General features: G+C 65.9%; 45 protein-coding genes (2 of these 45 cut by a window edge). 27 read left to right on the top strand and 18 right to left on the bottom strand.

What is annotated here, in order from left to right; genetic code table 11:
- Together EIP75_RS16350 and EIP75_RS16355 are read left to right on the top strand one after the other, a co-directional pair.
- Positions 1-431 carry the 3' end of an ABC transporter permease gene (locus EIP75_RS16350; RefSeq protein WP_125244350.1) on the top strand. Its footprint begins 739 nt before the window's first position, so 431 of the gene's 1,170 nt are visible here — the last part of the coding sequence; the start codon falls outside the window, past its left edge; it ends in the stop codon at positions 429-431.
- Positions 432-565: 134 nt separating this feature from the next.
- Complete coding sequence (locus EIP75_RS16355; protein ID WP_125244351.1) at positions 566-1,468, top strand: fumarylacetoacetate hydrolase family protein; 903 nt, start codon at positions 566-568, stop codon at positions 1,466-1,468.
- Between the two features lie 14 nt (positions 1,469-1,482).
- On the opposite strand, the gene EIP75_RS16360 is transcribed toward EIP75_RS16355, so the two are convergent.
- Positions 1,483-2,127 (bottom strand): TetR/AcrR family transcriptional regulator, encoded by a 645-nt coding sequence (locus EIP75_RS16360; RefSeq protein ID WP_125244352.1) that lies wholly within the window; start codon positions 2,125-2,127, stop codon positions 1,483-1,485.
- Between the two features lie 127 nt (positions 2,128-2,254).
- On the opposite strand from EIP75_RS16360, the gene EIP75_RS16365 reads away from it, so the two are divergent.
- Positions 2,255-3,247 carry an alpha/beta hydrolase gene (locus tag EIP75_RS16365; protein WP_158622880.1) on the top strand — a complete coding sequence of 331 codons (993 nt, stop codon included), beginning with the start codon at positions 2,255-2,257 and terminating at the stop codon, positions 3,245-3,247.
- Here the strand turns inward: EIP75_RS16365 and EIP75_RS16370 are convergent.
- The gene (locus tag EIP75_RS16370; protein ID WP_125244354.1) at positions 3,225-4,136 is read right to left on the bottom strand and encodes a GGDEF domain-containing protein; all 912 of its coding nucleotides are present in this window, start codon (positions 4,134-4,136) and stop codon (positions 3,225-3,227) included. The genes EIP75_RS16365 and EIP75_RS16370 overlap by 23 nt on opposite strands.
- Entirely contained in the window at positions 4,133-5,266 is a 1,134-nt protein-coding gene (locus tag EIP75_RS16375) for a GGDEF domain-containing protein (protein WP_125244355.1), read from the bottom strand. Before EIP75_RS16375 ends, EIP75_RS16370 begins: the two co-directional genes overlap by 4 nt.
- A gap of 151 nt (positions 5,267-5,417) precedes the next feature.
- On the opposite strand from EIP75_RS16375, the gene uvrA (EIP75_RS16380) reads away from it, so the two are divergent.
- Complete coding sequence (gene uvrA, locus EIP75_RS16380) at positions 5,418-8,336, top strand: excinuclease ABC subunit UvrA (RefSeq protein ID WP_125244356.1); 2,919 nt, start codon at positions 5,418-5,420, stop codon at positions 8,334-8,336.
- A gap of 104 nt (positions 8,337-8,440) precedes the next feature.
- Positions 8,441-10,105: a hybrid sensor histidine kinase/response regulator gene (locus EIP75_RS16385; protein ID WP_125244357.1), complete on the top strand. Its 1,665-nt coding sequence runs from the start codon at positions 8,441-8,443 to the stop codon at positions 10,103-10,105.
- A gap of 15 nt (positions 10,106-10,120) precedes the next feature.
- Here EIP75_RS16385 and EIP75_RS16390 read toward each other — a convergent pair whose 3' ends face one another.
- The 6 genes from EIP75_RS16390 to EIP75_RS16415 form a co-directional block, all read right to left on the bottom strand.
- Positions 10,121-11,728 carry a DUF1501 domain-containing protein gene (locus EIP75_RS16390; protein WP_125244358.1) on the bottom strand — a complete coding sequence of 536 codons (1,608 nt, stop codon included), beginning with the start codon at positions 11,726-11,728 and terminating at the stop codon, positions 10,121-10,123.
- Between the two features lie 10 nt (positions 11,729-11,738).
- The gene (locus EIP75_RS16395; protein ID WP_125244359.1) at positions 11,739-13,568 is read right to left on the bottom strand and encodes a DUF1800 domain-containing protein; all 1,830 of its coding nucleotides are present in this window, start codon (positions 13,566-13,568) and stop codon (positions 11,739-11,741) included.
- A 234-nt stretch (positions 13,569-13,802) separates the two neighbouring features.
- Positions 13,803-16,604: a methionine synthase gene (gene metH / locus EIP75_RS16400; RefSeq protein WP_125244360.1), complete on the bottom strand. Its 2,802-nt coding sequence runs from the start codon at positions 16,602-16,604 to the stop codon at positions 13,803-13,805.
- A 58-nt stretch (positions 16,605-16,662) separates the two neighbouring features.
- Entirely contained in the window at positions 16,663-17,400 is a 738-nt protein-coding gene (locus EIP75_RS16405) for a helix-turn-helix transcriptional regulator (protein WP_125244361.1), read from the bottom strand.
- Positions 17,401-17,464: 64 nt separating this feature from the next.
- The gene (locus EIP75_RS16410) at positions 17,465-18,037 is read right to left on the bottom strand and encodes a hypothetical protein (protein WP_125244362.1); all 573 of its coding nucleotides are present in this window, start codon (positions 18,035-18,037) and stop codon (positions 17,465-17,467) included.
- 94 nt (positions 18,038-18,131) lie between these two features.
- Complete coding sequence (locus EIP75_RS16415) at positions 18,132-19,340, bottom strand: patatin-like phospholipase family protein (protein WP_125244363.1); 1,209 nt, start codon at positions 19,338-19,340, stop codon at positions 18,132-18,134.
- Positions 19,341-19,559: 219 nt separating this feature from the next.
- On the opposite strand from EIP75_RS16415, the gene recA reads away from it, so the two are divergent.
- The 13 genes from recA (at position 19,560) to EIP75_RS16480 (ending at position 34,300) form a co-directional block, all read left to right on the top strand.
- Positions 19,560-20,609, top strand: coding sequence for a recombinase RecA (gene recA, locus EIP75_RS16420; RefSeq protein WP_125244364.1), 1,050 nt, complete (start codon positions 19,560-19,562; stop codon positions 20,607-20,609).
- 42 nt (positions 20,610-20,651) lie between these two features.
- A complete protein-coding gene (recX, locus tag EIP75_RS16425; protein WP_125244365.1) occupies positions 20,652-21,116 on the top strand; it encodes a recombination regulator RecX in 465 nt (154 codons plus the stop codon).
- 189 nt (positions 21,117-21,305) lie between these two features.
- Positions 21,306-22,466, top strand: a complete 1,161-nt coding sequence (gene sucC, locus EIP75_RS16430) for an ADP-forming succinate--CoA ligase subunit beta (protein WP_125244366.1) — start codon at positions 21,306-21,308, stop codon at positions 22,464-22,466.
- 22 nt (positions 22,467-22,488) lie between these two features.
- Positions 22,489-23,382 (top strand): succinate--CoA ligase subunit alpha, encoded by an 894-nt coding sequence (sucD, locus tag EIP75_RS16435; protein WP_125244367.1) that lies wholly within the window; start codon positions 22,489-22,491, stop codon positions 23,380-23,382.
- 80 nt (positions 23,383-23,462) lie between these two features.
- Positions 23,463-24,164 carry a TerC family protein gene (locus EIP75_RS16440; protein WP_125244368.1) on the top strand — a complete coding sequence of 234 codons (702 nt, stop codon included), beginning with the start codon at positions 23,463-23,465 and terminating at the stop codon, positions 24,162-24,164.
- Positions 24,165-24,200: 36 nt separating this feature from the next.
- Positions 24,201-25,715, top strand: a complete 1,515-nt coding sequence (locus tag EIP75_RS24615) for a serine/threonine-protein kinase (RefSeq protein WP_233584913.1) — start codon at positions 24,201-24,203, stop codon at positions 25,713-25,715.
- Positions 25,716-25,740: 25 nt separating this feature from the next.
- Positions 25,741-26,544, top strand: coding sequence for a Stp1/IreP family PP2C-type Ser/Thr phosphatase (locus EIP75_RS16450; RefSeq protein ID WP_125244369.1), 804 nt, complete (start codon positions 25,741-25,743; stop codon positions 26,542-26,544).
- A 56-nt stretch (positions 26,545-26,600) separates the two neighbouring features.
- Positions 26,601-27,431, top strand: coding sequence for an FHA domain-containing protein (locus EIP75_RS16455; RefSeq protein WP_125244370.1), 831 nt, complete (start codon positions 26,601-26,603; stop codon positions 27,429-27,431).
- 44 nt (positions 27,432-27,475) lie between these two features.
- Positions 27,476-28,291 carry an MBL fold metallo-hydrolase gene (locus tag EIP75_RS16460; protein ID WP_125244371.1) on the top strand — a complete coding sequence of 272 codons (816 nt, stop codon included), beginning with the start codon at positions 27,476-27,478 and terminating at the stop codon, positions 28,289-28,291.
- Positions 28,292-28,567: 276 nt separating this feature from the next.
- Positions 28,568-29,026 (top strand): pilin, encoded by a 459-nt coding sequence (locus EIP75_RS16465; protein ID WP_125244414.1) that lies wholly within the window; start codon positions 28,568-28,570, stop codon positions 29,024-29,026.
- A 229-nt stretch (positions 29,027-29,255) separates the two neighbouring features.
- Positions 29,256-31,319: a transketolase gene (gene tkt, locus EIP75_RS16470; protein WP_199758620.1), complete on the top strand. Its 2,064-nt coding sequence runs from the start codon at positions 29,256-29,258 to the stop codon at positions 31,317-31,319.
- Positions 31,320-31,373: 54 nt separating this feature from the next.
- Positions 31,374-32,372: a type I glyceraldehyde-3-phosphate dehydrogenase gene (gene gap / locus EIP75_RS16475; protein ID WP_125244372.1), complete on the top strand. Its 999-nt coding sequence runs from the start codon at positions 31,374-31,376 to the stop codon at positions 32,370-32,372.
- A gap of 263 nt (positions 32,373-32,635) precedes the next feature.
- Positions 32,636-34,300, top strand: a complete 1,665-nt coding sequence (locus tag EIP75_RS16480; RefSeq protein WP_158622881.1) for a S8 family serine peptidase — start codon at positions 32,636-32,638, stop codon at positions 34,298-34,300.
- Positions 34,301-34,306: 6 nt separating this feature from the next.
- Here the strand turns inward: EIP75_RS16480 and EIP75_RS16485 are convergent, their stop codons facing one another.
- From EIP75_RS16485 to EIP75_RS16495, 3 genes are read right to left on the bottom strand one after another with little or no spacing between them, the layout of a single operon-like run.
- Positions 34,307-35,080, bottom strand: coding sequence for an SPOR domain-containing protein (locus EIP75_RS16485; protein ID WP_125244374.1), 774 nt, complete (start codon positions 35,078-35,080; stop codon positions 34,307-34,309).
- A 39-nt stretch (positions 35,081-35,119) separates the two neighbouring features.
- Positions 35,120-35,986 (bottom strand): biotin--[acetyl-CoA-carboxylase] ligase, encoded by an 867-nt coding sequence (locus tag EIP75_RS16490; RefSeq protein WP_125244375.1) that lies wholly within the window; start codon positions 35,984-35,986, stop codon positions 35,120-35,122.
- Between the two features lie 8 nt (positions 35,987-35,994).
- Positions 35,995-36,525, bottom strand: coding sequence for an SET domain-containing protein (locus EIP75_RS16495; protein WP_125244376.1), 531 nt, complete (start codon positions 36,523-36,525; stop codon positions 35,995-35,997).
- A gap of 149 nt (positions 36,526-36,674) precedes the next feature.
- On the opposite strand from EIP75_RS16495, the gene EIP75_RS16500 reads away from it, so the two are divergent.
- From EIP75_RS16500 to EIP75_RS16535, 8 genes are all read left to right on the top strand, one after another.
- The gene (locus EIP75_RS16500; protein ID WP_125244377.1) at positions 36,675-39,311 is read left to right on the top strand and encodes a DNA topoisomerase III; all 2,637 of its coding nucleotides are present in this window, start codon (positions 36,675-36,677) and stop codon (positions 39,309-39,311) included.
- A 142-nt stretch (positions 39,312-39,453) separates the two neighbouring features.
- Positions 39,454-40,494, top strand: coding sequence for a protein-methionine-sulfoxide reductase catalytic subunit MsrP (msrP, locus tag EIP75_RS16505; protein WP_125244378.1), 1,041 nt, complete (start codon positions 39,454-39,456; stop codon positions 40,492-40,494).
- Positions 40,494-41,123 (top strand): protein-methionine-sulfoxide reductase heme-binding subunit MsrQ, encoded by a 630-nt coding sequence (gene msrQ / locus EIP75_RS16510; RefSeq protein WP_125244379.1) that lies wholly within the window; start codon positions 40,494-40,496, stop codon positions 41,121-41,123. Before msrP ends, msrQ begins: the two co-directional genes overlap by 1 nt.
- Positions 41,124-41,203: 80 nt before the next feature.
- On the top strand, positions 41,204-41,983 hold the full coding sequence (locus EIP75_RS16515; RefSeq protein ID WP_125244380.1) for a hypothetical protein: 780 nt from the start codon (positions 41,204-41,206) through the stop codon (positions 41,981-41,983).
- Between the two features lie 113 nt (positions 41,984-42,096).
- Positions 42,097-42,591, top strand: coding sequence for a hypothetical protein (locus EIP75_RS16520; RefSeq protein WP_125244381.1), 495 nt, complete (start codon positions 42,097-42,099; stop codon positions 42,589-42,591).
- Positions 42,592-42,692: 101 nt separating this feature from the next.
- Positions 42,693-44,357, top strand: coding sequence for a PDZ domain-containing protein (locus EIP75_RS16525; RefSeq protein WP_125244382.1), 1,665 nt, complete (start codon positions 42,693-42,695; stop codon positions 44,355-44,357).
- 17 nt (positions 44,358-44,374) lie between these two features.
- Positions 44,375-45,943 (top strand): type 2 periplasmic-binding domain-containing protein, encoded by a 1,569-nt coding sequence (locus EIP75_RS16530; protein WP_125244383.1) that lies wholly within the window; start codon positions 44,375-44,377, stop codon positions 45,941-45,943.
- Positions 45,944-45,976: 33 nt separating this feature from the next.
- A complete protein-coding gene (locus tag EIP75_RS16535) occupies positions 45,977-46,954 on the top strand; it encodes an AEC family transporter (RefSeq protein WP_125244384.1) in 978 nt (325 codons plus the stop codon).
- A gap of 13 nt (positions 46,955-46,967) precedes the next feature.
- Here EIP75_RS16535 and EIP75_RS16540 read toward each other — a convergent pair whose 3' ends face one another.
- From EIP75_RS16540 to uvrA (EIP75_RS16550), 3 genes are all read right to left on the bottom strand, one after another.
- Positions 46,968-48,044: a GGDEF domain-containing protein gene (locus EIP75_RS16540; RefSeq protein ID WP_125244385.1), complete on the bottom strand. Its 1,077-nt coding sequence runs from the start codon at positions 48,042-48,044 to the stop codon at positions 46,968-46,970.
- 77 nt (positions 48,045-48,121) lie between these two features.
- Complete coding sequence (locus tag EIP75_RS16545; RefSeq protein ID WP_199758621.1) at positions 48,122-49,012, bottom strand: dioxygenase family protein; 891 nt, start codon at positions 49,010-49,012, stop codon at positions 48,122-48,124.
- A gap of 95 nt (positions 49,013-49,107) precedes the next feature.
- Complete coding sequence (gene uvrA, locus EIP75_RS16550; protein WP_125244386.1) at positions 49,108-55,080, bottom strand: excinuclease ABC subunit UvrA; 5,973 nt, start codon at positions 55,078-55,080, stop codon at positions 49,108-49,110.
- Between the two features lie 390 nt (positions 55,081-55,470).
- On the opposite strand from uvrA (EIP75_RS16550), the gene EIP75_RS16555 reads away from it, so the two are divergent.
- Positions 55,471-56,028: a PEP-CTERM sorting domain-containing protein gene (locus tag EIP75_RS16555; RefSeq protein WP_125244387.1), complete on the top strand. Its 558-nt coding sequence runs from the start codon at positions 55,471-55,473 to the stop codon at positions 56,026-56,028.
- Between the two features lie 103 nt (positions 56,029-56,131).
- Here the strand turns inward: EIP75_RS16555 and EIP75_RS16560 are convergent, their stop codons facing one another.
- From EIP75_RS16560 to EIP75_RS16570, 3 genes are all read right to left on the bottom strand, one after another.
- Positions 56,132-56,554, bottom strand: a complete 423-nt coding sequence (locus EIP75_RS16560; RefSeq protein ID WP_125244388.1) for a universal stress protein — start codon at positions 56,552-56,554, stop codon at positions 56,132-56,134.
- A gap of 77 nt (positions 56,555-56,631) precedes the next feature.
- Complete coding sequence (locus tag EIP75_RS16565) at positions 56,632-57,411, bottom strand: metallophosphoesterase (protein WP_125244389.1); 780 nt, start codon at positions 57,409-57,411, stop codon at positions 56,632-56,634.
- Position 57,412: 1 nt separating this feature from the next.
- Positions 57,413-57,671: the 3' end of a UPF0149 family protein gene (locus tag EIP75_RS16570; protein WP_125244390.1), read on the bottom strand. The gene runs 461 nt beyond the window's last position; the window shows 259 of its 720 coding nt (coding positions 462-720); the start codon falls outside the window, past its right edge — the gene reads right to left on this strand; its stop codon occupies positions 57,413-57,415.

The raw sequence follows: 57,671 nt of genomic DNA on the forward strand, positions 1-57,671 counted from the left end.
AGTCGGAAGCCCTGGCCACCTTCATCCGCATCCTGGGCCTGTCGCTGTCGATCATCTTCTCGGTCGGGGCCATCGTGGGCGCGATGATCACGATGTTCGCTTCGGTGGCCTCGCGCGTGGGTGAGATCGGCACGCTGCGCGCGCTGGGTTTCAGACGCGGCGCGGTGCTGTCGGCGTTCATGGCCGAATCGCTGCTGCTCTCACTGGTGGGCGGGGTGATGGGGCTGGCGGCGGCCTCGCTGATGCAGACGGTCAACATCTCCACGGTGAACTTCCAGACCTTCTCCGAGCTGGCCTTCCAGTTCCGCCTCACGCCCGGGATCGTTGTGCAGACCCTGGTGTTCGCGCTGGTGATGGGCCTGCTGGGCGGCTTCGTGCCGGCCTGGCGCGCCGCCCGGCTCAAGATCGTGGATTGCCTGCGTGAAGCCTGAACAGAACGCTCAAGCGCATGGCCAGCCTGGTGCATGCCTCGCACAGCCGGCGTACGATGCCCCCGTGCTGCCCATCGCTCGGCACATCGCATCGAGCGCTGCCTCATGATGGCGGCGCTTTCAGGAGAACATGGATGAGATTGGTGAGTTTCCAGGGGACCGCCTCAGGCGCCATCGAGGTGGGTGTGCTGGCGGATGATGAAAGCGTGGTGTCGCTGCACCGGGCCCTGCCCACGGGCCTGCTGGCTGCACACGAAGGCATGCCCGACGTGATCGCGCGTTGGCCACGGTTGCAGCCGCATGTGCAGACCTTGCTGGGCCAGGCCCCGCATGTCCGCCTGTCCGAGGTGCACTTGCTGGCGCCCGTGCCGCGTCCGCCCAAGCTGCTGGCCATCGGCCTGAACTACCTGGACCACGTCAACGAAAAGATCGTGGGTGATCAGGGCCACGAGGGTCGCGCCTTGCCCGAGCACCAGCTGTGGTTCACCAAGCTGGGCCATGCCATCAACGGCCCCTACGACGACATCGTGCTGCCCAAGGTGTCCGAGCGCACCGACTACGAGGCCGAGCTGGTGGCCGTGATCGGCCAGCGCTGCAAGCATGTGCCGCGCGAACGCGCACACGAGGTGGTGTTCGGCTACTGTGTGGGCAACGACGTGTCCGTGCGTGATTGGCAGAAGCGTACCTCTCAGTGGACGCTGGGCAAATCCTTCGACACGCACGCGCCTTTCGGCCCCTGGCTGACCACGGCCGACGAGTTGGGCGGTGATCCGCACGCGCTGGACCTGCGCTGCTGGGTCAATGGCGAGTTGCGCCAGCAGAGCAACACCAGCCTGATGATCCACGACGTGTGGGCACAGATCGCGCTGCTCAGCCAGGCGATGACGCTGGAGCCGGGCGACGTGATCTACACCGGCACCTGCAGCGGCGTGGGCGCGGCCTTCGATCCGCCCAAGTTCCTGCGCGCGGGTGATGTGGTGCGTGTGGAGATCGACAAGCTGGGCGCCATCGAGGCGCGTTGCGTGGACGAGGCCTGAGTCGTCAGCCCGGTTCAGCCCGCATCGCCAGTCAGACGGTGCTCCAGCGGGATCAGTGATTCCAGCACGGCCTGCACGAAGGCGGTGACCGTGGGTGTGAGCTCGGTCAACCGGTCGGCGCGGCCTTCTTCCACCGCCTGCAGGATCAGCTCGGTGATGCCGCCCACCACGGCCATGGCCAGGGTGGGATCCAGCGGGCGCTTGTGAGGCTCGCGCAGGCGGGCGATGTCCACCTGCATGCGCAGAAAGTCGGCGAAGGTGCGCTGCACGCTGCGCCGGGCCTGCAGGCCAGCCGGCCCCAGGGCATACAACTCGATGAACAGCGTGCGCAGCAGGGCAGGCTGGGCCTGCAGGTTGCCCAGGTAGCTGCGCGTGACCTGTTCCAGCTGCTGCACCCAGTCGGCCTCGTGGTCGTAGCCGGCGGCGATCACGGCCAGGGTTTGCTGGCTCATCGTGTCGCACAGCGCCAGCAGGCAGGCTTCCTTGCTTTCGAACTGCTCGTAGAAGGTGCGCTTGGACACGTGCGCGCGCGCCACCACATCGGCCACGGTGGTGTCGGCATAGGCCTTCTCGGCCAGGGTGGCGGCCATGGCCTCGATCAGCCGCAGGCGTTGCGGGGGCGAAGCGGTGGCAGCAGGGGAGGGCGCGTCGGCGGTCATCAGGCCCTGATGGTACTTGACCGTACCTGCGCGGCGCTGGTACCCTTGCGTACCGAATTGGTACTCAAGGGTACCAATGATCGACACCCAAAGTAGAAGATCGAAGCGTTACCGAGGAGTCGCCACCATGATCCAGATCACCCGTCCAGTCCGCCTGGCCTTGTCCGCCACCTTGCTGGCTGGCGCCGCCGGGGGCCTGCATGCCCAGAGCGCGGCGGCCGCCGCCACGGCGCACACCACCGTGCCCATCACCTTCCCCTGCCAGGCCACCACCTGCGACGGCGAACTGTGGCTGCCGGTGGGCGCCGCCAAGCCACCCGTGATCCTGATGGCCCATGGTTTCGGCGCGCTCAGGGACTGGGGCCTCAAGCCCTATGCCGAGCGCTTCGTGCAGGCCGGCTTCGCGGTGCTCCGATTCGATTACCGTGGCTTCGGCAAGAGCGGCGGCCAGCCGCGCCGCGTGGTCGACGGCAAGGCGCACATCAAGGATTGGTCCAGCGCCATCGACGCGGTGCGCCAGCGCAGCGATGTCGACGGCAAGCGCCTGGGCATCTGGGGCTCTTCTTACAGCGGTGGGCAGGTGCTGCAGGTGGCGGCCGACCGGCCCGAGGCCGTCAAGGCCGTGAGCGCGCAGGTGCCCTTCGTCAGCGGGTTCCAGAGCAGCCTGACCTTCCCGCTGAAGTACCAGCCCGTGGCGGGCTGGTACGCGCTGCGCGATCTGATGCGCAGCGACAACGAGACGCCCCTGTACGTGCCCACCATCGCGGCCGGGCAGTTTTCCGCCTTGATCTGCCCCGAGTGCGCCGAGGGCTACAAGAAGCTGGTGCCCCCCGGCACACCGGAATCCGAGAACCAGGTGGCGGCCCGCGTGTTCCTGAGCCTGCCCTTCTTTGCCCCGGGCCGCGCGGCCGACCGCATCCAGGCGCCTACGCTGATCGTGGCATCAGAGAAGGACGGGCTTATCCCGGTCAAGGGTGTGCGCGAAGTGGCGGCCAAGCTCAAGCGCGGCGAGTACCTGGAGCTGGCCGGGGCCGATCACTTCTCGCCCTACACCGGCCCGGTGTTCGAGCAGGTGGTGGCACGCCAGACGGCCTTCTTCAAGAAAGCGTTGCTGGATTGAAATGACCCGTGACGGTGCGGTCCCGGCCTTCGTGCTTGGCCCGCAGCAGGGCGTGGCGGGCACGCGTCAGCGTGGCGTCCATGTCCTCGCCTTCCTGCCACACTACCAGGCCGGCCGAGAAGGTCACCTTCACGCCCAGGCGCGCGACGCTCAGGTCCTGTCCGGCCAGCCGGTCGCGCAGCCGCTCCAGGCCCAGCAGAGCCTGTTCGGGCTCGGTGTCGGTGAACAGCACCAGCAGTTCTTCGCCGCCCCAGCGCCCGATCACATCGGTCTGCCGGAACACCTCGGTGGCGATGCGCGACACGGCCACCAGCGCCTCGTCGCCCACGGCATGGCCGAAACGCTCGTTGACGCGCTGGAACTGGTCCAGGTCGATCAGCCCCAGGCTCATGGGCAGGTCGGCGCGTTCCGACCGCTTGGCGTGCTGGTTCATCAGCTCCGTCATGTGGCGGGTGTTGAACAGGCCGGTGAGCGGATCGCGGGTGGCCAGCTGTTCCATGCGGGCCAGCGTGGTCGCCATGGTGCTCTGCTGCTCGCTGAGCTCTTCGTGCTTCACGCTGAAGTGGTGGATGGCCTGGCCCAGCACCAGCATGAACAGGCAGGCCAGCAGGCCATTGGTGCCATCGCGCACGGAGTCGAAGCCTTGCGTGCCGGTGCTCCACAGGCCGAGCATGGCCAGCGCCAGCAGGCCGCAGGCCGACAGGCTCACGGTGGTGACCTGGCGCGGTGAATGGGTGAACAGGCCCAGCGCCACGGCCAGGCACAGCAGCTGCAGCGCGGCGTTTCGCGCCAGCGGTACTGCGGCATAGATGACCACGATCACCACGATGGCGCCCAGCAGGGCCCCCACGGGCAAACGTCGTTCAGACGGGGGATCGGATGTGATCATGAAGACACCACCTGGTTGCGGCCGTTCGCCTTTGCCGTGCGCAAGGCCTGTTCGGCCCGCTCCAGCATCTGGTGGATGGTTTCTCCCGTGCGGTAGCGTGTGACCCCGGCCGAGCAGTTCACAGGCACCCAACGACCTTCACGGTAGAAACCGAGCTTGGTGTACAGCTTTTCCTTCAGGCGCTCCAGCGAGCGTGCGCCGCCAGCCAGGTCCGTTTCCGGCATCAGCACCATGAACTCTTCGCCGCCCCAGCGACCCATCACGTCGGACGCCCGCAGGTGCGCAGTGGACAGGTGGCCGACCTGGCGCAGCACCTCGTCGGCGCGGGCGCGGCCCAGCTCCTGGTTGATGCGCTCGAAGTGGTCCAGGTCGAGCAGGGCGATGCTGAACTGCCGGCCCTGACGCGAATGGCGCAGGATCTCCACGTCCAGCAGGTGCAGCATGTGGCGGTGGTTGGCCAGGCCGGTCAGGGCATCCTTGGTGGTCAGTGTTTCCAGCCGGGCCAGGGTCTGCCGCAGTTCGGTGCGCTGGCGGGCATGGGTCTGCAGGACGGCATGGGCCCGCGAGGCCACGGCGGCCAGGGCGGGCAAGCCCAGGGCGGCCACGCCCAGGTCCACAGCCTCCTGCGCCAGGTTCAGGCCCTGCAGCGAGAGCAGCGCCATCATCGCGGCGGCCATCGACAGCACCACCAGCAGCGCCCCCGCGCTGACCAGGGTCTGGCGGGGCGTGAGGCGGTGCATGCCGTGCACCAGCACCACAGCGGCCAGTGGGAGCAGGGCACCACGGCCCAGGTCCACACGCACATACGCCAGCGCGATGCCCAGCAGCCCAAGGGCCACCAGCGGCATCGTCAGCGCCGGGTCCTCGAATTTGGCGGACCACCCGCTGCGGATCAAGGCGATGCCAGCGGCCAGCACCACCACGTCGTAGGCCAGCAAGGGGGCCATGTCCTCCAGTGTCACGAGCCCGAACACGACCCCCAGGGCGCGCGCCAGGTCGAGGGCCAGGAACAGCGCGCCCACCCGCAGCAGGCGCGTCAGCCAGAGACGTTGTTCGGGCGCGTCGCCCAGCAGCCAGTCTGCCCAGTGCGGGGCGGAGGGGCTGGCTGGCGCGAAAACGGCTGTGTCCATGGGAAGCGCGGTGCGGGAGCGTGGATTTCCTGTTTTCGGAGTGTGAGGCCCCGGACTTGAGTGCCTCAGGGGCAAACACCTGACCGGGTTTCCCCCAGCGTCCGACGTATGATGGTCGGTTGCCTTGCCAGATTCGACAGTGCGCCCGACGATGCCCCGCCCCGACACCCCTCCTGTTTCCGCGCCCGCCCCAGCGCCTTCCCCCAAGGGCGAGGCGCCGACCATCCAGATCCGTGGGGCGCGCACCCACAATCTGAAAAACATCGACCTTGATCTGCCACGCCACCAGCTGGTCGTGATCACCGGGCTGTCGGGATCGGGCAAGTCCAGCCTGGCTTTCGACACGCTGTACGCCGAAGGCCAGCGCCGCTATGTGGAAAGCCTGAGCGCCTACGCCCGCCAGTTCCTGCAGCTGATGGACAAGCCCGATGTCGACGTGATCGAGGGCCTGTCGCCCGCGATCAGCATCGAGCAGAAGGCCACCAGCCACAACCCGCGATCCACCGTCGGCACCGTCACCGAGATCCACGACTACCTGCGCCTGCTCTACGCCCGCGCGGGCACCCCCTTCTGCCCGGACCACGCCATCCCGCTGCAGGCCCAGAGCGTGAGCCAGATGGTCGACGCCGTGCTGGCCCTGCCCGAGGACACCAAGCTGATGATCCTGGCGCCCGTGCTGCGCGACCGCAAGGGCGAGCACGCCGAGCTGTTCGCGGAGATGCAGTCGCAGGGCTATGTGCGCTTCCGCATCGATGGCCAGATCACCGAGGTGGCCGATCTCAAGCCCCTGGTCAAGAACGAGAAGCACGACATCGACGTCGTGATCGACCGGGTGAAGGTCAAGGCCGACATCACCCAGCGCCTGGCCGAAAGCTTCGAAGCCGCCCTGCGCATGGCCGATGGCCGTGCGCTGGCGCTGGAGATGGACACCGGCAAGGAGCACCTGTTTTCGGCCAAGTTCGCCTGCCCGGTGTGCAGCTACTCGCTGGCCGAACTCGAGCCGCGCCTGTTCTCGTTCAACTCGCCCGTGGGGGCCTGTCCCAGCTGCGACGGCCTGGGACAGGTCATCGCCTTCGACCCGCAGCGCGTGGTGGCCTTCCCCAGCCTCAGCCTGGGCAGCGGCGCCGTCAAAGGCTGGGACCGCCGCAACCCCTACACCTACTCGTTGCTGCAAAGCCTGGGCAAGCACTACGGTGTCGACATCGAAGAGCCCTTCGAAGAGCTGCCGCCCGATTTCCAGCAGGTGATCCTGCACGGCTCGGCCCCGGTCGAGATCGAGTTCACCTACGAGGCCGACGGCCCCGCCGGCAAGAAGCGCAAGGTCAAGCGCACGCACGCCTTCGAAGGCATCATCCCCAACTTCGAACGGCGCTTCAAGGAGACGGACTCATCCGCCGTGCGTGAAGAACTGGGCCGCTACCAGCAGCCCAAGGCCTGCCCGGAGTGCGATGGCACTCGCCTGCGCCGCGAGGCCCGCCACGTCAAGCTGCACGACGCCGACACCGGCGAGACCCGTGCCATCTACGAGATCGGCCACAGCACCCTGGCCGAGGCCTTCCGCTACTTCGAAGGCCTGCACCTGGTGGGCGCCAAGGCCGAGATCGCCGCCAAGGTGGTGCACGAGATCCGCTCGCGCCTGCGCTTCCTGAACGACGTGGGCCTGAACTACCTCAGCCTGGACCGCAGCGCCGACACCCTGTCGGGCGGCGAGGCCCAGCGCATCCGCCTGGCCAGCCAGATCGGCTCGGGCCTCACGGGCGTGATGTATGTGCTCGACGAGCCCAGCATCGGCCTGCACCAGCGCGACAACGACCGCCTGATCGGCACGCTCAGGCACCTGCGCGACCTGGGCAACAGCGTGATCGTGGTCGAGCATGATGAAGACATGATCCGCGCCGCCGACCACGTGGTCGACATGGGCCCCGGAGCCGGCGTGCACGGAGGGCGCGTGCTGGCGCAGGGCACGCCCCAGCAGGTCACCGACAACGAGAACAGCCTGACCGGCCGCTACCTGGCCCAGGCGCTGCGCATCGAGGTGCCGGGCAAGCGCCACCCGCTGACGGACGAGACCCCGCGCCTGCGCATCGTCAACGCACGTGGCCACAACCTCAAGGGCGTCACGGCCGAGATCCCCGTGGGCCTGCTGACCTGCGTCACCGGCGTGTCCGGATCGGGCAAGTCCACCCTGGTCAACGACACGCTGTATGCCGCCGTGGCCCGCAAGCTCTACCAGAGCCACCTCGAGCCCGCACCGCACGACGAGATCGAAGGCCTGGAGCTGTTCGACAAGGTCATCAACGTCGACCAGTCTCCCATCGGCCGCACGCCGCGCAGCAACCCGGCCACCTACACGGGCCTGTTCACGCCCATCCGCGAGCTGTTCGCCGACGTGCCCACGGCCCGCGAGCGCGGCTACGGGGCAGGGCGCTTCTCCTTCAACGTGGCCGGTGGCCGCTGCGAGGCCTGCCAGGGCGACGGCGTCATCAAGGTGGAGATGCACTTCCTGCCCGACGTGTACGTGCCTTGCGACACCTGCCACGGCAAGCGCTACAACCGCGAGACGCTGGAGGTGCTCTACAAGGGCAAGAACATCCACGAGGTGCTCGACCTCACGGTGGAAGACGCCCTGGCCTTCTTCAGCGCCGTGCCTGCCATTGCCCGCAAGCTGCAGACCCTGATGGACGTCGGCCTGGGCTACATCCGCCTGGGCCAGAGCGCCACCACCCTGTCGGGCGGCGAGGCGCAGCGCGTCAAGCTGGGCCTGGAGTTGTCCAAGCGCGACACCGGCCGCACGCTGTACATCCTGGATGAGCCCACCACCGGGCTGCATTTTCACGACATCGCCTTGTTACTCAAGGTGTTACACCAGCTGCGCGACGCCGGCAATACCATCGTGGTCATCGAACACAATCTGGACGTGATCAAGACGGCCGACTGGCTGATCGACATGGGCCCGGAGGGGGGTTCCGGCGGTGGCCAGCTGCTGCTGGCCGGCACGCCCGAGGCCCTGGTCGAGCACCCGGGCAGCCACACCGGCCGTTACCTCAAGCCCTTGCTGGCCGGTCGCTGATCCATCCTCCGTGCTGACAGGTCTTTCCCCTGGCCTGTCCCCGCCGATTTGTGTCACAGTCAAGCGGGGGATGACAACAGCAGTAGCAGTATTGAGGAGAGCCCATGCCTGACAGGCCGACAGCCGGGCCGGGGGACGATCCCCGGGCGCTGAAGGAAGAAGTGGCGGCGCTGCGCGCGCAGATCGCCAACATGCAGACCGAACTGGAGGTGCTGGCCAGCCTCAGCCGAAACGTGCCGGGCGTGCTCTACGTGCTCGAACCGGATCACCGCGGGCTGCCCAGCGTCGTCTACTGCAGCGATGGCGTGCGCGACATCCTGGGCATCGCGCCCGACGAATGGAAGTCGAGCTTCGAGTCCGCTTACGAACACGTCTACCCCGCAGACCGCTCCATGGTCCGCGTGCTGTGTGAATCGGCCATGAAGGCATCCGACCCGGCCGAGTTCGAGTTCCGCGTGGTGCTGGGAGACAAGGGTGTGCGCACCGTGGCCGGCCGGGCCATGTCCGGCTGCCAGATCAACGGGCGCTTCGTGCGCGTGGGCTACATCCATGACGTCACCGAAGAAAAGCTCTACCGCAGCGCCACTGTGCAGGTGCAGGCGGCCGAGCAGGCCAGCGCCGCCAAATCAGAGTTCCTCTCGCGCATGAGCCATGAGCTGCGCACGCCGCTCAACGCCATCCTGGGCTTTGCCCAGTTGCTCAAGATGCCTGAAAGCGAGCCGCTCACCAGCGGCCAACGACAGAAGATCGAGGTGATGGAGCAGGCCGGACAGCATCTGCTGGCCGTGATCAACGACGTGCTGGATCTCTCGCGCATCGAATCAGGACGGTTGCCGCTGTCGCTGGAACCGGTGTCCAGCCGCGCTGCCTTCGAGCATGCGCTGGACCTGGTCGGCAGCCTGGCCGCCGAGAGCGGCGTGCACCTGCAGCCTTGCGATGAATGCGATGACCTGACCGTGCTGGCCGACCGCCTGCGGCTGCAGCAGGTGCTGGTCAACCTGCTGTCCAACGGCGTCAAGTACAACCGCCGGGGCGGCCATGTGCGTGTGCAGGCACGCCGCGAGGGCGAGCGCGTGATGCTGGAGGTCAGCGATACCGGCCGCGGCATGACCGAAGACCAGCAGGCTCACCTGTTCGAGCCCTTCAACCGCCTGGGTGCCGAGCAGACCGGCGTCGAGGGCTCGGGCATCGGTCTGGTCATCGTCAAGCGCCTGCTGCAGGTGATGGATGGCGACCTGGAGGTGCACAGCACGCCCGACGAAGGCACGCGCATGCGCTGCTGGCTGCCCGTGGCCACGGCCCCCGTGCTGGCGCGTCAGCCTCTGGCGGCCGACGAGCCGTCCCTCCTGGATGAGGGCATCGACGACCCCGACGGCCACCCCCGCCTGGAGGTGCTCTATGCCGAGGACAACCAGATCAACATCGACCTGGTCACCGAGATCCTGTCGCTGCTGCCCTGGTGCCGCGTGACGGTGGCGCACAACGGCACCGAAGCCCTGGCCGCCGTTCGCCGCCGCCGTCCCGACCTGCTGCTGCTGGACATGCAGCTGGGCGACATGAGCGGGTTCGACGTGGTGCGCCTGCTAGACCAGGATGTCGAGACCACGGGCATCCCCAGGGTGGCCCTGTCGGCCGACGCCATGCCCGACACCATCCGCCGTGCCCAGGCCTGGGGTTTCAAGGCCTACCTGACCAAGCCGCTGGACGTGACGCAGCTGATCTCGACGGTCGAACTGCTGTCGCAAGAGGTGGCGGCGGCACGAGCGTGAAGCGTCACGGGGACGTCACGTGGCCATGAAACCGAGATCGTGCGTGGATGAGTTGAAGTTGCCCAGGTTGGGCAGGATGCCACTGAGATCGCCGGCCGACAGGCCCATCCACTTACCGAGCGTGTAGGCGTACTGGTCCACCGAGGTCGATGGCAGCATGGCGCCGTTCTGCAGCAGGTCGGGACTGTCGTACTGGTTGTTGGTGTTGCCGGTGGCCAGTTGCGGGTAGGTGCCATACACCTCCCGGCCGTTCACCGCCCCACCCATGATGAGATGGTGGCTGCCCCAGCCATGGTCGGTGCCATCGCCGTTGTTGGCCAGGTTGCGGCCAAACTCTGACGCGGTGAAGGTGGTGACCTGATTGCGCATGTCGCCGCTGGGCATCTGGCCAAGCACGCGGTCGAAGTAGGCCAAGGCATGGTTCAGCTGTGCCATGCGCTCGCTGTGCTCCTGGTTCTGGATGGCGTGTGTGTCAAAGCCACCCAGTGTCACCATGAACACCTGGCGCCGCATGCCCAGGTTGCCTGTCCGGTTGGCATCGATCAGACGGGCCACCATCTGGAACTGCAATGCCAGGGAGTTGAAGCGCGCCGCGCCGGTGTTGGGGCTGAGGTAGCTCAGCATCGGGTCGATCCACGGATTGGCATTGCCAGGTGTGGCCCAGGGCGCGGAGCCGTTCGTGCTGCTCAGAGGCGGCAGGATGGGCCCGATCAGGGATTGAATGGCCATGCTGCGTTGCGCCACCGCTTGGTGGTCGGCCCAGAAGAGGTTGTCTGCCGTGCCGGTGCTCATCACCTCGGCCATGGCGCTGCGCAGCGAGGAACTGCCCAACACCGACCCCCAACCGCCCAGGTCGAGCAGCCCCATCGCGCCCACCTGCAAGGCCTGCACCTGTGCGCCCGACAACCAGATGCCATTGCTGCCAGGAGACAGGCAGGTGAAGGAGCGCTGTGCCAGCCCTGCCGCCGCGCCCAGCCCGGTGGCATTGCCCGACATCAGCAGGTCGCCCATGCGGCCGCCCCAACCATTGTCGGCACCTTCAGGCGAGAACGATTGCCAGGTCGATTGCTGGTCGTTGTGCGAGAACAGCTTGGCCGGCCGCGGTGCCACTTCACCGAGATACTCCGCCTTGGTCAGACGGCGCTTGAGCGGGCCCACGTTGGCCAGCACGGCCACGCGGCCAGCCTGATGAAGGCCTTGAACATCCGTCAGCAGCGGATGCATCGCGAACTGGCGTGATGCATGCGCCGCACGGCCCGAATGGCCGATGGGCAGAACACCGCCCAGACGTGCCGGCGAGCCGGCCTCTGCCTGGGTGTTGGCGGCCGTGCCCGCAGGCAGCAGGGCGATCGATGTGCCTGATCCGGCGGAGCCACGCGCCATCGGGTCGCGTTGGTTCACATAGTGTGTCCATGAGTCGCTGTCGGTGGGTACCACGGTGTTGTAGGCATCGTTGCCTCCCGCCAGGAACACACAGACCAAGGCCTTGTAGTCGCCCTGGGCGGCCTGGGCCGACGCGTGGCCCAGCATGGACAGGCTCATGCCCAGCGGGGCTGCAGCGCCCAGAGAACCCAGTGCGGCGGCGTGCCGCAGAAAGGCGCGGCGGCTGGCTTGTTGGCTCATGTTGATGACCTTATTGCTGGACGATGTAGGAGGGGGACAGTGCGATCAGCGCCACGGCGGCGGCGGCCCGCCGGCGCTTTTGCTGGTCGGTGCCGCGCGGCATCGCGCCCACGGCGGTGACCACGCGCTCGTTCAGGGCCCCGCTCAGCGTGCCTCCGACCAGGCGGCGCGCGGCTTCATCGACCAGCCGTTGCGGGCGGGCGCTGTCGCTGCCATCGTCCAGGGCTTGGAGCACACTGAGGTTGAACTGGATATCGGGCTTGCCGGTTTGTGGGTTGGTCTCGCCCCAACCTTGATCCAGGGCACTGGTGATGAAGTTGGCATAGCCGAGCACCGAGGTTTCATTGGTGATCTGCATTTCCGGGGCGACGAGTTGCAAGGTGCCCAACTGGCTGCGCGGAGGCTTGTAGCCAGGGCGGTAGAAGTTGAAGACCGAAGGCGAACGCATCGGTGTCTGACCCAGGGCGTAGGCGGGGTCGTCCGTGCTTGATGCGTAATAGAAGGGGGCTGCGTTCTGGGCAGATTGCAGCGTGCCGTACATCGTCGAGCTGTGTGGGATGGCGCGCAGCAGCTGGGTCATGCGAAGCACGGGCTCGCGCAGCTTGCCGTAGGTGGCCATGCTGACGGCCGTGGAGGGCGAGCGCGCCTCCGCATCCAGCAAGATGGCCTTGACCACGGAGCGCAGGTTGCCATTGCTGCCGCGGAACGCAGCGCTCACCCGCGCCACGTACGCGGGGCTCGGATTGCTGGTCACCAGGCGCTGGATCAGCTGTTTGCTGATGAAGGGCGCCGTGTTGGGGTGGGTGGCCAGGCGGTCCAGGGCCAGGCGCAGGCTGAGGGCCGGGTTGGCCGTCGTCTGCGCCGGGATGGTGATTCCCAGGAAGCGCTTCTCGCTGGTGGAGTGCGCCTCGGCGTAGCCGCTCATGGGCATCCTGCTCTGCAGGGAGAAGTCGTTGCACCCTGTCGAGGGCCAGAAGCAGCGCCACCATTCGGCGTTGTTGCCTGCCGGACGGTGCCAGCTCCAGCCTGTGAACACCTTGGCCAGACCGCGCACATCGTCAGAGGTGTAGGTTTCGACGGGCTGACCGTTGACCAGCTTGGGGCTGCCATCGTCGTTGAGTTCGTACAGGCCAATGGAGAACAGCTGCATCACTTCTCGCGCGAAGTTCTCGTCCGGGATACGGCCGCTGATCGGGTCTTCCTTGCGGTTCTGCAACGTCGAGAGGTACACGCCCATGGCTGGGTGCAGCGCCACGCCCTCCAGCAGCTCACGGTAGGAGCCGGTGCTGCGTTCGGTCAGCATGTCCATGTAGCTGGCTACCAGGCGGGCGTTGTCTGCCAATGTCGAGTCCATCGTCGACACCACGAAAATCTGCGACAGGGCATAGGCCACACGCTGGCGCAATTGGGCCGGATCCTGCACGGCATGGGTCCACCAGGTGTACGGAATGTCTTGCGCGCGCGCCTTGTCGGCATTCATCCTGGCGACCGATGCATCCACCGTGGCCACGTGCGAGACCGAGATGCCGGCGTCGAGCTGGGCATCGATCCAGCCTGCATAACCCAGGGACTGCACATTGGCCACGGAGGCTTGCGTGGCCCCGAAGCTCGCCTGAACGAGAAAGCGATGTGCGTCCCGTGCGCTGATGGCCGTGGTCTGGCCAGTGACGTTCGAGCCACTGCCACCTGATTCAGAGGCGGCTTGACCTGAGGTACTTCCGCCCGTGCTGGCGCTGCTTCCGCCGCCGCCACCACCGCCACCACCGCAGGCGCTGAGAACGCTCGCGGCCACTGCCGCGATCACCGCCATGCGCGCGGCAGCCCATCCCATCCACTTCATGCACGCCACCAATCCGAACAATCGACCCACTGAAACCCTGGGGCGTTCGTTCAAATTCTTGGGTACTGCCTAGTGAACGCCTCCGACCGGTATCGGCGCGATGCTCCGTGTTTTCAAGCAGTCCAGGGGTAACGTGCCGTGCGCTAAATCACGGCACACATCAAAGGTTTGGGTGACAAGTTGTAAGGCCCCGCGTGCTGTAGGAAGCACGCTGACAAAGCGGGCGAAAACGCCCTACAGATTGGGTGACAGAGCCCGTTCGGCTTCGGTGATGCTCAGGCCCGTGTGCTCGGCCCAGTCTTCCAGCTGATCACCGGAGATCTTGCCCACGTTGAAGTAATCGGCCTCGGGGTGGGCCATGTAGAAGCCACTCACGCTGGCCGCCGGCATCATCGCCAGGCTTTCCGTCAGGTGCATGTGCACATCGTGCGCATCGAGCACCTTGAACATCTCGCGCTTGACGGTGTGATCGGGGCAGGCCGGGTAACCCGGAGCCGGGCGGATGCCGCGGTACTGTTCCTTGATCAGCTCGGTGTTGCCCAGCTGCTCCTGCTCGGCATAGGCCCAGAACTCCTTGCGCACGCGCTCGTGCATGCGCTCGGCAAAGGCTTCGGCCAGGCGGTCGGCCAGGGCCTTGAGCATGATGGCGGAGTAGTCGTCATGGCGGGCCATGAACTCCGCTTCCTTCTTCTCGATGTTCAGGCCGGCCGTCACGGCGAACAGGCCGATGTAGTCGGGCTTGCCACCCGCATCAGTGCGCGGCGCGATGAAATCGGCCAGGCTGCGGTTGGGACGCCGCACGCCATTGACCACGGGGCGCTCGGTCTGCATGCGCAGCGGCGCCCACTTCATCAGCACCTCGCTGCGGGTCTCGTCGCGGTAGACCTCGATCACGTCGTCGTTGACGGTGTTGGCCGGGTACAGGGCGATCACGCCATGCGCCGCCAGCCAGCGGCCTTCCACGATCTTCTTGAGCATGGCCTGGGCGTCGGCGTAGACGCGCGTGGCTTCTTCACCCACCACCTCGTCCTTGAGGATGGCGGGGAAAGGACCGGCCAGGTCCCAGGTCTGGAAGAAGGGGCCCCAGTCGATGTAGGGGGCCAGCTCGCCCAGGTCGTAGTTCTTGAACACGCGCCGGCCCAGGAACTTGGGCGCCTCGGGCGTGTGGGCCGACCAGTCCACCGGCGTCTTGTTGGCGCGCGCCTCGGCCAGCGACACCATGGGCGTGGCCTTCTTGTTGGCGTGCTGCTGGCGCACTTTCTCGTAGTCGGCGTTCAGCTCGGCGATGTAGGCGGTCTGGCGCTCGGGGCTGAGCAGCTCGGAGCACACCCCCACGGCGCGCGACGCATCGGGCACGTACACCACCGGCCCGCTGAAGTTGGGCGCGATCTTCACGGCTGTGTGCACGCGCGAGCACGTGGCGCCGCCGATCAGCAGCGGCAACTGGCGCGTGCGGAAGTACTCGTCGCGCTCCATCTCGCCGGCCACGTACTGCATCTCTTCCAGGCTGGGCGTGATCAGGCCCGACAGGCCGATGATGTCGGCGCCTTCTTCCTTGGCCTTGGCCAGGATGTCGGCGCAGGGCACCATCACGCCCATGTTCACCACCTCGAAGTTGTTGCACTGCAGGACGACGGTGACGATGTTCTTGCCGATGTCGTGCACATCGCCCTTGACGGTGGCGATCACGATCTTGCCCTTGGCCTTGGCATCGCCGCCTGCCGCGATCAACTGCTTCTTCTCTTCTTCGATGTAGGGCAGCAGGTGGGCCACGGCCTGCTTCATCACGCGGGCGCTCTTGACCACCTGCGGCAGGAACATCTTGCCTGCGCCGAACAGATCGCCCACGGTGTTCATGCCGGCCATCAGCGGGCCTTCGATCACGTGCAGCGGGCGGCCACCGCCGGCCTTGATCTTCTGCCAGGCCTCTTCGGTGTCAAGCACGATGAAATCCGTGATGCCGTGCACCAGCGCGTGGCTCAGGCGGTGCTCCACGGTGGCCGGCTCTTCAGCCGTGCCGCGCCAAGCCAACTTGGCGCTGTCGTCCTTGGCCGTGCCCTTGACCTGTTCGGCAATCGCCAGCAGGCGCTCGGTGGGTGTCTGGCTGGTGTCGTCGCCCTCGCGGTAGATGGGCTGGCGATTGAGCACCACGTCTTCCACGCGCTCGCGCAGTTGTGCGTCGAGGTTGTCGTACACGCCGACCATGCCGGCGTTGACGATGCCCATGTCCATGCCTGCCTGGATGGCGTGGTACAGGAACACGGTGTGGATGGCCTCGCGCACCGGCTCGTTGCCGCGGAAGCTGAAGCTCACGTTCGACACGCCGCCGCTGATCTTGGCGCCCGGCAGGTTCTGCTTGATCCAGCGCGTGGCGTTGATGAAGTCGACCGCGTAGTTGTCGTGCTCTTCGATGCCGGTGGCCACGGCGAAGATGTTCGGGTCGAAGACGATGTCCTCGGGCGCGAAGCCCACCTCGTCGACCAGGATGCGGTAGGCGCGCTCGCAGATCTCGGTCTTGCGGGCGTAGGTGTCGGCCTGACCGACCTCGTCGAAGGCCATCACCACGCTGGCCGCGCCATAGCGCTTGATCAGGCGCGCCTGGCGCTTGAACTCGGCCTCGCCTTCCTTCAGCGAGATCGAGTTGACGATGCCCTTGCCCTGCACGCACTTGAGGCCCGCCTCGATCACGTCCCACTTGGACGAGTCGATCATGATGGGCACGCGCGCGATCTCCGGCTCGCCGGCGATCAGGTTCAGAAAGCGCACCATGGCCGCCTTGCTGTCCAGCATGGCCTCGTCCATGTTGATGTCGATGACCTGGGCGCCGTTCTCCACCTGCTGGCGGGCCACCGACAGCGCATCCTCGAAGCGGCCTTCCAGGATCATGCGGGCGAAGGCCTTGGAGCCCGTCACGTTGGTGCGCTCGCCCACGTTCACGAAGAGCGTACCCTGGCCGATGTGGACCGGCTCCAGGCCGGACAGGCGCATGGGGGGCGGGGTGGGAACAGCTTGAGAGGGCGAAGCGGGGACGGTCATCCGCCGATTTTACCGGGGAGGCGCCGGCCTTGCCGATCTTCCTTGGGGCCGCGTCTTGTCACAGGCCGCCATCGCTGAGGACCAGGGCCACCGCCTCGGCGCGTGAGCCCACCTGCAACTTGTCATACAACTTGTCGAGCTGGTTGCGGATGGTGGCCGGGCTGCGGCCCCGCAACTGGGCGATCTCCTGGTTGCTCCGCCCCGCAGCCAGCCAGCCCAGCAGATCCCGCTCGATGGCTGTCAACCGGTAGGGCGCATAATCTTGGGCTTGCGAAGGCGCGTACAGCCTGCACAGGGCCCCATGCAGCAGGGGACACAACAGGCTCAGCATGACGATGATGTGCGGGCGTTCCAGATCGGTGGGCACCTGCGCGAAGCTGAAGTACGAGGCCATGGCGCCGGACAGATCAGGCACGCCGTGCACGGCCAATCGCCCCAGTCCCAGGGACTCGATCTCCTGAATTTCGCGAGGCGACAGGCGCTCACGGTCCGCCGGAAGGTCGATCACCTCGGCCTGCCGGCTGCCCAGCCAGCGCTCGATCACCGGCCGCTCGCGGATGTTGATGTCGTCCGGGATGCGCTGCAGCAGCCAGGGCGGGTAGCGCACGCCGATGCGGTGGCGGATGTGGAGGTGGTCAAAGCGACGCTGGCCGATCACCGCCAGCAGCATGCCATGGGGCAGCAGCGCCGCCACGTGCTGCTCGACCAGTTGCTCGAAGCCGTCGGCACCCTCGACTCGGGCCGCCGCCTGCGCGAACCGCGCGAACCTGATCGCTTGCTCATCGCTCAATTCCATGCGGCGTCCCGTGTGCTTCCTGTCGTGCTTCTTCCGGACGCCACTGTATCGCCAGGCTGGAGCGCTAGGGAATCAGGTCGATCGAGGCCGTCAGGGCCACTTGGCGACGCGCGACCCGGTCTGTGATCACGGCATGCACCTGGTACCGGCCGATGGCATCGGTGTGATCGAATGTCGTCGCGAGGCTGGCGTGACCCAGTTGCACCTGTCCATCGGGCGAGGGCCGATCGCCCAGCGGGCCGGTGCCTCCGGGCGTCACACGGCCTTCGGGCGTGACCATGTTGAAGCGCACGGTGAGGTCGCAGGCGCCCTGCGCATTGGCCTGGCAACCATGGTAGAGAACGCTGGCGGTGAGCTTCTCGCCCCGGCGCACTTTGTCTGTGCTTTTCAACTGTGGGGGCGTCGGGCGCGCCCATGCGCGCCTGAACGCGTCGCCATCGTTGCTCAGGACCAGCATGGCACCCAGGTTGCCGTTCGAGCGCATCTCCGGCCTGTCGGGCAGTGGCTTGCCATCGAGGGTGACCCAGCCGGCATGGCTGATCAGCGGGGCAGCCAGTGCGCAGGTCAGCAGCCGCAGGGCTGTCTGTAGGCCACGGCGTGGTAGGGGTTGTCGATGCAGGGGGCGGGCTGACCGCATGGCGTCTCTCCTGTTTGAATGAGGACACCAGCATGGCCGTGCTGCCGGGCGCAAGGATGGGACATTCGTCCTATCGGAACCCTGGCCGGATCTGTCAGGGGTGAGTGCTCAGGCCAGCGCTGCTCAGGAAGGTGTCTTCGATCTGCAGCGAACTGCGGTGGCCCACGTCTGCGCGGTGTGCCGCCAGCCATCCCTCGGCCGCCTGACGCCCCAGGGCATGCAACTGCTGCAGGAAAGCCCAGTCGGTGTTGAACTTGCTGGAGGCGTTGTAGGGCATCAATCCATCGTCGTCGGCCACCATGTGCAGTCGCAGGTCCTTGTAGCGGCCCGGGTCCAGCTTCTGTTCCTTCAGCAGGCGCGAGACGAAGGCAATGGCCCGCATCTCGCCGATCAGGCTGGTGTTGAAGGTGATTTCGCTGAGCCGGTCGATGATGTCCATGCTGCGCGTGGGCGTGTCGTGCCGCATCAACGCGTTGATCTTGACCAGCAGGATGTCCATCGCCTGCGTGTTGTAGATCAGCGGGAAAAGAGCGGGGTTGCCGGTATAGCCACCATCCCAGTAAGGCTCGCCGTCGATCTCGACGGCCTGGAACACGAAGGGCAGGCAGGCTGAGGCCAGCAGGGCGTCCACGCTCAGCGCTTGGTCGGTGAAGACCCGGGCCTGGCCCGTGCGCACCGAAGTGGCGGTGATGAACAGGTGCACGCCGCAATCCTGGCATCCCTGGTGCAGGGCCTCGACCTTCACGTGGCGCTGCAGCACGTCGCGCAGTGGGTTCAGGTTCAGGGGGTTGAACTCATAGGGGCTGAAGGCCCGCGTGAACATGTTCAGCCATTGGTAGGCCGGGAACTGGTCGAAGTTGAACTCGGGCCGCAGCATGCCGTTCTGGATCGTGAGCGGCGAGAAGATGGGCCCGTGGCGGCTGACGTCCTGCCAGAAATCGCGCAGGCCTTGCTGCGCCCGGCGGCGGGCCTCGGCCTCACCGCCCTCGGCGTGGCCCTGCACATAGGCGCTGAGCATCACTGCGCCGTTCAAGGCACCCGCGCTGGTGCCTGAGATGCCCATGAAGTTCAGCCCGTCGTCGTCCAGCAGGCGGTCGAGCACACCCCATGTGAAGGCGCCGTGGGATCCGCCGCCCTGCAAGGCCAGGTCCACCGTGGGCCGGTCGCCGGGCGCTGGCTTCTTGCGCCGCGGAGTGATGGCCTTGCGGGCGGGCGCCTTGGACTGAGTGCTGGCCGCTGCGTTTTGACGCAAAGGGCTGCTGGTGGACGGGGCAGGCTTGGCGGGTGTACGGCGAGGGCTCATGGGCACAGTCTATACACATTTGCTGCGGTGCAGCAAATGATGGGCTGGTGGCTGATTGATCCATTGCCCCCAACCGGGCCACCCTTCAGAGGGCGTGAAAATAAAGAGACGAGTACTGTACAAAGATCCAGTCTTTGCCATAATGGCGCCAACACGTCGGCCCGGCCGATACCCACCCAACCTCTCGCGGCCCCTGCTGCCGCCCCTCGGAGACCCCGCATGGAAGCCACCGCCAAGTCCGCCCTGAGCACCGAAAAAGCCAAAGCCCTCCAGGTCGCGCTGGCCCAGATCGAAAAGCAGTTTGGCAAGGGTTCCATCATGCGTCTGGGCGAGGGCGAAGTGATCGAAGACATCCAGGTTGTCTCCACCGGCTCTCTGGGCCTGGACATCGCCCTGGGCGTCGGCGGTCTGCCGCGTGGCCGCGTGGTCGAGATCTACGGCCCTGAATCCTCGGGCAAGACCACGCTCACCCTGCAGGTCGCGGCCGAAATGCAGAAGCTGGGCGGTGTCTGCGCCTTCATCGATGCCGAGCATGCGCTCGATGCCCAGTACGCCCAGAAGCTCGGTGTCAACCTGCAGGATCTGTTGATCTCCCAGCCCGACACCGGCGAGCAGGCGCTCGAGATCGTCGACGCCCTGGTGCGTTCGGGCTCGGTCGATCTGATCATCGTCGACTCGGTGGCTGCCCTCACGCCCAAGGCTGAACTCGAAGGCGAAATGGGTGATTCGTTGCCCGGCCTGCAGGCCCGACTGATGAGCCAGGCCCTGCGCAAGCTCACCGCCACCATCAAGAAGACCAACTGCATGGTCATCTTCATCAACCAGATCCGCATGAAGATCGGCGTGATGTTCGGCAGCCCCGAAACCACCACGGGTGGCAATGCGCTCAAGTTCTACGCTTCGGTGCGCCTGGACATCCGCCGCATCGGCTCCATCAAGAAGGGCGAAGAGATCATCGGCAACGAGACCAAGGTCAAGGTTGTCAAGAACAAGGTCTCGCCCCCCTTCAAGACGGCCGAGTTCGACATCCTCTACGGCGAAGGCATCTCCCGGGAGGGCGAGATCATCGACCTGGGCGTCACGGCCAAGATCGTCGACAAGTCCGGCGCCTGGTATGCCTACGGTGGCGAGAAGATCGGCCAGGGCAAGGACAACTCCCGTGAGTTCCTGCGCGAGAACCCCGATCTGGCCCGCGAGATCGAAAACAAGATCCGCGAGTCGCTGGGTGTTGCCGCGATGCAGGCAGGTGTCGCTGCCAGCGCTGAATAAGGCGGTGGTCGGGGCAGGCGCCTTGCTGCGCATGGGGCCTTCATGAGGCCGCAGCTGTCCCTGAAAGGGCGGGCGCTCAAGTACCTGGCTGCCCGCGAGCACTCCCGCCTGGAACTCACCCGCAAGCTGGCGCCCCACGCCGAATCGGCCGACGAAGTGCAGCGTGTGCTCGATGAGCTCGAGCAACGCGGCCTCCTGTCGGCCGAACGTTTTGCCGAATCGGTGGTGCATCGCAAGGCCGCCCGTTACGGCGTGGCACGCGTCAAGGCCGAGCTGTCCCAGCACCGCCTGCCCGATGAGCTCACCCGCAGCGTCACCGAGCAACTCAAAGCCACCGAATTCGACCGGGCCCACACCCTGTGGGCGCGCCGGTTTGGCGAACCGCCCACCACCCCGGAAGACCGTGCCCGTCAGACCCGTTTCCTGGCCGGGCGTGGCTTTTCGGGTGACGTCATCCGGCGCGTTTTGCGTGGCGATGGGTTCCGTGATGCGGAACAAGCTGACTGAATCCACCCTCGCAAAGCCCCGCTGAGCGGTTCGGCGCCCCTGCATTCGAGGGGGCAGCGGTGCTATGCTGAGAGGTGCTCCGCACGAATTACCCATTCGCGTGCGGCGCGCCCCCGGCGTCCGATCGGCCCGGGGGTTTTGTCATGTTCGACAAGAACGAACGCTACACAAAAGACTGCGAGTCTTCACATGAAAATCCACGAGTACCAAGGCAAAGAGATCCTGAGCCGATTTGGCGTGCCGGTCCCAAGAGGCATCCCGGCATTTTCCGTAGACGAAGCCGTCGCTGCGGCTGAGAAACTGGGTGGCCCCGTGTGGGTCGTGAAGGCCCAGATCCACGCAGGCGGCCGTGGCAAGGGTGGCGGCGTCAAGGTCGCCAAGTCGCTCGACGATGTCAAGCGTCTGGCCGGCGACATCCTGGGCATGCAGCTCAAGACGCACCAGACCGGGCCCGAAGGCCAGAAGGTCAACCGCCTCTACATCGAAGACGGCGCCGACATCCAGAAGGAATACTACGTGTCCGTGGTCACCGACCGTGGCACCCAGAAGATCGCTTTCATCGCCTCCAGCGAAGGCGGCATGGACATCGAAGAAGTCGCCCACAGCACGCCCGAGAAGATCATCACCGTCTTCATCGACCCGCTGGCCGGCCTGACCGATGCGCAAGCCCAGCAGATCGCCGACGGCATCGGCATGCCGGCCGATTCGCAGGCCCAGGCCAAGGACATCTTCCAGAAGCTCTACCAGTGCTACATGGAAACCGACGCGTCGCTGGTTGAAATCAACCCGCTGAACCGCGACGGCAAGGGCAATGTGATCGCCCTGGACGCCAAGTTCAATTTCGACAGCAACGCCCTGTTCCGCCACCCGGAGATCGTGGCCTACCGCGACCTGGACGAAGAAGACCCGGCCGAAGTCGAAGCCTCCAAGTTCGACCTGGCCTACATCCAGCTCGACGGCAACATTGGCTGCCTGGTCAACGGCGCCGGCCTGGCCATGGCCACCATGGACACCATCAAGCTGTTCGGTGGCGAGCCCGCCAACTTCCTCGATGTGGGCGGCGGCGCCACGGCCGAGAAGGTCACCGAAGCCTTCAAGATCATGCTCAAGAGCCCCAAGGTCAAGGGCATCCTGGTCAATATCTTCGGCGGCATCATGAAGTGCGACACCATCGCCGATGGCGTCATCACCGCCTGCAAGGCCGTGAACCTGAACGTGCCGCTGGTGGTGCGCATGAAGGGCACCAACGAAGAACTGGGCAAGAAGATGCTGGCGGACTCCGGTCTGCCCATCATCAGCGTGGACACGATGGCCGAAGCGGCCACCAAGATCGTCGCCGCCGTCAAGTAACGCCCAAGGAATCGAGACCATCATGAGCATTCTCATCAACAAGGACACCAAGGTCATCACCCAGGGCATCACGGGTAAGACTGGTCAGTTCCACACCCTCGGTTGCCAGGCCTATGCCAACGGCAAGAACGCATTCGTCGCTGGCGTGAACCCCAAGAAGGCCGGCGAGAAGTTCTCCGACATCCCCATCTTCGCCTCCGTCAAGGAAGCGGCCTCGCAGACCGGCGCCACGGTGTCCGTGATCTACGTGCCGCCCGCTGGCGCCGCTGACGCCATCTGGGAAGCCGTCGAGGCTGATCTGGACCTGGTCATCGCCATCACCGAAGGCATTCCCGTGCGCGACATGCTGATGGTGCGCAACAAGATGAAGGCCAAGGAAGCCGCCGGCGGCAAGAAGACGCTGCTGCTGGGTCCCAACTGCCCCGGCCTGATCACGCCCGACGAGATCAAGATCGGCATCATGCCCGGCCACATCCACCGCAAGGGCCGCATCGGCGTGGTCAGCCGCTCCGGCACGCTGACCTATGAAGCCGTGGCGCAATTGACCGAACTCGGCCTGGGCCAGTCCAGCGCCGTCGGCATCGGTGGCGACCCGATCAACGGCCTCAAGCACATCGACGTGATGAAGGCCTTCAACGACGATCCGGACACGGACGCCGTGATCATGATCGGCGAGATCGGCGGCCCTGACGAAGCAGAAGCCGCCCAATGGTGCAAGACCAACATGAAGAAGCCCATCGTCGGCTTCATTGCGGGCGTCACCGCCCCTCCGGGCAAGCGCATGGGCCATGCCGGTGCGCTGATTTCCGGTGGTGCAGACACGGCCGATGCCAAGCTGGCGATCATGGAAGAGTGCGGCTTCACCGTCACCCGCAACCCGTCGGAAATGGGCAAATTGCTCAAGGGCCTGCTGTAAGCCCCCGCAATTAATCTCATCGTTCCTCACAAGCAGCCCCTACACTTCGGGGCTGCTTTTTTTGTTTGTTGTTTTGAGACATGGACGCTTTACTGACCCCTGATTTCTGGCTTGCCGTAGGCCAGATCATCATGATCGACATCCTGCTGGGTGGCGACAACGCCGTGGTCATCGCGCTGGCCTGCCGCAACCTGCCGGCCGACCTGCGCCGCCGCGGCATCCTGTGGGGCACGCTGGGCGCCATCGGCCTGCGCATCGTCCTGATTTTCTTCGCCATGTCCCTGCTGGCCTTGCCCTACCTGAAGCTGGTGGGTGCGGCGCTGCTGCTGTGGATCGGCGTCAAGCTGCTGGTGCCCGAAGAAGACGGGCACGGCGACATCAAGGGCAGTGATCGCCTCTGGGGCGCCGTCAAGACCATCATCATTGCCGACTTCGTGATGAGCGTGGACAACGTCATTGGCATCGCCGGTGCGGCCCAGGGGGCCGGCGGCCATGAAGGCCATCAAATGGCCCTCGTCATCTTCGGCCTGGTCGTCAGCATTCCCATCATCGTGTGGGGCAGCAGCCTGGTGCTCAAGATGATGGACCGCTTCCCGGTGATCATCACCGCTGGCGCCATGTTGCTGGGGTGGATTGCTGGTACGCTGGCGGTTTCCGACCCGGCCGTCACGCCCTATCTGGCCACCTCCGACTCCATGCGGTATGTCTGGGGTGCCGCTGGCGCGATCCTGGTCTACATGGTGGGCACTCTCCTGGCGCGTCGCCAGTCCACCCAGGCGTGACGACAACATGGTGATCCAAGGGCAAGGGGAGCGCTCATGATCTGGTGGGTGGTGCTGTTGCTGGTCGGTGTCGCGGTGATGCTGGCGTGGTGGATGCTCAGGCAGAACCGTCGGCCAACGGTGCCGAGCCGTTCTTCGGGTTTTGCGGCGTCGACCCGCCCGGCACCCACGCGCCCCATGGTGGGTCGTACCAGCGGGCAGTCCCTGCAGACAGGGGCTTCCAGCCCGCCTCGCGCGGCTGCCCGGCCCCGCACCGAGGACACCGGCCCTGAGACGGTGCTGTCCTACCTGCATTTCTCGAACAGCAACCCGCTGTCTGATTACCCTTCCGAGATCGCCAGTGATTTCGGTCCGTCTTCCCTGCCACCGGATGAGTCTCCAGACCGCCAGCGCATCGAGCGCGCGCTGCGCGACCTGCAGGACGGCCCGGCCGACAAGGCCTGGGACTCCCTCAAGGGATTTCGCCCCGAGCCTGAGCACCAGGCGGCCTGCCTCGAAACGCTGGAGCGCATTGCGCTGGCCTTCGAGCGCGACCAGCGTTTCGATGCCGCCCGTGACGTCTACGAGCACATGGCCGACACCGATCCGCACTGGCGCGATGTCAAGGTGCGCCTGATGCGTGCCCGGGGCCTGGCCCAGAACGCGGCGGTCAACACCTGGGGCACGGTGCCTGCGCAGCCGATGCCGCAGATCACCAGGCCGCAACTCGGCAAGTACCTGGTCGACAAGGAAATCGGCCGTGGTGCCATGGGCGCCGTCTACCTGGGATACGACCCGGCCACCGACCACCGCGTGGCGCTCAAGACCATGGCGCTGGCGCAAGAGTTCAGCGGCAGCGACCTGGTCGATGCCCGGTCGCGCTTCCTGCGCGAGGCCGAGATGGCCGGCCGCCTGGAGTACCCCGACATCGTCAGCATCATCGATGCCGGTGAAGAAAACGGCGTGGCCTTCATCGCGATGGAACTGGTGGAAGGCACCGACCTGAGCGAATACACCGCGCCCGATCGCCTGTTGCCGCTGGAGCACCTGATCCCCATCATGGCCCGTGTCGCGGCGGCCCTGGCCTACGCCCACACCCGTGGCGTGACGCACCGAGACATCAAGCCTGGCAACATCATGGTCGACCTGAACCGCGACGTGGTCAAGGTGATGGATTTCGGCGTGGCCCGCGTGGCCGATGCCGCCCGTACCCGCACCGGGGTGGTCCTGGGCACGCCCACCTTCATGTCGCCTGAGCAACTGGCTGGCCAGAACATCGATGGCCGCTCTGACCTGTACTCGCTCGGCGTCACCTTCTTCCAGTTGCTCACCGGGCAGTTGCCTTACCGCAACGACTCCATGGCCGTGCTGATGCGCGCCATCGCACGTGATCCGGTGCCACACGTCACCGAGATCCGCCCCGATGTGCCCCAGGCACTGGGCGACATCGTGGCCCTGGCACTGCAGAAGCACCCCAACACCCGCTACGCCGATGGGCAGCAGATGGCCGAGGACCTGAGGGCCGTGGCCCAGGCCATGCAGGCCCGCGCTGTCGATCTGGACCTGGGCTGAACGGAAACCGGGGACAATCGCAGCCATGGACTTCGAGTTCTTCAGTCAAACCGACACCGGGCGTGTCCGCACCAACAACGAGGATTCGGTGGCGATCGACGCCGCCGGGGGCGTGGTCGTGCTGGCCGACGGCATGGGCGGCTACAACGCCGGTGAGGTGGCCAGCCAGATGGCCTGCGAGTTCATCAGTGCCGAGCTGGTGCGCTGGCTGGCCCAGGCGTCGCAGTCGGCCACCGATGTCGACGTCAAACGCGCCATGGACATCTGCGTGGACAACGCCAACCGCGCCATCTTCAGCGCCGCGCATTCCAACCCGACGTACGCCGGCATGGGCACGACGCTGGTGCTGTCGGTGTTCCGGCCCGGCCGCGTGCTGGTGGGCCACATTGGCGATTCGCGGGCCTACCGCTGGCGCCAGGGTGAGCTGCAGCAGATCACCCGAGACCATTCGTTACTGCAGGAACAAATAGACGCAGGTATCCTGACTCCCGAACAAGCCGCGGTGTCCGCCAACAAGAACCTGGTCACGCGCGCCGTGGGGGTGGAGGACTACGTCTTGCTTGAAACCCGGGTGCATGAGTTGCAAAGCGGTGACATCATCCTGATGTGCTCTGACGGCTTGTCGGACATGCTCGATGACCGCCAGATCGCCGAAGTGCTGACAACCAGCCACAGCAGCCTGCCAGAAGCCGGTGCCGCCTTGATTGCGGCCGCCAATGCAGCCGGCGGGCGGGATAATATCGCTGTGACGCTGACCCGTGCCCAGGGAGCGACCGAACAGCCGCCCAAGGCATGGTGGCCATTCCGTCGGTTGGGCAGTGGCGCCTAGCGTCTCGTTGCTCCCTTCAAAACCCGAATCAAAACCCAATACCCAAGAGGTTCCGCATGGGAAAGCTGGTCGTCTCGCTCGACGGGGTCGTCATCAAGGAAGTCCAGATCACGAAGGACAAGACCTCCCTCGGCCGCCGTCCCTACAACGACATCGTCATCGACAACCTGGCGGTGAGCGGTGAACATGCCATCATGCAGTTGATCGGCCAGGATGTCTTCATCGAAGACCTGAACTCCACCAACGGCACGTACATCAACGGCAAGGCCGTCAAGAAGCAGCTGCTGGCACACAACGACACGGTCGAGATCGGCAAGTACAAGATCAAGTACTTGGTCGAAACGAGCGATGAGTTCGAGAAGACCATGGTCATGCGGCCGGGCGGTGGTGGGTTCGCCGGTGTGGGTGCCGGTGCTGCAGCCCAGCGCCCTGTGCCGACCGCCATGACCATGCCCGGCGGGTTGGGCGCGCCCATCGGTACGCCGCCCTCCATGCCGGCAGCCCCTGCACCTGCCGTGGCCAGTCCGGTCGCCGGCTACCAGGTGTCGGGTGGCGCTGCCGTGGCCACGCCACCGGTTGCCGCGCCCACCGGATTCGGCACGGGCTTCGGTGGCCTGGGCGCGCAAACACCGGCCTCCATCAAGGTGCTCAACGGCGCCGCGGCTGGCCGTGAAGTGCAGTTGACCAAGGTGGTCACCACCGTGGGCAAGCCAGGGGTGCAGGTCGCCTCCATCACCAAACGCCCGGGTGGCTATGTGTTCGCACACGTCGAGGGGGCCGCGCGCCCATCGGTGAACGGCTCGGCCGTGGCCGGGGATCCGGTACAGCTCAAGAACGGTGACGTGATCGAGCTGGCCGGCACGCAGATGCAGTTCGTGCAGGCCTGAACCCAGACGCGACCGCCGCATCACGGCCGCAGGAGTCGTCGTCCATGATCCGTGTTCTTGGTTGCCATGGGTCGATCGCGGCCCGCTGCCACACCACCTCCTTCCTGCTGGACGACGACATCCTGATCGACGCCGGCAGCGGAGTGGGTGAACTGCGGCTGGACGAACTGGCCCGCATCGACCACATCCTGCTCAGCCACAGCCACCTGGACCACATCCTGAGCGTGCCCTTGCTGGCCGACAGCGTGATCAAGCTGCGCATGGGGCCGGGTGGTCTGCCAGACCTGCGGCCGATCCAGGTGCACGGGCTGCCGCAAACGCTGGAAGCCATCAAGGCGCACATCCTCAACGGAGTGATCTGGCCAGATTTTTCTCGCCTGCCCAGCGCGGCGCACCCGATCCTGACACTGCATCCTTTCAACATCGGCGATGTGCTGACTTTCCCGTCGCACGGTGGAGGGGCCGATCGTGTAGTGCGTGTGCTGCCGGCCCGGCACACGGTGCCTGGCGTGGGATTCGGTGTGGAAACGCCCCAGGGCTTGTGGATCTACACCGGCGACACCGGGCCCAACCCGGATCTCTGGAAGCTCCTGTCAGGCCAGCGCATCGCGCAACTGGTGATCGAGACAGCCTTTGGCAACGAAGAGGCTCACCTGGCAGAGATCAGCGGGCACCTGTCGCCGCAGTCGCTGGCGAAAGAGCTGGCGCAGCTTGATGGGCAGGTGAGCGTGTTCATCACGCACCCCAAGCCTGGCGAAGTGCCGGCCGTGTTGTCGCAGATCCGCGCGCTGGACAGCCAGCATCGGATCGAGCCCTTGCGTGAGGGGCAGCGGTTCGGGGTGCCGGTGTCGGACAGGTGATCGCCCAAAGACAGTTTTTGTCGGCATAAGCCTGACAAAAAATGTCAGTGCGCCGGCACAGAGAGCGCAAGTGGTCACCTTGCAGTGGCAGTTGCGTAAACAGATGTCACAAATGCGGGCTGGGCTTGCGGGTAAACGTGTGAAATGTCTCACCGTTCCCGCAGACGAGGGGTTGGCACGGGCAGTGCAAATAGAGAAGCACGGCGGTCGATCCGGCCCCGGGTCGAAAGCAACCTCACAACCAGGGCTCAGCCCTCAACGGAGTTCAACATGAATATGCAACAAGCTCGTCGCACAGCTCAACAGGGTTTCACGCTGATCGAATTGATGATCGTCGTGGCCATCATCGGCATCCTGGCCGCAGTGGCTCTGCCTGCTTATCAAAGCTACATGGCCAAATCGCAAGTGACCACGGCGTTCGCTGAAATCACGGCGGCCAAGGTGAACATTGAAGAGAAGATTGGTGGTGGTTTGACTGACGCTGAAGCTACTGCCATTAGCGGGACTACTTTGGCGGCGCTGGGGCCTCTGGGCTTTACCGCCAACACGTCGGAGCGCTGCTCTGCTTACGAGTCAACCGTTGGGACGGATGGCGTTGCTAAGATGGAATGCACCATGAAGGGCAGCTCTGATATTGCGGAAAAGAAGATCTCCTGGAACCGCGACGCGAACGGTGTGTGGAAGTGCGAGTCGGACGCTCCGCTGAAGTTGCTGCCTAAGGGCTGCACCAACTAATTAATACGCAAAGCGCGTCCAAGGGCTCTGCCGTTAACGGCAGAGCCCTTTTCATTTGGTGACTCTTACAAGACTTGCCCCGGAACTGCGTGATGCCCCGGATTGCTTCCTCACAGAGAGAGTGATGTCAGTATCGCCGTGGCATCAGGGCGCAGGCGACTCTCGCTCGCGAGCAGCCTCAGCTTTGACCCGCTAAAATGCTACTTTTCGCCTCTTCGCCCTGACCTCCATGCCCGACACCACCAAGAACGCCTCCGCCATGGCCCACGCCATCCGCGCGCTGGCGATGGACGCCGTCCAGCAAGCCAACTCTGGTCACCCCGGCGCCCCAATGGGCATGGCCGACATCGCGGTGGCTCTTTGGGGCCGCCATCTCCGGCACCACCCCGCCCAGCCCCAGTGGGCTGACCGTGATCGCTTCGTGCTGTCCAACGGCCACGGCTCGATGCTGCTGTACGCGCTGCTGCACCTCACGGGTTATGACCTGTCGGTCGAAGAACTCAAGAACTTCCGCCAGCTACACAGCAAGACCCCGGGCCACCCCGAGGTCGGCTACACCCCTGGCGTCGAAACCACCACCGGCCCGCTGGGGCAAGGCGTCACCAACGCCGTCGGTTTTGCACTGGCTGAAAAACTGCTGGCTGCCGAGTTCAACCGCGATGGCCACGCCATCGTGAACCACCACACCTACGTCTTCCTGGGCGACGGTTGCCTGATGGAAGGCATCAGCCACGAGGCCGCGGCCCTGGCCGGCGCCTGGAAGCTGAACAAGCTGATCGCGCTGTACGACGACAACGGCATCTCCATCGACGGCAAGGTCGCGCCCTGGTTCATCGACGACACGCCCAAGCGCTTCGAAGCCTATGGCTGGGACGTGATCGACCTGATCGACGGCCATGACGCCGACGAGGTCGACGCCGCCATCGCCCAGGCCAAGCTGAGCCAGACCAAGCCCACGCTGATCGTCTGCAAGACGGCCATCGGCAAGGGCTCGCCCAACCGCGCCAACACGGCCAAGGCCCACGGCGAGCCGCTGGGTGCCGAAGAAATCGCGCTCACGCGTGAAGCCATCGGCTGGGCGCACGAGCCCTTCGTGTTCCCCGAAGAGGTCTATGCCGATTGGGATGCCAAGGCCGAAGGCCAACTGCTGGTCGACGACTGGAACCAACGCTTCGCCGCCTATGAAGCCGCGCACCCCAGCCTGGCCGCCGAGTTCACGCGCCGCATGGCCGGCGAGCTGCCCGCCAACTTCGCCGAGATCGCCGTGAACGCCGTTGGCGCCGCGCACGACAAGGCCGAGACCGTGGCCAGCCGCAAGGCCAGCCAGATCGCGCTCGAGTTCTTCACCGCCGCACTGCCTGAATTGTTGGGCGGCAGCGCCGACCTGACCGGCTCGAACCTGACCAACACCAAGAGCACGCCGCCCCTGCGCTTCGACGAAACCGGCGCCGTGGTGCTGACTGAAGACGGCAAGCCCGGCCGCCACATCAACTACGGTGTGCGCGAGTTCGGCATGGCCGCCATCATGAACGGCGTGGCCCTGCATGGTGGCTTCATCCCTTACGGCGGCACCTTCCTGACCTTCAGCGACTACAGCCGCAACGCCATCCGCATGGCCGCGCTGATGAAGCAGCGCGTGATCCACGTGTTCACGCATGATTCGATCGGCCTGGGCGAAGACGGCCCGACACACCAGTCGGTGGAGCATGCCGCCAGCCTGCGCCTGATCCCCGGCCTGGACGTCTGGCGTCCGGCCGACACGGCAGAGACCGCCGTGGCCTGGACCATGGCCCTGGCCAACAAGAACCGTCCCAGCGCGCTGCTGCTGTCGCGCCAGAACCTGCCCTACGCGCCCAAGACCGACGCCGATGTGATCACCCAGGGCGGCTACGTGCTGGCCGAGCCCGCCGAGGTGGGCCTGCGCAAGAAGGCCCAGGGCGTGATCATCGCCACCGGTTCTGAAGTGCAGTTGGCTCTGCATGCCCAGGCCGAACTGGCCAAGCAGGGCATCGCCGTGCGCGTGGTGTCCATGCCTTCGACCACCGTGTTCGACCGCCAGCCAGAGGCCTACAAGAAGTCCGTGCTGCCCGCCGGCCTGCCCCGCATCGCCGTTGAGGCCGGAGTCACGGACGGTTGGTGGAAGTACGGCTGCGCCGCCGTGGTCGGTATCGACACCTACGGCGAATCGGCCCCGGCCAACGTGCTGTTCAAGCACTTCGGTTTCACCACCGAGAACGTGGTCGACACGGTCAAGGTGGCCCTGGGCCTGGCGCGCCGCAAGGTGGCTCGCTGATCCCCGCAACGAATTCGTTTTCCTGCAATTTCAATTCTTCAAGAGAGAACTGACATGACCATCAAGATCGGTATCAACGGTTTCGGGCGCATCGGCCGCATGGTGTTCCGCGCCGCCATCCAGAACTTCAACGACATCGAAGTCGTCGGCATCAACGACCTGCTCGAGCCCGACTACCTGGCCTACATGCTGAAGTACGACAGCGTTCACGGCCGCTTCAAGGGCGAGGTTTCTGTTGATGGCAATACCCTGATCGTCAACGGCAAGCCCATCCGCCTGACCGCCGTGAAGAACCCGGCTGAACTGAAGTGGGACGAGGTCGGCGCCGACGTGGTGGTCGAATCGACCGGCCTGTTCCTGACCAAGGAAACGGCCGAGGCCCACCTGAAGGCTGGCGCGAAGAAGGTGATCCTGTCGGCGCCTTCCAAGGACGATACCCCGATGTTCGTCTACGGCGTGAACCATGCCAGCTACAAGGGCGAGGCCATCATCTCCAACGCCTCGTGCACCACCAACTGCCTGGCCCCGATCGCCAAGGTGCTGAACGACAAGTGGGGCATCAAGCGCGGCCTGATGACCACGGTGCATGCCGCCACCGCCACGCAAAAGACGGTGGATGGCCCCTCGAACAAGGACTGGCGCGGCGGCCGCGGCATCCTCGAGAACATCATCCCCTCCAGCACGGGCGCAGCCAAGGCTGTGGGCGTGGTGATCCCCGAGCTGAACAAGAAGCTGACGGGCATGGCCTTCCGCGTGCCCACCTCCGACGTGTCGGTGGTGGACCTGACGGTCGAGCTGAACAAGGACGCCACCTACGAAGAGATCGCCGCCGAGATGAAGGCCCAATCGCAAGGCGCCCTCAAGGGCGTGCTGGGCTACACGGAAGACAAGGTGGTGGCCACCGACTTCCGCGGTGAATCGTGCACCTCGGTGTTCGATGTCGAGGCCGGCATTGCTTTGGACAAAACCTTCGTGAAGGTCGTGTCCTGGTACGACAACGAGTGGGGCTATTCGAACAAGGTGCTGGAAATGGCACGTGTGATCGCTAAGTAAGTAGTTACCACCCTGAATACAAACGGCCCTGCGGGGCCGTTTGTTGTTTTTAACGTTGAACTTTCCCGTCAAACGGCCGAACACCCTGTAACGCCTGCTTCATGGACATCGCTCGACGTCGATAATCTGGCGCGATTGAACGCAAGGAGATCCGAGTGACGCGCAAGGCCCTGGCCCTGATGGTTTTATTGTTGGCGACCTCTTCGTGGAGTGTGGCGGCCGAGCGTATGGCTCTGGGTCTCATTGTCAAAATGAGGGATGCAGTGCCCGAGTCTGTCGTGCGCTTGAAAGCAGCATCGATACCGAAGGAGCAACCGCAACGGCTGCGGGCCCGCCTGGCCTCGGCCGCGCACAAGGCCGGTATTTCGTATGTCGTGGAGCGTCCCACCGCTTTTGCGGCCAACGTGATCCACAACGGCCGGCCGATGCGCCTCAGGGATGCCCAGGCCCAAGCGGCACGCCTTCGTCAGAACCCGGATGTGGAATGGGTGGTGGTCAATGAGCTGGAGCAGCGCCATGCCGTGGTGTCGCCCATTCCGCCCAATGACATCCACTATGGCCAGCAGGGCTGGTTGGCTGCCGCAGCCACTGGTGGTCTGCCCAATGTGCCGGCGGCGTGGAGTTTCCTCAATGCTCAGGCGCTGTCGCCTGTGGTGGTGGCCGTGCTGGACACCGGCGTTCTGCGGCACCCGGATCTGAACGGCCGAGTCTTGTTTGATGATGGCTACGATTTCGTGTCCGAAGCCGACTATTCGAACGATGGCAATGGCCTTGACGACGACGCCACGGATCCGGGTGATTACGTGACCTCGGGCCAGATTGCCCAGAATCCGGTGCTGTATGAAGACTGCGATGGCGCAAGCCCCAGCTCATGGCATGGCACCGAAATCATCGGGCAACTGGCTGCTGCCACAAACAACAACACCGGGATTGCCGGGCTGCTGGCATCGCTGCCCGGGGCACCGGTGCTGCCTGTCCGCGTGGCCGGACAATGCGGCGCCGCTGTGATCGACATCATCGAAGGCATGCTGTGGGCGGCAGGCATCAACTACAACGGCCGTCCCAAGGTCAACGCCCATCCCGCCCGTGTGGTCAGCCTGAGCTTTGGCGGGAATGACGACTGCTCCTGCGACAGCAGCCGCGGCATGACAGGGGCCTGCCTGTATCGGGAGGCGATCGCTGCACTCAAGCAGAAGGGCGCCATCCTGGTGGCTTCTTCGGGCAATGCGGGCGCGTCCAATGTGAATGGCGACATCAAAACATCGCGGCCCGCCAACTGCCCTGGGGCGCTGGCAGTCACAGCGCTCAATGTGGATGGACGCAAGGCACAGTACGCCAATCTGGTGCCTGCAGAGGGCATCGCCACCGTAGGTGGTGATCCCAGCCATGGCGACAACAGCATCTACACGACGTCGAACAACGGAACGCAAGGGCCCACACTCTCAGGTGGCGTTCCGACCAATGACTACAAGTCGGTGCAGGGCACGAGTTTCTCTGCGCCCATCGTGGCTGGCACGGTGGCTTTGATGTGGTCTGTCAACCCCGGCCTGAGTGTGGATGCGCTGCTGGCCGGCCTGCGATCAGCGGGGGTGCGGCCCCATGCCGCCGTGGGATCGCTGCCGGTTTGCTCCGCCTCTCCTTCCTCGCCAAGCAGTGGCTCATGCAACTGCACGACCGCCACGTGCGGTGCCGGCGTTCTGGATGTGAATGCTGCCGTGCAGTGGGCCGCGTCCCAGACGATCACGCCCTATGTGGATGTGCCGGTGACAGCGTCATTCTTCAATCCTTCCCTCATGAGGGCGGGAACGAGCAGCAACCCACCGACAGGTGGCGGCGGGGGCGGTGGCGGTGCGATGGATGCCGGCACCCTGCTGGGGGGGCTTGCGCTGGCGGCCTTGTTCAGCGCAACACGTCGCAGGCGGCCGTGATGCGGCTCAGCCCTTGCAAGCCCCAAAGCCCTTGCCTGCGGGCAAGGTGAGCCCCGCCAATACCCGCTGAACGGCCAGCCCGGCCTGCGGCACGCGCACCACGGTCAGGTCCTGGGCGGCGCGCACGGTGACCACCCGCGCCGTGCGGATTCCCCGTTGGCGCAGCGTTTCCAACGCGGCCTGGGCCTGGCTTTCCTGGTTGTAGCGCCCAAGGGAGAGCCCCATGGCCAGGTTGGCGGGTGAGCGCACTTCTTCGAAATTCAAACCGCGGATGCGGCGCAGCTCGACCTGTTTGCGCTCATAACTCTCCTGGTCACCGAAAGGGCCCATGTAGACCAGCCACAGGCCCTGCACCGCCACGTTCTGGCTGCTCCAGCTGCCTCCGGGCAGTTGAGCAAGCTGCGGGGCCACCTGGCGTTGCTCGGTCTGGGTGAACGGGCCGGCCTCCATGCACACGGGCGACGCGTTGGCGCTCACCAAGCTGGGCGATGCAGGTATGGCGCTGGTGGGCACGGAAGCCCCAGACGCAACGGAAGCGGGCGATGCTGCAGGGGCTGAACCCTCATCACCGCTCTGAGGGGCTGTCTCGGTCTCTGCGCCACTGGCCGCTGTGGCCGGTGGCGGCACGATGAGCAGGCGATCCGGATGCACCTGTGCTTTCATCCGGTAGGGCTCTCGACCGGCCTGCGGGTTGCTCAGGCTGTCACCCAGCCAGCCCTCCCGCCACGCCAAAAAGCCCACATTGGCCAGGATCAACACCAGAACGAGCGCGCGCAGCATACGGAAGACGTCACCTCGGTGGACACACGGGATGCCGGATCATAGGGGATGCGGACGTGGGCGCACGCTTACTTCGCCGATGCTCCAGGGGATGAGGGTGCCGCGCCCGTCGTCCACCAGCAACGCGCCGTGGTCATCGACACCGCGGGCAAGGCCTTCGGCATCGGACGCTGTTGCGCCCCCCAGGGGAGCCTGCATGTGCTTCCACAGCGCCACATGGCGTCCAAGCAGGGCATCGCGGGCTGCATAGGCCTGGCGCAAGGGGGAGAAGCCGGTGTGCTCGAACTGCTGCAGCCCCTGCAGCAAGGCCGGCACCACCGCCACCATGGCCTGACCAGGTGTGAGGGCCAGCCCCAGGCCCGTGGCCGCATCCGTGCGTTCGCGCTGCAAGGCTGCGGGCGTGCCTGCCAGGTTCAGCCCCAGCCCGATGACCACCCAGCGTTGCTCGGGCGCCAGGGCAGGGCCCTGGATGGCCTCGATCAGGATGCCAGCCAGCTTTCGGTCGTCCACCCACAGGTCGTTGGGCCATTTGAGTTGCAGCGCATGGGCGCCGGCACCACTGCGCAGCTTGTCGAGCGCCTGGGCCGTCCACAGGCCCACCGCCAGCGACAATGCGCTGCCACCGCCGGGTACCTCGGCCAGCCGAAGCGGCAGGGCCAGGCTCACGGTGAGTGTCTGGCCGGGCTGGGCATCCCACTGGCGGCCGGCGCGGCCCCGGCCGGCTGTCTGGCGCCAGGCGGTGACCACGACCGGATCCCGGGCGCCATCGCGGCCCATGGCCAGCGCATGCGCGTTGGTCGATCCCACCTCGGGCAGCACCTCGACAGACAAGGTAGGCCAGTCGGGCTGCGCGGCCAGCCACAGTTGCTCGGCGGCGCGGTTCAGGTCGGCGAGGCCCTGGTCCATGGCGGGTCTCAGGCCTTCTTCTTGCGCTTGCGGATGGCGAGCATGGTGCCGCGGCAATCGGGCGATCCGCACCAGCAGGCGTAGTCCTTCTTCAGGCTGGGCGTGATGCGCGAGTCGATCACCAGGCCGTAGTCGAAGAACAGCTCTTCGCCCGGGGCGATGTCGCGCAGGGCCTTGAGGAAGACGCGGTTGCCATCCTGCTCCGCCTCCAGGTTGGGCGAGCACGAGTGGTTGATCCACTTGGCCGAATTCCCCTGGTGCTTGCCGTCGATGACGTGGCCGTCGTCCAGGTGGAAGTAGAACGTGTGGTTGGGCTGGCTGGGATCGTGGGGATGGCGGTCCAACGCCTCTTCCCACGTGATGATCTCGCCGCGGTACTCCAGAACCGTGTCGCCAGCGTGCAGCGGGCGGATGGCGTAGACGCCCTTGCCATGCACGCCGGAGTCACGCACCTGGGTGCGGCGACCGCTTTGCGGTGCGTCGGAACTGGCGGAGGCCGTCCGGGCGGCAGGCGGATTTTTCGGAGTGGCTTGCGGCATGGGCAAGATTGGGTACATTGAATTGGTGGGCGCGCGCGTGCGTGTGCGCATGTACGTATGCATGTGCGTGCGTGCGCGCGAGAGCCCTGATTGTAAGAACGTATTTGCCCGGCCGTGCGGAGGCCGGTACTGACGCTATAAAGACGCCCATGAGCAAAGCCCTGGTCATCGCTGAAAAGCCCTCTGTCGCGCAGGACATCGTCCGTGCGCTCACGCCGGTCGACGGCAAGTTCGAGAAACACGACGAATACTTCGAGAGCGAGCACTACGTGGTCAGCTCGGCCGTGGGCCACCTGGTGGAGATCAAGGCCCCGGAAGAGTTCGATGTCAAGCGAGGCAAGTGGAGCTTCAACAACCTCCCAGTGATCCCGCCGCACTTCGATCTCAACCCCATCGACAAGAGCAAGGGGCGCCTCAATGCCCTGGTCAAGCTGATCAAGCGCAAGGACGTCACCTCCCTGATCAACGCCTGTGACGCGGGGCGCGAGGGTGAGCTGATCTTCCGCCTGATCGCGCAGTACGCGCAGGACAGCACCGCCACCACGCGCGCCAAGGGTTTGGGCAAGGACGTGCGCCGACTGTGGCTGCAGAGCATGACGCCGCAGGCCATCCGCGACGGCTTCGACAAGCTGCGCTCTGATGAGCAGATGCTGCCGCTGGCCGATGCCGCGCGCTGCCGCTCCGAGGCCGACTGGCTGGTGGGCATCAACGGCACGCGGGCCATGACGGCTTTCAACTCGCGCGATGGCGGTTTCTTCCTCACCACCGTGGGCCGCGTGCAGACACCCACCTTGTCCATCGTGGTCGAGCGCGAAGAGAAGATCCGCAAGCACGTCTTCCGTGATTACTGGGAGATCAAGGGCAGCTTCGGCGCCGAGGCCGGCAGCTACGATGGCAAGTGGTTCAATCCGGCCTTCAAGAAGGACAAGAACGCCGCCGAGGGCTCGGCCGAGGCCGAGTTCAAGGCCGACCGCGTCTGGAGCGCGGCCGAGGCCCAGGCCATCGCCGATGCCGTGCGCGGCAAGACCGGTACCGTCACCGAAGAAGCCAAGCCCAGCACGCAGGCCAGCCCGCTGCTGTATGACCTGACCACCTTGCAGCGCGAGGCCAACTCGCGCTTCGGCTTCAGCGCCAAGACCACGCTGGGCCTGGCCCAGGCCCTGTACGAAAAGCACAAGGCCCTGACCTACCCGCGTACCGATTCGCGCGCGCTGCCCGAGGACTACCTGGGCGTGGTGCAGCAGACCGTCGGCATGATCGCAGACGGCAACCTGCCAGGCCCGCTGCGCGAGCTGGCCCCGCACGCGGCCAAGGCCCTCAAAGAGGGCTACATCAAGCCCACCAAGCGCGTGTTCGACAACGCCAAGGTGTCGGATCACTTCGCCATCATTCCCACGCTGCAGGCGCCCACCAGCCTGACCGAGGCCGAGGCCAAGCTCTACGACATGGTCGTCAAGCGCTTCCTGGCGGTGTTCTACCCGTCGGCCGAGTTCATGGTCACCACGCGCATCACCAAGGTGCCGACCAACGGCACCGAGCATCACTTCCAGACCAACGGCAAGGTGCTGGTCAAGCCGGGCTGGATGGCCGTGTACGGCAAGGAAGCGCAGGGCGAAGACGGCGACACCAACCTGGTGGCCGTGAAGCCTGGCGAGCAGGTGGCCAATGAAGAGGTGACGGTCAGTGCGCTCAAGACCAAGCCGCCGGCCCGCTACTCCGAAGCCACGCTGCTGAGCGCCATGGAAGGCGCCGGCAAGCTGATCGACGACGAAGAGCTCAAGGCCGCCATGCAGGAAAAAGGCCTGGGCACGCCAGCCACGCGCGCGGCCATCATCGAAGGCCTGATCCTCGAGAAGTACATGTACCGCGAGGGCCGCGAGCTCATCCCCACGGCCAAGGCCTTCCAGCTGATGACCTTGCTGCGCGGCCTGGGCGTGGAAGACCTGACCAAGCCCGAACTCACCGGCAACTGGGAGCACAAGCTCTCGGAGATGGAAAAGGGCCAGCTCAGCCGCGAGGCTTTCATGGCCGAGATCGCCGCGATGACGCAGCGCGTGGTGCAGAAGGCCAAGGAATACGACCGCGACACCATCCCTGGTGATTACGCGACGCTGAGCACGCCCTGCCCGAACTGCGGCGGCGTGGTCAAGGAGAACTACCGCCGCTTCACGTGCACCGGCAAGCACGGCGGTGGGGCGGACGAGGCCACGGGCTGCGGCTTCTCGATGACCAAGATCCCGGCCGGCCGCAGCTTCGAGCTGCCCGAGGTGGAACAGCTGCTGAGTGTGCACAAGGTGGGCCCGCTCGAAGGCTTCCGCTCCAAGGCGGGCTGGCCCTTCACGGCCGAGCTGCGCCTGGTGCGCGATGAAGAGGCCAACAACTGGAAGATGGAGTTCGACTTTGGCGAAGACGCCAAGAAGGACGAGGAAGGCGGCGAGGCCGTTGATTTCAGCGGGCAGACCTCGCTGGGCAATTGCCTGAAGTGCGGCGGCAAGGTCTTCGAGTACGGCGCCAACTACGTGTGCGAGAACGCCGTGGGGCAGGGCAGCTGCAACTTCAAGAGCGGCAAGATCATCCTGCAGCAGCCCGTGGCTCCGGAGCAGATGGAAAAGCTGCTGGCCACCGGCAAGACCGACCTGCTCGATGGCTTCGTGTCCAACAAGACGCGCCGCAAGTTCAAGGCTTTCCTGAGCTGGGATGCCAAGGCCGCCAAGGTGGGCTTCGAGTTCGAGCCGCGCGCCCCCAAGGCGCCGGCCAAGAAGGCGGCCAAGAAGACAGCGGCCTGACCGGGGCGGGCGCGGGGTGCATCCGCCAGGGTGCGTTGCGCGTATCTCTTCTGTGATCGTCCCTGAACGGGCGGCGCCACGCACTTCGGTGTAATGTGGGCGCTGCCCGTTCGACCAATGGGGACACAGCGGAGTTTTGACCATGGCTTTCATCAGATCTTCTCGCAGCCCCTGGCACCCCGACAGCGGCATGCAGCACCCCACCGCCAGCGAGATCACGCCGCAGGCGGTGTATGCCTCGCGGCGCACCTGGATGGCGCAGGCGGCGCTGGGCACGGCAGGTCTGGCCACCGGGGGCCTGGGTGCATGGCTCGATCCGGCCCATGCTCAGGGCCCCCAGGGCAGTCTTGTCAAGCGGCCTAACAAGCTGGCAGCCCTGCCTGGCGCACGCAGCGCGGTGCCTGGCGCCATCGCCATGGAAAAGTTGACGGCCTACCAGGACATCACCACCTACAATAACTTCTACGAGTTCGGCACCGGCAAGGACGACCCGGCCGAGAACGCGCACACGCTGCGCCCGCGCCCGTGGACGCTCAGCGTCGAGGGTGAGGTGGGCAAGCCCCTCACACTGGGCCTGGACGACCTGCTCAAGCTGGCGGCGATGGAAGAGCGCATCTACCGCCTGCGCTGTGTCGAGGGCTGGTCCATGGTGATCCCCTGGGTGGGCTACTCGCTGTCCAACCTGATCAAGCGGGCCGAGCCCACCAGCCGGGCCAAGTACGTGGAGTTCGTCACCCTGGCCGACCCGAAGCAGATGCCGGGGGTGCGCTCTGGCGTGCTGGACTGGCCCTACGTGGAAGGCCTGCGCATCGACGAGGCCATGCACCCCCTGACCCTGTTGGCCTTCGGCCTGTACGGCGAGGTGCTGCCCAACCAGAACGGCGCGCCGTTGCGCCTGGTGGTGCCCTGGAAGTACGGCTTCAAGAGCGCCAAGTCCATCGTCAAGATCCGGCTGGTCGAGAAAGAGCCGGTGTCTTCATGGACCAAGGCCAACCGCGGCGAATATGGCTTCTACTCCAACGTGAACCCGAAGGTGGACCACCCGCGCTGGAGCCAGGCCAGCGAGCGCCGCATTGGCGAGGGCGGCCTGTTCTCGCCGCGCAAGGCCACCCTGATGTTCAATGGCTACGAGGCTCAGGTGGGCCAGCTGTACGCCGGCATGGACCTCAAGAAGTTCTACTGATGGAGGGGCGTGCATCGGTGAACCGGGCGCTGCTCCAGCCCTGGGCCAAGCCCCTGGTGTGGCTGCTGTGCGCGCTGCCGCTGGCATGGCTGTTCGTGCGGGCGGCCGGCGATCAACTTGGCGCCAACCCGGCCGAGGCACTGATCCATGCCACGGGGATCTGGACGATCCGCTGGCTTTGGCTCACGCTGGCCATCTCACCCATGCGTGATGTGTTCGGCCTGCCTGCCTTGCTGCGTCATCGAAGGGCACTGGGTGTCACCGCCTTCATCTACGGCCTGCTGCATTTCCTGGCCTATGCCTGGCTGGACAAGGGCCTGGTGCTGGACGACATCGTGCGCGATGTGCTCAAGCGCAACTTCATCCTGGTGGGGCTGCTGGCCCTGATCCTGATGACGCCGCTGGCGCTGACCTCGTTCAACCGGGCGATCAAGGCGCTGGGGGGCAAGCGTTGGCAGGCACTGCACCGCCTGGTCTATGTCGTGGCCGTGCTGGGGCTGCTGCACTTCTACTGGAAGAAGTCGGCCAAGAACGACGTGGCCGAGGTGCTGGTCTACGCGGTGATCCTGGCGGTGCTGCTGGGCTGGCGTGTCGCGCGCAGGCGTCAAAAGAAGGTGAATACGGACTGATTCCCGTACTTTCAGCCGGATGACGCGCTGGTTTGGTGTGCGCACAATGGGGGCTGCCGTAACCAAAGGACACCGTTGTCATGACCGCCCAACCCATCGAGTACCCCGTCACCCTGACCAACAAGGACTGGCAGAAGAAGAAGGGCCTGCTGGCCAAGGGAGCCGGCGAGACGGGGGTCGGCGAACACATGGACAAGCTGCAGGCCGAGTTCAAGAAGATCAACTGGGCGGCCTTCAACGCCAAGCTGCTCTGTGACCGCGCCAACGGCGTCTTCACCCCGGGCCAGGCCGCCGCCAAGCTGAAGGAGGCCGGCGCAGCCTTCGTCAAGGACGTGGCCCCGGCACGCGCTGCCGCACAAAAGCTGCGTGACGTGGCCCAGAAGACCGCCGACGAGTGGAAGAAGAACAAGCTGATCCCGTCCTCGTCGCAGAAGCATGCGGCGCTGGTGGCGCAAGAAGCCGACATGCTCTTCATGGGCCTGAAGGACAACGGCGCCTTCATGACCGAGGTGATCAAGGACTTCACCGACGAAAAAACGCGCCTGCAGCGCAACGTGGACCTGGCCATCAAGGGCTTGACGGGCAATTTCGTCGACCTGCAGAAGTATGCCAAGGAGGTGCTGGCCACCCCCACCGTGGCCAGCTACCGTGGCGACGCCACCAAGGGCTTCCACCAGAAGGTGCGCGGCACGGCTGCGGCCCTCAAGGCCCTGAGCGACCACGAGGCCTACAAGAAGGCCGAGCCCACCTGGAAGACCTACGCTTCCGATGGCTTCCCGCCCAAGGAAGACGGCCAGGTCAAGGCCAAGGTGATGACCGTGCTCAAGAGCCTGCAGGAGCTCATGGCCATCAAGGTCTGATCTTCCGGTGCGGCCTGGGGTTGTTCTGGTCAACCTCCGCGAGGCCGTGGGCGTTGTGACAGAGTAGGTTTCTGCTGCGGCATCCGCCGCGGCGTCAACTTTTTCTCGACACCATGCGCTCATCCCGCTTCCTTGCCGCTGGCGTGCTGCTGTGTGCTGGCGCTGCGATGGCACAGGCCACGGCATCGACATCGACATCGACATCGACATCGACATCGACATCGGCTGAACCATCCGCCTTCTTCACGGAGGCGGCCGACTGCTCCGCGGCCTACAAGGCCGGCGTCACAGCACGCCTCAAGCAGCCCAAGACCGAGGTGCGTGACAAGGCCATCCTGGAAGACACCGAACGCAGCTTCGTCTTCATCGGCGTGGCCTACAAGCAGGGGCTGCGCAAGCCCGAAGCCGACCGCCTGCTGGCGCAGTCGGAGCAGCGCTGGGCCAGGCTGCCCAAGGCAGAGCAGGCCCGGCGTGTGGATGCGTGTACCAAGCGGGCGGAAAAGCTGATGGACGAGGTCAGCTTCATCGAGCGCTATGCCGTGCAGAACCGCGCCAAAGCCCGTGTTGAGCAGCAGTTCGAAAAAGAGAAGAAGCAGCAGGCCCAGTAGGTCAATCCCACAGCCTAGGTGCGTGTCTGTGGTCCGGTGGGATCGGGTGGGCTCTACCATCCGGACGGTGCATTGCCGCACGTTCACCCAACCACAAAGCCATGGCGCCTGCTTCGCCCGACACGACCGGCGCCCCGCCGGCGGAGGTCAGTACCGGTCTGCTGACCGTGCCCATGCTGGAGGCCACACCGGCCTGCTTGCGCGTCACCCAGATCGGCTGGTTCAGCGGCCTGCGCGGCAGTGGCTTGCGTGTGGGCGACCGCATCGTGGCGGTCGATGGTGAGCCGGTCAACGCCCAGGCCACGCCTGCCGAGATGCAGCAGGCCATCGGCACCTACAGCGAAGCCCTGCGCTGGGCCAAGGCCGGTGCGCATGATGGCACCCCCGTCACGCTGACAGTGATGCGGCGGGCCACACCAGGCCAAGGCTGGCAGACGCTGGACGTGACCGGCGCATTGCGCCCCAGGCCCAACGTGCGCACCGCCGACAACCGCATCCTGCTGGGCCCGGGCGGCCCCCCGGAGATGTACGAGAACGATGGCTTCGACCGCGGCTGGGGCCCCTGGGCCGAAGCCTTTGCCAAGTCGGCCAGCGCGGTGCTGGACGACCCGCTCTACGCGCTGTCGCTCACCTCATCTTACGAGTTGGGCAACCTGTTGGCACAGGAACCTCGTGTGCGGCTGCTGGCGCAAAAGTACCCCAGCCCTTTTGCCGATGCGGTGCAGCAGGATTTCGAGGCCATGCGCGAGCGCCTTCAGGGCCCGGCCATCACGCTGCCCGAAGGCGCCATGGACTACCGTGCGCAAGGCGAGCAGCGTGCCGACGAGATCCGCCAGCAGGCCCAGGCCGCGTGGACGGCACTGCGGGCCGAACTGGCCGACCGCAGCATCACGCCCCTGTTCCCGGCGGAGCACCCCATCCACGGCCGGCGCGACGCCGTGGTGGGCCGCTACGCCACCTTGCCGCCGCTGCGCAACCGCGACTGGGTGGGGGAGGCCGGGCGCACCTGGTTCGTGGCCGGCAACCCGCGTGAAGGCTGGTATTTTGCCGATGCAGAAAGCGATCAGGCGGTGTGGATGATGGACGCCCTGGCCCGCTACCGCCGCCTGGTGGTGCCCAGCATCGACGAGCGCTACGAGCTGGTCGGCCAGGTTGATGCACAGCCCGGGCAGTTGGTGGTGGGCGAGCGCGCGCATTTCGGCCTGCGCCTGACACCCGTGGCCGCCTTGATCGGCGGTGCCATGTTCGTCGACCTGCGCAAGGCGGTGGACGGCGTGGCCCGCTTTGCCGGTGAAGACGCCTTGCGTGATCAGGGCGGGGCCGCGCCCCCCGACACCGCCAGCCCGACCGAGGTGCTGGAGGCCATGGTGCGCGCGCTCAAGGCCGCCGACCAGGACCTGTGGATCTCGCTGTTCGCCACCTGGGCGGTGGGCGCCTTGCCCGATGGCCGCCCGCAGTTCAAGGCCAACGCCGTGGAGCAGCCCGCACGCTATTTCGAAGAGGCGCGGCGCCGCATCATGGAGCGCGTGCATGACCTGAGGCCCGTGTGGGTGGACGATGTCCGCGTCATCTTTCCGGGCGATGCCTATCCGGGCCAGTTGCGGCTGGAGGAAGTCAAGGTGGAGATGCAGCACATCGGCCTGTTCGATGGTGTCTACCGGCCTTTCAGCGATGTCACCGTGAACCGCTGGTGGACGTTGCAGCGCATCGGCCTGCCGGGCCAGCCGCTTGGCCCCTGGCGCGTCACCAGCCTGCAAGCCATCTGACCTGCCAGGGAGACACCATGCCATCCTTCGACGGCCGCCGACGCGAACTGCGCGAATCGCTCGCCGCCATCCAGTCGCAACTGGGTGCCAGCGAATCCATGCGCCTGGCAGGCGTGCTGGAGGACTACCTCACCGCCCGTGATGGTGCGCTCACGATGATGCAGACCTTCATCGCCGACGACAGCACCGAGTTCCTGGCCGATGAATACACCGGCAAGTTCCGCGACATGACACGCGCCGCCACCGACAAGCTCGACGCCATGCTCGACGGCCTGTCGGAACCCAGTGACCTGGCCGTGCACTGGAGCGAGCAGGCGAGCTTCGGCGAGTTCGTCTTCTGGGCCCACCTGGGCAGGCTCAACCTGGCCGAGGCGCGCGACAGGATGGTCAACGACGGCAAGCTCGTGCGCGAGCTCATCGGCGTGCTCGACAAGAAATGGCAGAACCTCAGCGAGGAAGACCAGAAGGTGGAGGATGCCGAGCAGCGCGCCGCGCAGGATCTGAAAGACCTGCTGGAGCGCTCGCTGGCCGAGGCCATGCCCTGCTGGCTGCAGGCCGGCACCGGCGTGGTGGCGCTGCGCGAAACCTGGAAAAGCTTCTTCGCCTCGATCACCGACCATGCCAAGGAAACACTGGTCGGCGCCGGCGTGCCGCGCAACGTGGTCGAAGGCCTGATGAAGATCGCCTCTTGGGCCAACAACGTGGCCGACATCACCCAGCTGGGCGTGGACCTGGGCCTGCCGTTCAGCGAGATCATGGACTGGATCAACCGCATCCGTTCGATGAACCTGGGCGGGCTGATCCAGTACCGCGCCACCACGGTGCTGGACAAGGACACCAAACTGGTGACCGGCTATCTGGGAGATCTGTGCAAGGGCTTGAGCCCGCTCATCCAGGGCGCCTACGACTCGCGCATGGCCGCCTTCAAGGCCCAGCTCGACAACGAGGGCGTGATCATCGTGTCCTTCGGCGGCATCCGCGACCAGGTCGACAAGTTCCTCGATGTCTGCAACCTAGAGGGCATGCGCGCCGTGCACAGTGCCGCGCTGTCCGCGATGGACGGCATCGAGTCCTCGCTGGCCACCGATGGCATGAAGCGGGATTGGTCAGATTTGCGCCGCAGCCTGAAGGATGCCTTCGATGCCCGCCGCGCTGGCACTGAAAAGGCCTTCGACGACTTCTACCGTGCCTACGACGGCCGCTTCCTGGGCGGCCTCAACAGCGAGACGGAGCAGGCCCTGCTGGAGCCCAACAAGTGGATCGTGACCACCGAGGGCATCATCCGCGTGGGCATGGACGTGAAGCTGCGCGAATGGCGCCAGGGCATCACCGTGATCAACGGCGGCCCCAAGGAGGCGTTCGACCAGGTCCAGAACGCCTTCCTGGGCCTGCCACTGGACATCCGAGATCAGTTCCAGAAGGGCTGCAACGAGCTGCTGCTCAAGCACGTGGGCGAGATCAACACCGAGGCCGACAAGACCATCGCTGTGCTGGACAAGTGCGAGCTGATGGTCAACGCCCGCAAGATCAGCGACGACATGGACCGCGCCCGCCTGGCGCAGGCCTTGCGCGCCACCATACGCTGACACCGCTCCGCTGAAGGGGGACAATGCGGCCCCATGACGGATCTGCTGCTGTTGTTCGTGCCCTTTTTCGCGCTGGTGCTGATGGGCTGGGGCGCGGCCCGCCGCGGTGTGCTGCCGCTGGTGGGCATCGGGGCGTTGAACAGTTTCGTGCTGTATTTCGGACTATCGGCCATGGTGTTCCGCCTGGCGGCCAGCGGAGCCTTGCATCAGTCTGGCCTGTTCGGGCTGGTGCTGGCCTATGGCGTGGGCGGCTTCGTGATCGCCCTGCTGGCGCTGTACTGGGCTGCACGCCGGGGCCTGTCCCGCCGCGACGGCGGGTTGGCGGCCTTGAGCACCGCTTTTCCCAACACGGGTTTCCTGGGCCTGCCTTTGCTCACAGGCCTGTTGGGCCCTCAGGCCGCCGGGCCGGTGGCGGCCACCCTGATCATCGACGTGCTGCTGCTGAGCTCACTGTGCCTGGCCTGGGCGCACTCTGATCGGCACCAGGCCAGTGAAGAAGGCCGGGCCGTGCTGACCTCGCTCAAGGGCGCTTTGCGCAACCCGCTGCTTTGGGCCATGGGCCTGGGCGTGGCGGCGGCTGAGCTGCACCTGGTGATGCCGCATGCGCTCGACGAAGTGCTGCGGCTGCTGGCCCAGTCGGCCACACCGGTGGCTTTGTTCACGCTGGGTGCGATGCTGGCCCGGTCACAGGTGCAACAAGACAAGGCCAAGGCCGAGCCACCTGTGGGCGTGTGGCTGCTTACCGTGCTCAAGCTAGGCTTGCACCCGGCCCTGGTGTGGGGTGCGGGCCACGTGTTTGAAGCCCAGGTGGGTCTGGCCGTGCCGGCCTCGGGCCTGTTGGTGCTGACGATGGCCGCAGCCTTGCCTTCTGCCAGCAACGTGTCGATGCTGGCAGAACGCGAAGGGGCTGATACGGGCCTGGTGGCGCGCATCATCCTGTGGACCACGGCCGCCTCGCTGCTGACACTGGCCTTGTGGGCGCACGCCCTGGGCGTGCAGCCTCGAGCCTGAACGCCGTGAAACTTCAGGTGGGCGCGTCCTCGATCGCCACACGGTTGCGCCCTTTCGCCTTGCCCTGGTAGAGCGCCGCATCGGCACGCCGCACAGGGGCCTCGATGGCTTCCGAGGCGCGGTGCAGCGCCACGCCGAAGGTCATGCTGACGCTCAATGGGGCGTGGTCTTCGATCGGCACGTTCAGCGCCGATACCTTTTCGCGCAGACGTTCGGCCACCGTGCGTGCCGTGTCGAGCGTGGCTTGTGGCATGAGGATCATGAATTCTTCGCCGCCCCAGCGCGCCACGCTGTCCTGCTGGCGCACGGTGTTGCGCAACACCTCGCTCACGGCCTGCAGCAGGCGGTCACCGGCCTGGTGCCCATGTTGGTCGTTGATGGATTTGAAGTGGTCGATGTCGGCCAGCACCACTGCCAGGGGCTCTTGGTGCCGCTGGCGTTGCACCACCTCGTACTCCGCCACTTCCAGCCAGCTGCGGCGGTTGAGCAGGTGGGTGAGCGGGTCGGTGGTGGCCAGCGCGCGCAACTGCCTTTCAGCGTGCGTGACCAGACGGTAATACTGCCCGGAGAGGAAGGACAGCACAAGAAAGGTGACCGTCACGTTCACGTAGCGAAGGGCGGACAATGTCTGCTCCTGCAGCGCATAAAGGGGCCCATGCGTTTTCATGAACCAGTCCATGGCCAGGTAGCAGGTCAGCATCAAGCTCACGATCACGAGCTTGGGGCCGCTGCGGCTTCTGCTGACGAACACGATGGGTGCGACGAGGATCAGGTAGTAGTGAAAGCCACTGTCCCACCCGATGAATCGCACCGCCAGGGCCGCATGCACGACGATCTCTGACAGGATGAGCCCGACCGCCAGGATGTTTCGCTTCAGGCGCAGGCACAGGTAGCTCAGCCCGAACAATGCAACGCTGCCCAGGTTTACCCAACCCAGCAGTGGCGCACCCAGCATGAAGAACAGCAGCATGAAGAACGCATGCGACGCCCCGGCCACCACGGGCACCTGGTACATGAGGTGCCAGAAGGAGCGAGGCGCGCTGCGCGCCTTGGGGCTGCGGTGCGTGGTGGCGATTTTTTCACTTTTCATGGTCTACGTGCTTATCGACACCGACCATGGCTGCTTGAATCACCGCTGACCTTGCTTTGCCGGACGGTGGTGATTTGTCACACGGAAATCGACACCGTGATGCTGGCCTCGTAGCCATTGGTCACATCACCGCTGATGGTCACCAGCTGCTGGGTCACGCCGTCGCTGAACACGTTGTCGGTGTTGAAGCTGATGGCCGCCAGGTTGCTCACGCTGGCGCTGTAGCCGCTCGCGTTGTTGTAGACCGTCTGGCAGGTGGCCACCGGAAAGGCCAGCTGCGAGGTCTTGAGCTTGTTGGTGTAGCTGGTGGCCGTGTTGGCGTCGCGGTAGACCTCGAAGTGCATGTGCGGCATGCGGCCCGAATAGCAGCCTGGGAAGATGGTCTCGAAGGTGACCTGGCCGTTGCTGTCGGTTTGCTGCACGCCACGCAGGTAGTTCTCACCAGTCACGCCGCTGGAGTACATCGAGTACTTGCCGTCGCGCGTGCAGTGCCACAGGTAGATGGCGTAGCCATCGAGCGAGGCGCAGCTGTTGTTGGTGTTGGTCAGCGTGATCACGAGCTTGAGCGGCACGCCAGCGGCCGTGCCGGATGCGCTACCCACGCTGGTGGTGATGTCGCTGCGCACGATGCCGCTCAGCGCCAGGGCGTTGGCCACGCTGCCGTTGGCGGTGTTGGATCCATCACCAGGGTAGGGGCCTGCGGTCTCTTCGGGCACCACGGAGCAACTGCCTGAAGTAGTGGTCGTGGTGCCTCCGGTCGACGAGGTGTTGTCGTTGTAGAGGTTGGTGCCGCTGTCGCTGCCACCGCCGCCACAGCCCACCAGAGGCAGCGTGCCGGCCGCGCTCAGCGCCCCGAGCCAGCGCAGCATCTGGCGTCGGCCCCCGTGCCGGGTCAGGGTCTGAAGATCCTGCAGCAGCTGAGGCTGGCTGTGGTCGTGGTCGTGGTCGTGTTCTGGGTGGGCGTTCAAGGGGGCGTCCTTCAGGTGGGCTGTGACGGAGAGGTCACTGAACCGCACCTTAAGGACGCTCTGTTGCCGGTGTGTTTCCGGCGTGTACGCCTGCGTTAAGCGGGCACCCCTTGCGGCCGTACCGTGCGGTTGAGCACGCCCTTGAGTGCCACGCCGGTGTGCGTGCCGGCCTTGACCAGTGTTTCCGGTGTGCCTGCTGCGGCCACGCGGCCACCGCCTGTGCCACCCTCGGGCCCCATGTCGATCACCCAGTCTGCCTCGGCGATCACGTCCAGGTCGTGCTCGATCACGATCACGCTGTGGCCGCCGCCCACCAGCCGGTGCAGCACGTGGATCAGCTTCTCCACATCGGCCAGGTGCAGGCCCACCGTGGGTTCGTCCAGCACGTACAGCGTGTGCGGTGCCTTCTGGCCGCGGCGCGTGATGTCGTCGCGCACCTTGCTGAGCTCGGTTACCAGCTTGATGCGCTGCGCTTCGCCGCCCGACAGTGTGGGTGAGGGCTGGCCCAAGGTCAGGTAGCCCAGGCCCACGTCCTGCAGCAGCTTCAGCGGGTGCGCGATGGAGGGCATGGTCGCGAAGAACTCGACGGCCTCGTCCACCTCCATCTTGAGCACGTCGCCGATGTGCTTGCCGCGCCATGTGGCAGTGAGCGTCTCGGCGTTGAAGCGCATGCCGTTGCAGGTGTCGCAGTGCACCTTCACGTCGGGCAGGAAGGCCATCTCGATGGTGCGCACGCCCTGGCCTTCGCACTCGGGGCAGCGGCCCTCGCCGGTGTTGAAGCTGAAGCGGCCCGGACCCCAGCCGCGTGCACGCGCTTCGAGCGTGTCGGCGAAGAGCTTGCGGATGGTGTCCCAGAAGCCGATGTAGGTGGCGGGGCAGGAGCGGGGCGTCTTGCCGATGGGCGTCTGGTCGACCTCGAGCACGCGGTCGACCGCGCCCCAGCCCTCGACGCCATCGCAGCCCACCCACAGCGGCGTGGTCTTGCCACGCTCCTTGGGCGGGATGGCAACGGCGCTTTGCACGTTGGCCAGCAACACGTCGCGGGCCAGGGTCGATTTGCCCGAGCCCGACACACCCGTCACCGCGACCAGGCGGTGCAGCGGCACCTGCACGGTCACCTTGTCCAGGTTGTGCAGGCGCGCACCGTTGACCGTCAGGCGTGGGGTGTCGGCGGCCAGCGGGCGCCGCTCGGCCAGCGGGTGCGCGATGGGGTTGCGAAGGCAGCGCCCGGTGACGGAATCGGGCGCGGCCATGATGTCCTGCACCGTGCCCTGCGCCACGACGGTGCCGCCCCGTTGTCCGGCGCCCGGACCGATGTCGATGATGTGCTCGGCGCGGCGGATGGTGTCCTCATCGTGCTCGACCACCACCAGGGTGTTGCCCTCCTTGCCCAGCGTGTGCAGGGCATCGAGCAGCAGCTGGTTGTCGCGCGGGTGCAGGCCAATGGTGGGTTCATCCAGCACATAGCACACACCCTGCAGGTTCGAGCCCAGCTGCGCCGACAGGCGGATGCGCTGTGCCTCGCCGCCCGACAGGGTGGGCGCGGCGCGGTCCAGGCTGAGGTAGCCCAGGCCCACCTGCTCCATGAAGCTCAGCCGTGACTTGATCTCGCTGACGATGTCGCGCGCGATGGTGGCTTCGCGGCCATCGAGCTTGAGCTGCTCACCCCAGCGGCGCGCATCTCGCACGGCCAGTGCCGACAGCTCGGCGATGTTCTGGCCACGGCCCGGGCCCAGCAGGCGCACGGCCAGGGCGGTGGGGTTCAGGCGGGCACCGTGGCAGGTGCTGCACGCGGTGTCTTCCAGATCCTCGACCTCGGCTTCGGCGAAGGTCTGCTCGCGGCCCTTGTTGGCGTCCTTCTCATCGGGCTGCGAATCGTCCAGCGTCTTGCGCTGGTCGCGTGTGAGCTCCAGGCCCGTGCCCACGCAATCGGGGCACCAGCCGTGCTTGCTGTTGTAGCTGAACAGGCGTGGGTCCAGCTCGGGGAAGCTGGTGCCGCAGCTGGGGCAGGAGCGCTCGGTGGAGAACACCTTCACGCGGCCGATGTGCAGCGTGGACAGGCCCTGCTCCAGCGCGTGGGCCAGGCCGTCCAGCGGCGTGAGGATGTGCACCACGCCCTTGCCGTGCTCCAGCGCGGTGGTCAGCAGTTCGCGCAGGCGGCCTTCGTTCTCGGGGCTGACCAGCACGTCGCCCACGGGCAGCTCGATGGTGTGCTCGCGGTAGCGGTCCAGCTTGGCGCCGCCGGCCTGGCCCCAGCCGGCCACGGGCAGGAACTCGCCATCCACGCGCAGGTGCGTGAAGCCGCGCTGGCCGGCCCACTTGGCCAGCTCGGTGTAGATGCCCTTGCGGTTGACTACCAGCGGCGCCAGCAGGCCGATGTGCTGGTCGCGGAAGTCACGCATCCACTGTGCCACGATGGCCTCTGGCGTCTGTGGCAGCACGGGGATGTGGTGGCCTTCGCCATCGACGCAATGCGGGCAGTGCTGCACGCCCAGCTTCACGTACAGCAGCCGCAGGAAGTGGTGCACCTCGGTGGTGGTGCCCACCGTGCTCTTGCGTCCGCCACGCGACAGGCGCTGCTCGATGGCCACGGTCGGCGGGATGCCGTAGACGGCATCGACCTCAGGCCGGCCCGCGGGCTGCACCAGGCTGCGAGCGTAGGCGTTGAGCGATTCAAGATAACGGCGTTGGCCCTCGTTGAAGAGGATGTCGAAGGCCAGCGTCGATTTGCCCGAGCCCGACACGCCGGTGACCACGTTGAACTTGCCGCGCGGGATGTGCACGCTCAGGCCCTTGAGGTTGTTCTCATGGGCGTTGACGACCTCGATGGCATCGTGGCCCGGGGCCTGGTTGGCCAGCTCACGGCGGCGCTCGCGGCGTGCCTTGATCAGCGACTGCAGGGACGAGCCCTGGTCTTGCGGATCGGTCGACGTGTCCTTCAAGGCGTAGCTGGCCGTGCGCTCGGCGGCCTTGAGCAAGGCACCTCCAGGTTCGTGCAGGCCCAGCGCATCTTCATATTCGCGCAGCGCCACACCAGTGGCCGTTTGCCCCAAACGCACCTGCTCGGGCGCGCCGAAGGCCACCAGCTGGCCACCTTCGTCGCCCCCTTCGGGGCCCAGTTCGATCAGCCAGTCGCACGAGCGGATCACATCCAGGTTGTGCTCGATCAGCACGATGGAATGTCCGGCATCAAGCAGCCGTGCAAAGGCCCGCATCAGCTTGGCGATGTCGTCGAAGTGCAGGCCGGTGGTCGGCTCGTCGAACATGAAGAGCGTGCCCTTGCGCGCCACCTTCTGCCCGGTCTTGCTGGCCTGCTGAGCGGTTTCCACCAGATGGCCCGCCAGCTTCAGGCGTTGCGCCTCCCCGCCCGACAGCGTCGGCACGGGCTGGCCCAGCTTCACATAGTCCAGGCCCACGTCGGCCAGCGGTTGCAGCGCGCGCACCACGTCCACGTCCTGGCCGAACAGGCGCACGGCCTCGGCCACGGTCAGCTCCAGCACATCGGAAATGCTGAGCTTGCGGCTCAGGCGTTCGATGGTGACCTCGCGCACCTCGGCGCGGAAGCGTGTGCCGTCGCAATCCGGGCAGCGCAGGTACACGTCGGACAGGAACTGCATCTCCACGTGCTCGAAGCCCGAGCCGCCGCAGGTGGGGCAGCGCCCGTTGCCCGCGTTGAAGCTGAAGGTGCCGGCGGTGTACTTGCGCTCGCGCGCCAGCGGCGTCACCGCGAACAGCGTGCGCACTGCATCAAAAGCGCCCACGTAGCTGGCCGGGTTGGAGCGGGCGGTCTTGCCGATGGGTGATTGGTCGACGAAGTTGACGGCGCTCAGCCAGTCGGCGCCCAGCAGCTCGTCGTGCTCGCCGGGGCTGTCGGTGGCCTGGCCGAAGTGGCGCAGCAGGGCCGGGTGCAGGATGTCCTGCACCAGCGTAGATTTGCCCGAGCCGCTCACGCCGGTGATGCCTACCAGGCGCTGCAGCGGGATCTCGATGTCGAGGTCCTTGAGGTTGTGCTCGCGCGCGCCCTGCAGCAGCAGCTTGGGCGTGCCCTCTTCGACCTTGCGGCGCGTGCCCATGCTGATGGTGCGGCGCGCGCCCAGGTAGGCGCCGGTCAGTGTCTCGGCCTGTTTCAGGTCTTCAGGCGTGCCGTCGAACACGATGCGTCCACCCTGATGGCCGGGGCCCGGGCCCAGGTCGATCACGCGGTCGGCCGCCAGCATCACCGCGGGGTCGTGCTCGACCACCACCAGCGTGTTGCCGGCATCGACCAGGCGCTGCATGGCCACGTTGATGCGGTCCATGTCGCGCGGGTGCAGGCCGATGCTGGGCTCGTCCAGCACGAACAGGGTGTTGACAAGGGATGTGCCCAGGGCCGTGGTCAGGTTGATGCGCTGCACCTCGCCGCCCGAGAGGGTGCGGCTCTGCCGGTCCAGCGTCAGATAGCCCAGGCCCACATCGACCAGGTACTTCAGGCGCGTGCGGATTTCATCCAGCAGCAGTTGCAGGGCCTCGTCGTGCACCTGGCTGGGCAGGGTCACAAAGGCGAAGAAGCGCTGCAGCTGCTTGAGTGGCAGCAGCATCACATCGTGCAGGTTCAGGCCGGGCAAGGCTTCGAGCACCTCGCGGGGCAGGGCTGCGCCCTTGGGGGCCATGCGGCGCTGCGGCGCCAGCACGGCATCGGCGTCTTCGCGGCTGCCCAGGCGCCACAGCAGCGATTCGATCTGCAGGCGCGCGCCATCACACACCGGGCAGGTCGTGTAGCTGCGGTACTTGGACAGCAGCACGCGGATGTGCATCTTGTAGGCCTTGCTCTCGAGGTACTCGAAGAAGCGCTTGATGCCGTACCACTGCTTGTTCCAGTTGCCCTTCCAGGCCGGGTCGCCATCGATCACCCAGGCCTTGTGCTCGGGACTGAGCTGGTTCCAGGCCGTGTCGCGGGGCACGCCGGCATCGCCTGCGTACTTGAGCAGGTCGGCCTGGCTCTCGGCCCAGGCGGGTGTCTGCATGGGCTTGACCGCGCCCGAGCGCAGCGTCTTGCGCCCATCGGGGATCACCAGGCCCCAGTCGACGCCGATCACGCGGCCGAAGCCACGGCAGTGCGGGCATGCGCCTGCCGCCGAGTTAAACGAGAACAGGCCGGGCGTGGGCGTGCTGTAGCGGCGGTGGCTGTCGGGGCAATGCAGCCCGCTGGAGAAGCGCCACAGCTCGGGCGCCGGCTCGCCGCCATCGGGCAGGGTGTCGCCGGATTCAGGCAGCGCATACACAGTGATGTGGCCGCCGCCGCGCTTGAAGGCCACTTCCAGGGCCTCCATCACACGGGGGCGGTCCAGGTCGGCACCTGTGGGGTCGGCACCGATGCGGAAGCGGTCGGCCACCACGTCGAGCACCAGGCGCTCGTTGGCCAGCAGCTCATCTGCGCTGGCCTTGGTTTTCTTGGCCGCCTTCTTCGCGGCTGGTTGGGCCTTGCCCTCATCGGCCGAAGACAATGCTGGCGACACGGCGCTTGCCACCACCACGCGCTGCGCCTGGATGCGCGAGAACCCACTGGCCGACAGCCATTCCTGCATCTGTTCTGGCGTGGTGTTGGCCGGCAACTCGGCAGCAAAGGTGATCACGACGCGGCGTCCGCCTGGCGTGGCGGCCCCGCGCCGCACCAGCTCGTCGAACACAGATTGCGGCGTGTCCTCTCGCACTTCCAGGCCCGTGTCCTGGTCGAACAGCCTGGCGCCGCGTGCGAACAGCAGCTTCAGGTGGTCGTTCAGCTCGGTCATCGTGCCTACCGTGGAGCGCGAGGTGCGCACCGGGTTGCTCTGGTCGATGGCGATGGCCGGAGGCACGCCGTCCACGCGGTCCACGGCCGGGCGGTCCATGCGGTCCAGGAACTGGCGCGCGTAGGCGCTGAAGGTCTCCACGTAGCGGCGCTGGCCCTCAGCGTAGAGCGTGTCGAACACCAGGGACGACTTGCCCGAGCCGCTGGGCCCGGTCACCACGGTGAGTTCACCCGTGCGGATGTCGAGGTCGAGGTTCTTGAGGTTGTGCTGACGGGCACCGCGGATGCGGATATCGGACATGGATCACCTTGCGCCGGCGGAACGCGGCGGATGCTCGCCCAGGCGGGGTTGCCAGGCAGGAGCGCAAACATTCTAGGGAGGGATTGGTTGATCAGGTGGGGGCGAGCGCGGGCAACCTCAAGAGATGCTGGTGCATGGGGGGCATGCGCGTGCCAGTGAAGGGTAATTTGACGGGCGATGGCATCGACTTGGCGTGTTTTGTCAGGTGGTTAACCGGTATTCGTTTGATCAATGGAGTGGTTGTTTTGATCGTTCGTGACTAATTCACGCAAACCCACCCCCCTGTCCAGGCGGTCAAATGGGGGTTCCCCCCTTTTAGATGGTTGTGGCCTAAATCACGTATCCCTACAGTTTGTGACACCCGTTTACCAACTCTAGGGAGATCTGCTCATGACACTGTCCATCCGCGCTCTTGCTGCTGCCGTGGCCATCGCCGCCGCTTCTGCTTCGGCCCAAGCCGCCACCACCACGCTGACCTTCTCCGAGATCGTCGGCGTCCACAACACTCTGAGCTACAGCGGCACGGCCGGTGGCAACCTCACGGTTTCCTCCAACAAGGGCAGCCTGACCATCGTGCTGGGCGAACTCGGTGTGGCCAGCTGGAGCAACTGGGATCCTCGCCTCGGGTCTGGCGAAACCATCACCTTCAGCTTCACGCAAGACGTCAAGCTGACCTACTGGGATCTGGATGACCTGCCCTTCGGCTCCAACCAGTTCGGCCTGAAGGTCGATGGCGGCGCCAACAAGTCGTACTCGCTGGACAGCCATGGTTCGAGCACCCCACTGATCGGCAAGACCTTCACCTTTGCATACAAGGGCGATTCGTACTTCATCGACACGCTGAAGTTCAGCTCGGTGACGCCAGTGCCTGAGGCCTCCACAGCAGCCATGGCTCTGGCTGGCCTGGGCATGGTGGGCTTCATGGCCGCCCGTCGCCGTCGCGCCTGATTGCTGCTCGGCCTGGCCCTGCGGGCTGGGCTGTCCAGATGAACAACGGCCTCCCCGTCGAAAGACGGGGAGGCCGTTTTGTTTGTCCGATACGTTTTGGGCTTCAGCGCACCAGCAGCACCGGCACCTTGCTGTTGGCCAGCACCTTCGTGGCCACCGAGCCGGTGACCAGGTTCATCAGGCTGCTCTGCCCGTGCGAGCCCATGATCACCAGGTCGAACTTGTCCTTGTCGGCCACCTTGGCGATCACTTCGCCGGCATTGCCTGTCTTGCCCACGTATTGCGTGGCCAGGTTGTGCCGCGCCGTGAACTTGCGGATGGGCTTGAACACCGCTTCGGCCGTGTCGTCGTAATAGGCCTTGAGCTCCGAGGCCTGGAACAGGCGCGCGGCATGCGGCGGAATCACGGGTGTGACGGTCAGCACGGTGTACTGGTGGGCGCCAGCCAGGAAATCGTCATTGGCCGACAGCCAGGCCAGCATCTTGCGGGTGTAGGGACTGCCGTCCACGGCGAGCAGGATCTTCATGTGACAAACACTCCTTGAGGGATGCTTGCAGTCTACCGTGCTTCAGCTTGGGTTCATCAGGGCTGACTTGATGCGGATCAAACAGTGATGGTGCGCAGCCCGTCGTGTCCCAGCGATTCGCCCTTGTAGCCATGCCCGCGGGCATTGCTCACCACGCGTGTCTGGCCTTGAGCATGCGGCACGGTGTAGTCGTGCCTGCAATGCAGATGACCATGGATCCATGCATCCGCCAGCGGCAACAGGTCGTCATCCGCATTGCAGAAGCTGGCCGTGCCTGGCTGTGCGCCATAGCGCATGTCGGCGCTGCGAAGGCTGGGGCCGTAGTGCGTGATGGCCACGGTCGCATCCCAGGGGACATCCGGCGTGGGTTGCTGTGCCAGCGTGTCGGCCAACCACGCACGGCAGATCAGGGCCTCTTCGCGCACGGCTTCGGGGTCGAAGGGCTGGCCCTGGCGCGTAGCGCGCATCACTTTCACGAAGTAGCTGGCGGCGCGCTGCGACTTGAGGCGCTTGTCCGCACCGAACAGATCGAAATCACACCAGCGCACGGTGCCCGCGAAGCGGATGCGCCGGCCATCGGACCCCTGCACGATGCAGGTGTCGCGCTCCAGCATGCGCAGGCCCAGCTGTGCACAGCGCTCGCGCAGACCGGCCAACGCTTCGGCGATGTCGCGCTGGTCGAACTCGTGGTTGCCCGGCACGAAGATCACGGGCACCGGCCAGTCCTTGAACAGCGACAGCCCGGCCCAGGTGCTGTCCACATCCCCGGCCAGCACCAGCAGTTCGGCACCGGGGGCTGGCTCAGGCGTGAAACGCTCGGTTTCCAGGTGCAGGTCGGACAGGATCTGGAGTTTCAACTCAGTTGGCGCCGTGGCAGTTCTTGTACTTCTTGCCGCTGCCGCAGGTGCAAGGGTCGTTGCGGCCCACCTTGGGTTCGGCGCGCACCACGGTCTGCACCTTGTGGCGCTCGGCGATGCCGATCTCGGCCAGGTCCACCACGTCGAACACCAGGGCTTCGATGGCGGCGTCCAGGTTCTTGAGCGGGTGCTCCTGGTCCAGGGCCTTGGTCATCTGCTGCTGCACCTCGTCCTGCTCGGGCAGGTGGCGCCACAGCGAA

The organism is Aquabacterium soli, assembly GCF_003933735.1.
Lineage (GTDB): Bacteria > Pseudomonadota > Gammaproteobacteria > Burkholderiales > Burkholderiaceae_C > Aquabacterium > Aquabacterium soli.

Coding starts and splice junctions, on each gene's coding strand:
- EIP75_RS16355 (WP_125244351.1), top strand. CDS start 566: ATGAGATTGGTGAGTTTCCAGGGGACCGCCTCAGGCGCCATCGAGGTG.
- EIP75_RS16360 (WP_125244352.1), bottom strand. CDS start 2,127: ATGACCGCCGACGCGCCCTCCCCTGCTGCCACCGCTTCGCCCCCGCAA.
- EIP75_RS16365 (WP_158622880.1), top strand. CDS start 2,255: ATGATCCAGATCACCCGTCCAGTCCGCCTGGCCTTGTCCGCCACCTTG.
- EIP75_RS16370 (WP_125244354.1), bottom strand. CDS start 4,136: ATGATCACATCCGATCCCCCGTCTGAACGACGTTTGCCCGTGGGGGCC.
- EIP75_RS16375 (WP_125244355.1), bottom strand. CDS start 5,266: ATGGACACAGCCGTTTTCGCGCCAGCCAGCCCCTCCGCCCCGCACTGG.
- uvrA (WP_125244356.1), top strand. CDS start 5,418: ATGCCCCGCCCCGACACCCCTCCTGTTTCCGCGCCCGCCCCAGCGCCT.
- EIP75_RS16385 (WP_125244357.1), top strand. CDS start 8,441: ATGCCTGACAGGCCGACAGCCGGGCCGGGGGACGATCCCCGGGCGCTG.
- EIP75_RS16390 (WP_125244358.1), bottom strand. CDS start 11,728: ATGAGCCAACAAGCCAGCCGCCGCGCCTTTCTGCGGCACGCCGCCGCA.
- EIP75_RS16395 (WP_125244359.1), bottom strand. CDS start 13,568: ATGAAGTGGATGGGATGGGCTGCCGCGCGCATGGCGGTGATCGCGGCA.
- metH (WP_125244360.1), bottom strand. CDS start 16,604: ATGACCGTCCCCGCTTCGCCCTCTCAAGCTGTTCCCACCCCGCCCCCC.
- EIP75_RS16405 (WP_125244361.1), bottom strand. CDS start 17,400: ATGGAATTGAGCGATGAGCAAGCGATCAGGTTCGCGCGGTTCGCGCAG.
- EIP75_RS16410 (WP_125244362.1), bottom strand. CDS start 18,037: ATGCGGTCAGCCCGCCCCCTGCATCGACAACCCCTACCACGCCGTGGC.
- EIP75_RS16415 (WP_125244363.1), bottom strand. CDS start 19,340: ATGAGCCCTCGCCGTACACCCGCCAAGCCTGCCCCGTCCACCAGCAGC.
- recA (WP_125244364.1), top strand. CDS start 19,560: ATGGAAGCCACCGCCAAGTCCGCCCTGAGCACCGAAAAAGCCAAAGCC.
- recX (WP_125244365.1), top strand. CDS start 20,652: ATGAGGCCGCAGCTGTCCCTGAAAGGGCGGGCGCTCAAGTACCTGGCT.
- sucC (WP_125244366.1), top strand. CDS start 21,306: ATGAAAATCCACGAGTACCAAGGCAAAGAGATCCTGAGCCGATTTGGC.
- sucD (WP_125244367.1), top strand. CDS start 22,489: ATGAGCATTCTCATCAACAAGGACACCAAGGTCATCACCCAGGGCATC.
- EIP75_RS16440 (WP_125244368.1), top strand. CDS start 23,463: ATGGACGCTTTACTGACCCCTGATTTCTGGCTTGCCGTAGGCCAGATC.
- EIP75_RS24615 (WP_233584913.1), top strand. CDS start 24,201: ATGATCTGGTGGGTGGTGCTGTTGCTGGTCGGTGTCGCGGTGATGCTG.
- EIP75_RS16450 (WP_125244369.1), top strand. CDS start 25,741: ATGGACTTCGAGTTCTTCAGTCAAACCGACACCGGGCGTGTCCGCACC.
- EIP75_RS16455 (WP_125244370.1), top strand. CDS start 26,601: ATGGGAAAGCTGGTCGTCTCGCTCGACGGGGTCGTCATCAAGGAAGTC.
- EIP75_RS16460 (WP_125244371.1), top strand. CDS start 27,476: ATGATCCGTGTTCTTGGTTGCCATGGGTCGATCGCGGCCCGCTGCCAC.
- EIP75_RS16465 (WP_125244414.1), top strand. CDS start 28,568: ATGCAACAAGCTCGTCGCACAGCTCAACAGGGTTTCACGCTGATCGAA.
- tkt (WP_199758620.1), top strand. CDS start 29,256: ATGCCCGACACCACCAAGAACGCCTCCGCCATGGCCCACGCCATCCGC.
- gap (WP_125244372.1), top strand. CDS start 31,374: ATGACCATCAAGATCGGTATCAACGGTTTCGGGCGCATCGGCCGCATG.
- EIP75_RS16485 (WP_125244374.1), bottom strand. CDS start 35,080: ATGCTGCGCGCGCTCGTTCTGGTGTTGATCCTGGCCAATGTGGGCTTT.
- EIP75_RS16490 (WP_125244375.1), bottom strand. CDS start 35,986: ATGGACCAGGGCCTCGCCGACCTGAACCGCGCCGCCGAGCAACTGTGG.
- EIP75_RS16495 (WP_125244376.1), bottom strand. CDS start 36,525: ATGCCGCAAGCCACTCCGAAAAATCCGCCTGCCGCCCGGACGGCCTCC.
- EIP75_RS16500 (WP_125244377.1), top strand. CDS start 36,675: ATGAGCAAAGCCCTGGTCATCGCTGAAAAGCCCTCTGTCGCGCAGGAC.
- msrP (WP_125244378.1), top strand. CDS start 39,454: ATGGCTTTCATCAGATCTTCTCGCAGCCCCTGGCACCCCGACAGCGGC.
- msrQ (WP_125244379.1), top strand. CDS start 40,494: ATGGAGGGGCGTGCATCGGTGAACCGGGCGCTGCTCCAGCCCTGGGCC.
- EIP75_RS16515 (WP_125244380.1), top strand. CDS start 41,204: ATGACCGCCCAACCCATCGAGTACCCCGTCACCCTGACCAACAAGGAC.
- EIP75_RS16520 (WP_125244381.1), top strand. CDS start 42,097: ATGCGCTCATCCCGCTTCCTTGCCGCTGGCGTGCTGCTGTGTGCTGGC.
- EIP75_RS16525 (WP_125244382.1), top strand. CDS start 42,693: ATGGCGCCTGCTTCGCCCGACACGACCGGCGCCCCGCCGGCGGAGGTC.
- EIP75_RS16530 (WP_125244383.1), top strand. CDS start 44,375: ATGCCATCCTTCGACGGCCGCCGACGCGAACTGCGCGAATCGCTCGCC.
- EIP75_RS16535 (WP_125244384.1), top strand. CDS start 45,977: ATGACGGATCTGCTGCTGTTGTTCGTGCCCTTTTTCGCGCTGGTGCTG.
- EIP75_RS16540 (WP_125244385.1), bottom strand. CDS start 48,044: ATGAAAAGTGAAAAAATCGCCACCACGCACCGCAGCCCCAAGGCGCGC.
- uvrA (WP_125244386.1), bottom strand. CDS start 55,080: ATGTCCGATATCCGCATCCGCGGTGCCCGTCAGCACAACCTCAAGAAC.
- EIP75_RS16555 (WP_125244387.1), top strand. CDS start 55,471: ATGACACTGTCCATCCGCGCTCTTGCTGCTGCCGTGGCCATCGCCGCC.
- EIP75_RS16560 (WP_125244388.1), bottom strand. CDS start 56,554: ATGAAGATCCTGCTCGCCGTGGACGGCAGTCCCTACACCCGCAAGATG.